Genomic DNA, 57,671 nt, shown 5'->3' on the forward strand with positions numbered 1-57,671 from the left:
GGAGACCCTACACATTTGATTTGTCGAAACTTTGTTCAGTTTTCAAAGGTCTACATGTTGCTAACACAACTTCTTAAGTTTAACATGGATCTTTTATTATGTCAACATTTTGTTTTGAATAAAAATTCAAGATAAATGTATATTTTTAAATCAAGAACCATTTTAAACTATTATCACCGAGTCGCAAGAATCACTCACATGATCTCTTCGCCTCAACGACAATAAATATAATACCAAGTATCAGAGCTGTGGTCAAGCCTTTTAACGAGCTTTTTTTATTATTTATTTAAAGCCACATATTAATCATAATTTGCAAAGTATTATTCGGGTTTAATTCGAAATAACGTTTCTTAATAAGTATATTGTTTCATTATTCATAAAAAACTACACTTGCGAAAGTAAACATTCTTATTACTTACCCTCCCTTACTATCCTTTTTAAATTTTTATTTACTCCTCTATCAAAATCTTTCAATTCATTTATCAGCACTGCTTACTTGGCTAATTTACACTTTGCTTTTACAACATCAAATCAGTAACCTTTAGCTAATAACAGATTGCTCGCAAGTATTTGACTTAACTTTATTTGCCAATAATTGCTGCTATTTACTGTCTCTTGCCCTTTTAAAGGTTTCCCCCCTTAAACAGACCATATGGATCATTAGAAGGGGCTAAAAGCAAGCTCTAACCTAAAAAGGACAAGCCACAATTAGCGACTTGTCCCTTTTAGTAATTAGATAGCATCAACTGCTATGCGTACTACTGAGTACGCTTTGTCACCTAACTATTTATTTTCACTTTTCAATTCAGGAGCATCAGTGCTAAATAAATCAGTTGTTGATTTCCCGCCATGTTGTTGAATCAAGCTCTTTTTATTATCTTCTTGAGCTTCCTTCAATCGCTTCATTCCATCACTATACTTGTAACTATAATCAGCTTTATTAACTTTTTTAAAGTTAGCCGGTGTATAGAAACGAAGTAGATCCCCTGTTACTATTTTATCAGACAATGACAAAACTTTATCTGTCCTATTTTGCTGTTCAGTAACTTCTTTCTTCTGCACTGAAGTTAAGTTACTCAGCTCTTTGCCTGTATTATCATAGACTTTACTGCCTACCTTACTCAATGTCGGCGAAACAAAATCACCATCTCTAAATGCGACAGTTTGATTACGATTAGCAGCTAATAAATCATTGCCCAGCTGGATAGTATCGTCATTCTTAATTCCAAGTAGATCCAACAAAGTCGGCATTACATCGATCTCTCCACCATAAGTGTGGTTAACCCCACCCTTGAGACCTGGCATATGAATCATAAAAGGTACCTTTTGGAACATCGCTAAATCATAACTTGTAACACTTTTCTTACCTAGCAACTGACTAATAGCCTTTTTATGATTATTTGAAATACCATAATGATCGCCATATGCAACAATCATCGAATTGTCGTACAGCCCTGCCTTCTTAAGATAGCTAATAAATTCACCAAATGCTTGATCTAAGTAGTGAGCAGTCTGAACATAGCCGTCGACAGTTTGATCTCCCGTATTCGTTTTTGCAATAGTTTGATTCATCTTATCCAATTCATACGGGTAATGGTTAGTGACAGTAATTACCTTAGCATAGAAAGGCTGCGGTAACTGCTCAAGATACTGAACAGACTGTTTCAAAAAGATTTTATCCTTTAAGCCATAACCCACACTGTAGTTCGTTTTTTCTTTGAAATAATTATCATTAAAAAAATACTGGTAACCCCATGATTTATAGGTGTTATCCCGGTTCCAAAAGCTCCCCACATCTCCATGCATTGCAGCAGTAGAATATCCTTGTTGATCTAAAATGGCCGGCATTGCATGGAAAGTATTTGATGTTCCATACGATGTCATAACAGAACCAGAAGGTAGCCCAAACAATGAATTTTCCAACATTGTTTCTGCATCAGAAGTCTTCCCCTGTCCAACCTGGTTAAAGAAGTTATCAAAGGATAGTGTACTACTATCACCATAGAATTTATTGATATTAGGAGTTACTTCCTTACCGTCCACTTTATAATTAATCAAAAACTGCTGAAAACTCTCCAAATGAAAAATGAAAACATTCTTTCCTTTAGCTTTACCATAGTATGAAATATTAGGAGTAGTCTTATTAGTTTTTATAAAACTTAAAACTGACTTCAAATCACTGCTACTTGCATTTGCCCGAGTTGAGCTCTCTTTGTAAGTTTGATAAGCATTATAACCAGCATAAAAGTTGATACCCAAATATTTAACGATATAGTTATTATCAAATGTCCGTGTTAATAATTGTGGTCTATTTTTTTCAGCCAACGAAAGATTTACACTAAAGAGCAGTATCGCAACAACTGAGAGCAAACTTGCTGTCCGTAATTTAACTTTGCGCGTATCGACCTTGATAACCTTAAAAAGTAGCAACAAAGTGATTATAATAAAATCAAGAAAAATCAAAAAATCAGTAGGATGAATAATCTCCATAATACTTAGCCCAAGGTTATTAGAAACCGAGCCGGATGATTTTATTATTCCTAACGAAAGAAAATCTGAGAATTCCCGATAATACAATACATTTGCAAATAGCCAAATCGATTGGATCAAGCTTACGATCATCATCAGCCAGTATGATTTGCGTCCTCTAAAATAGAGTGCAATTCCAAATAATAATAAACCCACCGGTATTGGATTAAGGAAAAGCAGAAATTGCTGCATCCCATCACTTATACCAAGGTTGAATTTTGTCTGGTAAGTTATATAAGTTTTCAGCCAAAACACCACTACTAAAAGTACAAAAAAAACAATTCGATTGTTTAAGGTATTTCTGATTTTTTTCAAGCCTACCCCCATCTAACTACCTCCATCATAAAAAACCTTTTGCTATTATTATAGTATATTGTATATCCCTTAGGAAACTCTTTAGATCTATCTTCAGCTTTATTTAAGAAATAATACTATTCATTCAGTAGATCATAAACCTCAATTGCGACTAGATCAATATTATCAAATTCAAATTTTTGTTTATCTGATACTTCTTCCAACGTAAACGTCTTTGTTGTTGGATCGAAACTAACGATTCCCATCTCTTTACCATTTTTTTCAAAATGTCTTGTTTGAACCTCGTCATTTTCATTTTCTGTCATTGCATCTAATCTTGAAATTATTGCTACTAATTGTGAGCTTTCCATAAAAAGACCCTCTTTCATATTTACTTTTGAATTCTGTTATTAACTTTCCAAACATACTCGATTTTACCAGACTAACTTATAACATACACTATCTAAATTCAAATTCAAGTTCTAACTACTACTGCCCAGCTAAAAATGTTTTACTTTTTACTATCAGTATCCACAAGTTTTTGCGGCTTGATAACTAATGCAATCATCCCCAAAAACATACCTAGATAGTATGTGATCAGCCTCCATAGAAGCATCGCAAGAACTAATTTACTAGCATTTGAAATAAAACTTGTAAAAATTATTGAGAAACTATACTCTGCTCCTCCAGATCCACCTGGGATAGGAAAAAGCGAAATGATCATTACGATTAGAACATGCATCGTAGTGACCATAATTAAATTTGCATTTGTCACTCCCAAAGCCAGTAAAATGAAAAATGGAATAATATAATAGAAAAATAATTGAACTAGCGTTAATAGACTGATTTTGACAAGTAACCGCCAACTTCGCTTTAGTCTTAAACTCTCTTTATAAAAGCTATCAATTTTTTCATCAATAATCTGTTCCCACTTCAAATAACGGCTTTCTTTTTTTAAAAAGAACTTGAAAGGCTTAAAAAAGAACTTAACCATTTTTTTGGTAAAGTTATACCAATACATAATAAGTAGTAAGCTAATAATTACCATAAAATGGATAATAAATCCCAGAACAAATAATAACGATAAAGCGTGAATTTTATCTGAGATATACTGGAAACCAATTAATAATGAAAAAACAAAGTTGATCACAATCATTGATTGATAAACCACAAATTTCATCAACAACACTGAAGTTGCCCGACCTGCATCAATTCCAGATTGCAACAAAACAAATAACTGTGCAGGCTGTCCGCCAGACGAAAAAGGTGTTATCCCATTAAATAACTGTTCTATCAAGGGAATTCTTATTGCATCACGCATTGGAAAAAGTGAACCTTCTCTTTTCAACAAGACTCGCACGACTAAAGCCTCCAAAAAGAAAGATAGCAGCATACTGACCACTGCTAACAGCAACCACTGCCACTTTAGCTTAATTATATCTCCTATCAATGAGTTAAAAGACACATTGCGTACAGAAAATATAAAGATCGCCGTCCCTAAAATAAGCATTAACACAAGTACAATCTTGTTATTTCTTGTCATTGCTTCACCATCTCAGTCTGTTCTTTGTAAAAAGAATACCATCTTTGAGCAAGACGGTCCTCTGAATATTTAGTTGACATTTCAAGTGCTTTATTATGCAATTCACTAAGTTTCCTCTCATCACCAACCAGCTCTTTAATTCCCCTCTCCATCTCATCAACATTACGAGCAGATAAGTATGAACCGGCAATAATTGCTTGGTACAAAGTTAAATCTCTAAGAACTACTGGCAGACCACAGCTGAATGCTTCTAAAACACTCATTGGAAACAATTCATTAAAAGATGGTAAGAGAAATAAATCAGCTAGATTGTAAAACTCGTTCATCTTTTTTCGTTCCACAATACCAGGAAACAATAAGTTTGCTGGTGGGTCATTGACTACCTTTTTCAATTGATTATAGCCATCTGTTATTTTTCCAAAAGAAAAACCACCTACCCAAATAAATTGAATATTTGGTAAGCGATAAGCTAATTCAATAAAATCAGCAACACCTTTTCGTTCTTGTATCTGACCAGTCCCAATAACAACAAACTTATTATTCGGAATCTCAACATTTTCTCGAAGCTTTCTTTTCTTTTTTTCAGGTAACTCATAAAAACTTTCTTTCGAAACAAAATTAGGAATATAAGTTATTTTAGAACGTGGTATCCCATAGCGTGTTAAATCCTTGATAAAACTAGGATTGACTACAACCAGCTGGTCCATCCTTTTGTAAAAAGAGATAAGGTAACGAAAAAAGATTCCTTTAAAAGGCTGCGGTATTTTTAAACTACCATCTAACGTTTCAGGTAAAAAATGAACGTAGCCTATTTTCCTGCCCCTATTCGGTAAAAAAGTTGAAAGATAGAACTTAAAGTCAATTGTGTGGTAATGGCTAATATCAGCCCGTCCAAAATTATTAATTTGAACATCGATACTGTCCGCAAAATATTTCTTTAGCAGTTGGATAAGTTCTGTGTATGCACTTCCAACTCCTTGTCCTTTAATCTTAGTTGCAGAAGAAAACATATGGACCTTCAGCATAAAAAAACTCCTCAAAAATTAAAAATTAACTAGTTTCTCCAGAATGACTAGTCTGATTCTCCTTGGTATAAATAGTTTGACATTCTTTATACAGTCTTAAAATACGCTTACCAAAATGATCAGCAGAGATATCGTATAATTTAGCTTTTAGCTTCTCATTATTATTAAATTCATCTTTATTAGTTAAGTAGCCACAGACAACATCAACTAATTCATCTTCATTATAAAAAGTTGAGCCGATTGTCGAATCATCTAATAACTGGTCTGTATAAGGACTATGTGTCGCGACGACTTGCAAGCCAGACGCAAGCGCCTCAATATAGGTCAGACCTTGCGACTCAGAAACAGATGTGGAAACAAATAAATCAGCCATCTGATAAAAATATGGGACATCTTCATTATCAACTTCACCTGTAAAAATCACTCTGTCTTGCAACTGCATAACATCTACTTGTTCAATCAACTCTTCCTTAGCTGGTCCATCACCTACCACTAGTAAACGTACATTCGGTATTTTTTCAATAATCTTTGGCATCACTGCGATCAAGTTATTAATATTTTTTTCATAAGCTAAGCGGCTAACTGTTAACAATAACGGTGTCTTTTCTGCAATACCATACTTTTCCCGCCAGTTATCTGCTGCAGGATCTTTTTGGAATTTAGCAATATTTACGCCAGTCGGTATTATTGAGATCGGGGCCTTTATCCCATAACCCGTAAGTGTTGTTAAGACCCGTTCACTTGGTGCCACGATTCCTGTCATATGATAACAAAAAGAGCGCGACATTTGCTTAACATGATATGGTTTTAAAAGTCTCCCCTTAGCAACATAGTGCAAATAATCCTCATACATCGTATGATATGTATGTAAACAAGGGACCTTTAAATTTTTGGCAACAAACTTACCGATCCAGCCCATTGAAAACTCGGTCTGAGTATGTACAATATCAAGATTTAATTCTTTGGCAACTTGATATGCTCGAAAAAGTCCCCGCACCGCTATCCTACGATCAGTAAAAGAAATAAACGGAATACTCTTAAACCTAAAAATATTCCGTTCATACTGTCGTGTGTCCACCTTGGGATCTGTAGTTGTGAAAATGTAAACGTTATGTCCGCGACTTTCAAGCTGCTCTTTTAATGTTTTGATTGAGGTAGCTACGCCACTAACTTGCGGATAATACGTATCCGTAAAAATACCAATATTCACGAGCATCCCCCCTAGTGTCGATTAGTCATCATTAATTATATTGTTTCTGTCGCTGCTATGCAACAATTCGTGTACTGTTCTTATTAAAACACTGTAAATCTTAACAAAATTATTACTTACTTGAAGGCTCGTCTCTCTTAAATAATTATTACTAAAAAAAGCCCATGATAAAAGTTTAATTTTATCACAGACTCCTTAAAAGGTATCGTTTGATTTACAATCCAATAAGAGTTTTCTACTTAGTATATTGCTTAACCAATTCGATAACTTCTTCAGTTGTTTCACAATCATTAGTAGCTTTTTCGGCTAATTCTTTCATCTTAGTAGTATCAATTTTCTTGAGCAAACTACGTGTCTTCAAAATTGAAGTAGCACTCATTGAAAATTCATCCAAACCTAAGCCAGCAAGGATAGGCACAGCGATTTGATCGCCAGCCATCTCACCACACATACCAGTCCACTTACCCTCTTTGTGCGATGAATCAATAACATTCTTGATCAATCTCAAAATTGATGGGTTATATGGTTGATATAGATATGCAACACGTTCGTTACCACGATCAGCGGCCATTGAGTATTGAATTAAATCATTTGTTCCAATACTAAAGAAGTCGGAGTATTTGGCTAATTTATCTGCAATCATAGCTGCAGCAGGAATCTCCATCATCATCCCAACTTCAATATTATCAGAAACTGGAACACCCTTCTTGACAAGCTTTTCTTTTTCTTCTTCAAAAATAGCCTTAGCTTCTTTAAATTCCTTAACTGTTGCAATCATTGGGAACATAATCGCAAGTTGACCGTAGTTAGATGCGCGCAATAACGCACGTAACTGTGTCCGGAAAATATCTTGTCGATCCAAACTGATTCGGATAGCGCGGTAACCTAAGAAAGGATTCATCTCTTTAGGAAGAGGAAGATATGGTAGCTCTTTATCTCCGCCAATATCCATTGTCCGGACTACGACTTGTCTACCTTCCATACCCTCAACAGCTTGTTTATATGCTTCAAATTGGTCATCTTCACTAGGCAATTCACTAGCATCCATATATAAGAATTCTGAGCGGAATAAGCCTACTGCTTCTGCACCATTATCATTTGCACCTTCAACATCTTTAGGCGTTCCGATATTAGCTCCCAATGTAAAGTTCTTTCCATCAGCTGTAACAGTCTTAGCATCCTTCAATTCTTTCCATTCTGCTTTTTGCTTAGCAAAAGCAGCTGCCTTATCAGCATAACTAGTCAATTCCTCTTTTGATGGATCAACCAAGGCATTACCCTCAATGCCATCAATTATAACCATTTGACCTTCAGAAATCGTTGTTGTTGCTGAACCGGATCCAACAATTGCAGGAATTTCCAAAGTACGGGACATGATTGCCGAATGTGATGTCCGACCACCGATATCAGTAATAAAGCCCTTCACGTACTTCCGATCAAGCTGTGCTGTATCTGATGGTGTTAAATCATGTGCAATGATGACAACCTCTTCATCAATCAATGCTGGATTAGGCAATGTTACCCCTAATAGATGACTCAACACCCGCTTCGTAACATCACGAATATCGCCAGCACGTTCCTGCATATAAGCATTGTCCGTCATACCTTCAAACAACGCGATAAACGTATCTGTGACTTCTTTTAAAGCCTGTTCTGCATTTACCTTTTCATCTTTAATCTTGTTTTTAATGTTTCCCATTAATTCAGGATCAGAAAGAATAGTTAAATGAGCCTCAAAAACTTCAGCTTCCTCATCTCCAAGGTTTGCTGCGGCTTTTTCTTTAATAATTTTTAACTCATCTTTTGCAGCGTTAACAGCTTCTTCAAGACGTTTAATCTCAGCTTCCGGATCATCAATGCTTGCTTCAGAAAATGATAAGTCGGGTTGTACAAGCATATAAGCTTTCGCAGCGGCTATTCCATCGCTAGCAGCAATCCCCTTCAACATTTTCGTCATTATTCTGCAAGTCCTTCCTTTTTCATTGCATCACCAATAGCTGCAATAGCATCTGCTTCATCTGCGCCATCTGCAGCGATCGTTACATCAGCATTTTGACCAACACCTAAAGACATAACACCCATGATAGACTTCAAGTTAACTGACTTATCCTTGTAAGTCAAAGTGATATCAGCATTGTACTTACTTGCAGCTTGAACTAACAATGTAGCTGGACGAGCATGAATACCTGTTTCTGCAATAATGTGAAATTCTTTCTTCTCCATAATAAATCGTACCCCTTTTATATATAAATATTATTAAGAACCATCTCGCAAAATAATACATTCTTTTCAAGAACACGTTTTCATTATTTACTGCGACATTATCCTCACTAGAGTAAATGTTAGCATGAATCAAAATTCAAAACAAGTATTTTTCTATCATTCCTTAGGATGACTGCCTTCTCGCTTATAGATAATGTCTCCTCCTCGTTGGGCATTGCCGACAATACTTTTTCGATGCTGAAAATTCATGAAAGCAGCTTGAAAATCCATAAATTCTTTTGGTGTTATTACTAGGCTCTCAACTTGCCCATTAACTAATTGTTCCAGTAATTCTTGATAATTCTTTTCCATAGTTGTTGCTCCTTAAGTACAATGTCTACTAGAAATAATAACTAAAAAAAAGTTAGATTACAACTCCAAATCTTGCAAGCTTTCTACTTGCGCTTTTTTCCTGAACTATGTATACTATCTTCGAAAGGTCAAAGATAGTCAAATTGGCCTTTATCCGATAATGAAAGGTCGTGATTAGTACTATGTTATGTCAAAATTGTCATCAAAATCCTGCTACAATCCATTTATCGACTAGTATTAATGGACGTCAAACTGCGATTGACCTTTGCCAAAACTGTTATCGCACTTTAAAGGAAAGAGATCAGCAAACAAATGGTCAAAACATGATGTCAGACCCCTTTGGGTTTGGTAGTTTAGATGATATCTTCCGTTCAATGGGTAATGAAAATACTAATCCACAATTCCAAGGACAACCACAAGCTCCACGCCCAAGTGCTGGTAACACTGGTCGTGGTGGTGGAAATAAAGGTGGTGGAATTCTCGCACAATATGGCTTAGATTTAACTGCTGAAGCTAAAGATAACCGTATTGACCCAGTTATTGGTCGTGACAATGAAATCGCACGTGTTATTGAAATATTGAATAGACGGACCAAAAATAACCCCGTTCTTATTGGAGAAGCTGGGGTGGGTAAGACAGCTGTTGTTGAAGGACTTGCTCAAAAGATAGTTGATGGCGATGTTCCGCAAAAACTTCTTAATAAGAAAGTTATTCGGCTCGATGTCGTTTCCCTAGTACAGGGAACTGGAATTCGTGGTCAATTTGAACAACGAATGCAACAATTAATGAGTGAATTGAAACAGCAGCAGAATATTATTCTCTTTATTGATGAAATTCATGAAATTGTCGGTGCAGGTAATGCCGAAGGTGGAATGGACGCTGGAAATGTTCTTAAGCCTGCTCTCGCCCGCGGCGAACTACAATTAGTCGGTGCAACTACACTAAATGAGTATCGTACAATCGAAAAAGATGCTGCGCTTGCTCGCCGACTCCAGCCAGTTCAAGTTAACGAACCAAGTATTGAAGAAACGATTAAGATCCTACGTGGTATTCAGGGCAAATATGAAGGATACCATCACGTTAAGTATACAGATGATGCTATTACTGCTGCTGCTAAACTCTCCAACCGCTATATTCAAGACCGCTTTTTGCCTGACAAAGCCATTGACTTATTAGATGAATCAGGTTCCAAGAAAAACTTAACAATTCAATCGGTTGATCCCAAGATAGTTGGCGAGAAGATTGCTGCTGCCGAAAAACAAAAACAAGCGGCTTTAAAGAATGAAGATTACGAAAAAGCAGCTTACTATCGTGATCAAGTTACTCGTTTTAACAAATTAAAGGATTCCAATATCGATGAACATAATGTTCCAATCGTTACCGATAAAGATATGGAACAAATTATTGAAGAAAAGACTCAGATCCCTGTCGGTGAGTTAAAGGCGAAGGAGAAACAACAACTGCGTGATCTTTCTGAATCACTTGAGAACCATGTTATTGGTCAAGATCAGGCAGTTAACAAGGTTGCACGTGCTATTAGGCGAAATAGGATTGGCTTTAATAAATCCGGTCGTCCAATTGGTTCATTCCTTTTTGTTGGTCCAACCGGTGTCGGGAAAACTGAAACTGCTAAACAACTAGCTAAAGAATTATTTGGTACAACAGATGCATTGATCAGATTTGATATGAGTGAATACATGGAAAAGCATTCGGTTTCAAAACTGATCGGTTCTCCTCCAGGTTATGTTGGTTATGAAGAAGCTGGGCAGTTAACAGAACAAGTTCGGCGTAATCCTTACAGTTTAATCTTACTAGATGAAGTTGAGAAGGCTCATCCAGACGTAATGCATATGTTCTTACAGATTTTAGATGATGGTCGTCTCACTGATTCACAAGGACGAACAGTTAGTTTTAAAGATACACTTATCATTATGACATCAAATGCCGGTAGTGGTGATGCAGTAGCTAGTGTTGGTTTTGGAGCTGCGGCTGCAGGTAAAACACATTCAGTCATTGATAAGCTTTCCAAGTATTTCAAACCCGAATTTTTAAATCGTTTTGATGATATCGTTGAGTTTAATCCTTTAACTAAAAAAGACCTTATTTCCATTGTTTCTTTAATGCTGACCGATGTTAACGATATGTTAGCACAACAAAACCTGACGATTACGGTTACAGCAGCAGTTAAAGAGAAATTAGTTGATCTGGGTTATGACCCGCAAATGGGGGCACGTCCCTTACGGCGAGTTATTCAAGAACAAATTGAAGATCAAGTAGCTGATTATTATCTAGACCATCCAACTGTAAAACAGTTTGAAGCTCAACTTAAAGACGATAGTATTATCGTCTCTTCGGAACAAGCACCGGAGAATAAGTAACAGACTTCTTTGTTTAGCTAAAATTAAAAATAGTAGTGATTATATATGGGGCTGTGACAAAACAATACTCGTTTTGCCTCAGCCCTTTATTTTCACAACCTTATATGAAGAAACTTTATTCCAAGGCTCTACTTCAGTATTTCATTTTTCTTTTAATAGGTTTATATTAAGAATGAACTAACAAAGTAGACATGTTTTGCTTTTAAACAGAGTTAATGTATATCTTTTGGTATAATGTAGTTAAAAGATGAGGGGGAATTTATATGCATTTGATTGATGTTAGTAATAGTTACTCCAGAAAGATCCAAAGAGAATTGGCGCAGTCTTCTACACACTTTATAAAGATTTATACCCTCGGTAGCACACGGATCGTTTATAAAAAAAATATCAATACCGAAGAAATAGTTCTATCTAATAAGATCCGTCAAGTTACAGATGATGAAATTGATTTTACATTAGCCAAATTAACTAATGTCACAAGGAACCAAATAGACATTACCAAGACTCGAGATCTAGTTGAGATTATTATTGCTGATAAAGCTAATTAATATCGTAAAATCAAAGATCTTACTGTTAATAACGAATTAAGACGATTATAATTTAGATATCTAAAAAAGTATTAAGGTGGTGTTAACATTGTCCTTTTCTGACCTTTTCAAACGTTTGATCACGCGTAACCCTTTACGAAAGAATAGGCGTGCTAAAAGAAGTTCCACATTAACTCCTAAAGATACGCCTACTGCAGTTCAAGCTCAGTCTGGGCTTTCTGAAAAGACCGCCGACACTGCTCTAACTGTCAGTGAAGAAAATAAAGAGGTTAGCCGTCAGAAAACAATAACTGTTACACCTCCTATTTACGTTACTCGTCAAAATGCACTGCTTTTGGTAGTTTATCAAGATATGCGTGGTACCCTGCTCTTTCCCTCGCAAATAATCAGTGGTCGGCTAGGTGAACCTTTGCGCCTCCAATTTCAAACGTTACCTGATTACAACCTAGTTAAGATTAAGGGTTTTACCAGCTACTTCGCTTCTCATTATGGGATCATTACACTAACCTATGCTAAAAAAGACGCTGGTGTGATTTGGATTCTCTGCCGTGATATTGATACACAGTACTTCTTAACTGATCCCCAACTGGTTAAGGGAAAAGTAAGGGAACCATACCAACTTTTTTCACCCACGCTTGCAGGTTATAATTTACTCAGAGTCAAGGGTACCCTGCGTGGGGACTTTTCCTATGATCAAAGCTTTGTTACTTTCTACTATCGGCGCAGTACATGGAAGGACCTTAAGAAAACAGAAAGCTATTTAAAAATAGTCGCACCTATCACAAGCTATGACCAGCCTGAGGGTGTACCGCTAAACATTTCTTTTGCTTTAAATACTGTTTGGCGTACTTTTACCTCTCTTACACTGGAAAACGGCGATCTATGGTACTGCTTAGGTGGTGCGCTCTGGATCAAATTCGATCGGCAAAAAGTCATCTATTCTAACAAGCGCTCAGAAACTTTGCTACCTGAAAAAACAAGACAGCTAGACAGACATTTTAAAAAACCCAGAAAAGCTGTTATTGACTTTATTCCTGGAAAATGTGTCAACGTCTACGATGCACCGTTTGGTCAAAAAGTTGAGCTTATTAAGGATAAAACGCAGGTCACTGTCACAGCTCACGCAACAATCGATGATCTTATTTGGTATAAGTTAAGCCAAAATGTTTGGTTGCCACGGCAATATCTAAAATTCATTTAGTTTTTAAAGTTTCATATTTCAATACGCAACATTAATCAAATAGGGACAGACTCATATGTGAATACTTGAGTCTGTCCCTATTTGGTTAATAGCAATTTATTACTACCCCACTATCAATTAGTGAAGAATCATAGTTTAGCTGTTAGTTCAACTTCAGGATACTTATCTTGGAACCATCTCTCTGCAAATTCATTTTCAAACAAAAATAATGGTTGCTCCTGACGATCTTTTACTAGTAGGTTACGTGAAGTTGACATTTTTTCATCTAATTGTTCAGGCTTAATCCAACGCGCAATCTTCTTGCCCATTGGTGTCATTACAACCTCAGAATGATATTCATTCAACATTCTGAATTGAAAGACTTCAAATTGGAGTTGCCCAACTGCACCCAAAACATAGTCACCTGTACTGTAACTTTTATATAACTGGATGGCGCCTTCTTGTACTAACTGATCAATTCCTTTATGGAATGATTTTTGCTTCATAACATTTTTAGCAGTTACCTTAACAAATATTTCTGGAGTAAATTGCGGTAGTTTTTCAAACTGGAGCTTTTGTTTACCGCTAAAGATCGTGTCACCAATTTGAAAATTACCGGTATCATATAAACCAATGATATCTCCTGCAACTGCATAGTTTAAAGTTTCCCTCGTGTCAGCCATAAACTGTGTTGAGTTAGACAAACGCATCTTTTTATTTCCACGCGTCAATATGACATCCATCCCGCGTTCAAACTTACCTGAACAAATCCTTACGAAAGCAATTCGATCGCGGTGATTAGGATTCATATTTGCCTGAATCTTGAAAACAAATCCTGAGAAATCAGTCGCTGTGGGTTTAACAATAATTCCCCCTTCTGCTTTATGCTCATTTGGACCTGGAGCAAACTGCAGGTAGGCATCTAAGAATGTCTTTACCCCAAAATTAGTCAATGCTGACCCAAAGAAAACTGGCGTCAGTTTTCCGTGCCGAATTCTCTCTGGATCAAAATTATTCCCCGCATCTTTTAATAATTCAATTTCACCTAATACTTGTTGGTAAATACTCTCTTCTTTTAGAGGATGTTCACCGCTAATCTCACCCTTGTCATTAAGTTCAACAAAACTTTCTTCTTTATCTTCACGACGATAAAGTTCGATTCGTTTATTAAAGATATCATAGATTCCCTGTAGGCCTTTTCCCATTCCAATTGGCCAGTTCATCGGATATGCCTGGATACCTAGAACATCTTCAAGTTCTGTAACAAGATCCAATGGTTCTCGACCATCACGGTCTAATTTATTAATAAAGGTGAAGATAGGAATACCACGCATCTTACAAACCTGGAATAACTTCTTTGTCTGTGGTTCAATCCCTTTAGCTGAATCAATTACCATCACTGCAGAATCGACAGCCATCAAAGTCCGATACGTATCTTCAGAAAAGTCCTCATGTCCTGGTGTATCCAGAATATTGATTCTCTTACCAGCATAATCAAATTGCATAACAGAACTAGTAACAGAGATCCCACGTTTCTTTTCAATCTCCATCCAATCAGACTTTGCAAAACTGCCAGATTTCTTGGCTTTAACAGTCCCTGCTTTTCGAACAACTCCTCCAAAAAGCAATAATTGTTCTGTAATTGTTGTTTTCCCCGCATCAGGGTGAGAGATAATTGCAAATGTTCTCCGTTTGTTGACAGCATCAACTAAGTTTTCCTTTTCCATTTTAAACCTCTTTCTTAAACAAAGTTCTTTTTCAATTCAAAACTACTTACAGTAAAGCCTAACTAACTTATTAAAACTAATTAAGACTTTTTTCTTTTCGCACATGAGCTATTACCAAAGATGGCGGTAGAATCACACGAACCTTCTTTATGCGCGAATCATCAATCGTTTCTGGCATCAGCACGACTTTCTCATCAGTCTCAACTTCAACCTGATCACCATTATCTGGAATAACACCTAACTGCGCTATTATATAACCAGCAATCGTATCAACCTCATTCATCCTCAATGTTGTTCCAAACTCATCATTGAAATCATCTAAAGCAAGTTTTCCCTGCACTATGAATTCATTATCTGAAACCTTGTGATATATTTGGTTAGGATGATCGGATTCGTCTTCAATTTCGCCGACAATTTCTTCTAAAAGATCTTCTAAGGTAACTAGCCCAACCACACCGCCATATTCGTCAAATAAAATCGCCATCTGGTTTTGTGTCTTTTTCATTTCGAGCATCACTTCATCGATCGTCATTGTCTCAGGAATAAATAAAGCAGGACGCATTACACGCCTGATCGTAACATGCTCAAACCCATCTTTTCGAGCTGCACGTAACAAGTTTTTAATGTGAACGACCCCTAAGATATTATCCTTATCTTCATTAAAAATTGGTACCCGTGAATATGGCATCTGCAAGATAGCATCAATATTACGGTCATTATCATTTTGAATATCGATCATAAAGGCATCAGTTCGAGCAACCATTACTTCACGTGCCATTTTACCGTGCATCGAAATAACTCCTTCAATCATCTCAAAAGCGCCACTATTCAGTTCCCCATTTTCTTTTTCATGAGTAATGATATCAATAATTGTTTTCCATGAGGTTCGTGGCGCAAGATCCTCTTGTCGTGCTTTAACCGTTAGCTTTAAACTGATTTTATTCCACAGCCAGATACATGGATAGAGTAGCTTTCCAAAAAGCAATGCTAAAAAGTAGGTTCTATTAAAAAATGCTTCTGGATGAGCGGATACTGTTCTGGAAGGCAACACCCGTCCTAGTAAGTACAAGCTACATGTCATCAAGTAATTGATCACCAGTAGATAGCCAATACTTTTTAGCCCCATATCGTACAGATTCCAACACTTAAGTGTAATCATTGTCGTTCCTATAATTACTAAAAAAGTTACCGCTAGTCTGACTGCACTCGTATATTTTGTAAATTTAGTTACCTTTTCAGCATTCATTTTCTTTAACGTTCCAGCTGTTTTCAATAACGTAAACGCTGCTATTGAAATTGATAAAAAATATACTCCAAGTAAGGCTAAAACTATTACTATCCATCCTATTGGTCCAGAATTCAAACTCATTTCAGTTTTTACTCCAATTCTAAAAATTAATTCCTTTTTAGACTACTTAACTCCGCTACTTTGGAACACGGATAACGTCTCCGGATTTTAATTGACTATTCGCGTTCATGTTATTTATTTCTTTAATTTTATCGACGGTTGTCGCATATTTCTGGGCTAGTCCTTCCAGGGTATCACCATCAGAAATATTAATTGTTTGCGTATTTTTCATCAATGCAGCTTTACTTTCACTCGCTGCTTTAGCCTTATCAGTACTTTCACTCGCTGCTTTAGCAGCACTCTCACTTGATGCTTTAGCAGCAGCTGAAGATGAAGAGGCTGCTTTAGCCTTCGAATCAGCTAACGCTTTAGGTTGACTCTGCTTCTGAGCCTTTTGTTGTTTTGGTTGACTACTCTTCTGGGAATTTGTCTGCTCTTCCTTATTGTTACCCCAACCAGCAAAAATCTTATTATCCAAGCTCAACCAGATCACACTAATAATAACCAGTGCTGCTATGCAACCTAAAACATACTTTGTTTTATTATTAATTTTGCTTGGCCGTTGCTTTTTAACCTCTACGACCTTTTCTTTTTCGCTGCTTACCGGATCAACACCATGATCTTTATAAAAAGCTTTGCGCATCCGGGGTTCATCTTTACGCGTAAACCCATGTTTAAATTGTTCTATTTTAAATTCTTCATAAACTGAACTAACATCAAAAGTTAGTCGTTCCTTCTGCTTTTTAGCCAAAAAATCATTTTTTTCAGGCAGGCTTAATGCTCGTAACCAGTTAATGTAATATTCAAACTGCTCTAGTACTTCCTGTGTTGGTCCAAATTGCTGAACCTCACCAAACCGCAGCCAAATTGTTCGTTCACAGAAATGTTCAATGTTAAACACATTAGTATCTGCTATCACAAAAGCTACTCCTGCATCCTTTAGCGCTTGAATTTTTTGCGAAACCTTAATATGAAAAATATTATCTAAGTTGCCTAAAACGTTATCTAACAAAACAAGCTTTGGTTCTACAAAAAGAGCTATTCCTAAACTTAAACGGGCATACACGCCGATTGAGTAGCTGTGGACAGGGCGGTAAAGCCACTCGCCCAGATCAGTGAAATTAACAATTGCATTCAATAAATGGTTACCCTTAAGTTCATCTAAGTCAGCCACTGAAATTGCTTGACGAATATTTTCTAATCCAGTTTTTTCTTCATCTAACCCTCGGCGAGCACTTGCACGATTGATTTTTCCTTCAATTGTTATAAAACCGGTTGTCTGCTTAGTAGTTCCTGCCAAAATATCAATTAACGTTTCTTTTCCAGAACCATTGGTCCCAACCACACCAACTGCTTCACCCGGAGCGATATTCAGGGAAACCCCGCGTAACTCCCAAAAGTTTTGTGTTTCATCAAGTGGGGGCTTAGCTTTTGCTAAGTCTTTTTTGTCTAACACGAGCGGTTCATTTTTAGTTATATATTTAATTTCCATTTTTTTCATTTTTTATTCACCTATATTTTAATTACGTTAAAAACAACATCTCTGTAATAGCCTACTATCACTCGTTACAATAAAAAAGAGCCTCGGTTGACATAAAAAATGCTACCAAAGCTAAAAATACCCTATTTTTCTAGTTCATCCCTAAATCATCTTTAATCTTTGTAGTTGAAATCCCCTCAGTACGCGGTAAATAAACTACTTGACAGTAATCCTCTAAAAAGTCAAATTTACCTTTCCAATCATCGCCCATTACAAAAAGATCAATATTGTACTTAACAACATCGTTAACCTTTTGATCCCAATTTTCTTCTGGAATTACCTCGTCAACATATCTGATTGCTTCTAAAATATATTTTCGGTCCTCATATGAGGTATAGGCTTTTTTTCCCTTAATCGCGTTAAACTCATCAGTCGAAACAGCAACTGTTAAATGATCACCCAAAGCCGCTGCCCGTTTTAGTAACCTAACGTGGCCTTTGTGTAATAAATCGAATGTTCCATAAGTAATAACTCTTTTCATATTTTCAACCTCATCATTAACCCGAAATTAACTCTTTTATCTTAGACAGCCCGCAATTTTAGCTGTCGCCTGTCACTCAGGAGTACTATTCTAAACTTAGTCTACAATAACATAGTTGTATAAGACCGTCAATTAGGGCTTACCTTCACTTTTCTATGTGCTCACTATCGTTTTTTAAACGGTAGATATCTATAAAGTATTTGATCATGACCTTTAAAACAGCATATGCTGGTATTCCTAAAATCATTCCTGTGAGCCCAGCAATATTACCTGCCACCAATAATAAAATGATAATTGTGAGTGGATGGATATCTAAACTCTTTCCGATAACATTAGGATAAATAAGATTTCCATCAACCTGCTGTACAATTACACAGACCACAATGACAGTAAAAAACATTTTAGGCGAGACGAAGAGTGCTAAAATCAGTGCTGGCAATAATCCAATATACGGTCCAATATAAGGGATGATATTAGTTATTCCTGCTAGCACGCCCAGTAAGAAGGCATACGGCATCCCAATTGCCCAATAACCCAGAAAAGTAAACGTAGCGACAAAAGAGCATTCAATCGCTTGCCCACCAATATACTTAGAAATTGTATCTCCCATTTTACCTAATAAAACCTCTGTTTTATCAGCTGATCGTGCAGGCAAAATTTTTTTAATATTAGGGATTAAACGGTGGCCATCTTTTAACATATAAAAGAGCATAAACGGCACTGTGATCGCAGTTACCGTGATACTAGTTATCGTTCCGATTACAGTCCCGAGACTTGTAGTTACATTCCCCATAAATCCCTGTAACGATTCTTCTACCGTCTTTCCAAACTTATCTGCATAGTTTTCAAACTTTAATTGTTTAACCCATTCGTAACGGCTAAACTGGTTATAGTACTGGTTAAAAAGCTCTTGTAATTTAGCGAGATATGTCGGTGTCTTAGCGATTAGCTGTCCTATTTGTGAAGCTAACAAAGGTATCAAAAAGATTAATCCCAGAGCCACCAGCGTCCCCAACAAGATAAAGATAATAACAACCGCTAATGTACGGTTAACTTTAAACTTGTTAATCTTGACTTTCATTAAGATATTAACTAACGGCCTGAATAAATAATATAAAAACCCCGAGATAATAACTGGTGTAAATAAAGTTGAAATAAACGTTCCTATCGGTTCAAAAATAAAACCAATATTAGTACACACCCAAACTGTTGTCGCCAACAATAGTAATTCGACTGTCCAAAATAAAATTTTTGATTTCCTAAAGCTTTCAAACATCTAAATGACCATCCTTATATCTCTAGCATTAGTTTGCTTAATAATTTACATTTACTATGAGTCAAAAAAACTGTAATCACAAGCTATAAGCCTTTGTAACTACAGATTTTTTGTTATAAACTTGAGAGATTCACTGACGTCGTGACAATTCAAGATAGCGTTTATACCAAATCTCGACGTATTCTTTTGAAAATGGTCCCTTGCCATGGTTTATCCAATCAACAAGCGTTAAGACATTGCGTTTCAAGACCTTGTCAATTTCACTTGAATAATGCCATTTAGCACCGTGCTCCTCGTATTCATCAACATCTAATAACTTCTTCTCCCCGTTAGGAAAAACCTTAACATCAAGGTCATAATCAATGTACTTTAAAGCTTCCCTATCAAGAACAGCTGGTGATGCAAGATTGCAGTAGTACGACACTCCATTATCACGAATCATTGCAATGATATTAAACCAGTAATGCTTATGAAAATAAACCAGTGCCGGTTCACGTGTAACCCAACGCCGACCATCCGATTCAGTCACTAACGTATGATCGTTGCATCCGATTAAAGCATTCTCGCTTGTTTTCAGTACCATCGTGTCACGCCACGTTCGATGTAAACTACCGTCATGTTTATAACTTTTAATGGTGATGAATTCACCTTCTCTTGGCTCTTTCGACTGACGCATTGAAAACCCTGCCTTCTATAAACACAGGTGTATATTACACCGATATCACACATATTATAGCAAATTTATATGAAAAAGCCTAAAGTTTATTGTATCTTTTATTGAACTTTAGTTCCTTTAAACTAATGAGTTATTAAAAAATGATACAGTTTTGAATCAAGTCCGATATTAAAGGGACTACTTGTGTTGGGATTATTTGTCTGTAAAATAACGGCTTGTTTTCCATCAACTGAAATATCACCTATCGTTTCATAACCATACTCAGCACCATGAAAATGATAGCCATCATAGATCCCCGCATCTTTAAAAGGCTGCATATACTTTACGTGATAAAGCCCTGAACTATAAGTATTGCGCGGTGGAAAAACAGTGAACAAAGCAGCTGTACTTTTAGCATTTAAGATACCACCAGTAATAAACGAACGCAGCATCTTATATAGGTCACCGTTTGTCATATAAAAGTTTCCCGTCCCCAATTCGTTAGTGTATTGGTATTCTTCTTCAATCACAGGTACTTTATAATCACGCGTGTTCGTTGAACTATACGCGACCGTTCTTCCACTCACAACCTTATTATATTCATTAAAATCATAGGTATTTTTTAGCCCCAATGGTTTTTGGATAAACTGCTTAAAATTAGCGTAATAACTCTTTTGAGTTACCTGCTGAATAATTCCAGCTAAAAGGACGAAGTTTGCCGGTTCATAAAACTGCTGACCAATATGCTTCGGCGTTACTTGAACATTATCAGCAATATATTTCACTAATTGCTTTTCCGACATGGCCTTTTGCGGCATCTTTTTTAAGGAGATTCCTGAGATCATATTGAGCATCTGACGTAAAGTTACGAGACTGCTATAGCCAATATTGGGATAATATTTAGCCAACTTATCATTTAGTGATATTTTTCCTGCTTGAACCAGTTTCATCAGCATTACACCCGTTGCTCCCTTTTGAACAGAAGCAATTTGATACAGTGAACTAGCGGAATTTTTTCTATTATTTAACTTATCTGCATAACCATAGCCTTTTTGGAAAATGACCTTACCGTTTTTTACAATCAGTGCCGTTCCGATAAAATGATTTTGCTTCAGTTCATTCCCAATAAAATCCGTGATCACTTTTTCATGTTGGTCACTACTGTCTAATCCTAACTGGTCTCTTGTACCGTTAGGTCCATTTACCTTTTGAATGAGTGGTCCTTTATTCTCATGTAATTTTTCAATCATTACTGGCTTAGGCTTATTTAAACTGTATCCAATTACTATTACTACACCAAGTAATATTGTTACCACAACAAAAATACTACTCCACTTATATCTTTTTCTCATCATTATTAATTCCTTACCAATAATAGGCGCTGCTGTTAACTTAGCACCTATTTATCTTACTTACTATTTTTTTCGAATTAATTTAACAACTGCTTCACATCTAGCAGTTTGTGGGAACATATCAATTGACTGAATATAGTCTACCCGATAGACCCGTGTAAGTTGAACAAGATCACGTGCCAAAGTTGATGGATTACATGAAACATATACAAACTTAGTGGGTTTAACTTCTAAGATTGTTTTTATCAGTCGTTTATCAAGACCTGTTCGTGGTGGATCTACAACTAACGCATGTGGAACTAGCCCTTCTTCAACCCACTTTGGAATCACCTCTTCGGCCTTTCCCGTTACATACTGGGTATTCGTATAACCGTTCAATCGTGCATTAAAACGTGCATCTGCAATAGCTGCCGCTACAATATCCATCCCTCGAACTTCTTTTGCCTGTTCTGCAACGAATAAACCAATTGTCCCCGCACCACAGTATGCGTCAATTAGAAGCTCATCTTTTTTTAAAGCCAAGGCTTTTTTTATTTCTAGATACATCTTCTCTGTTTGTTCTGGGTTCAATTGGAAAAAGGCCTGTGCTGATAGTTTAAACTGAATATTACCTAGTTTTTCTAGGAGATAATCTTTCCCCGCCAGACATAAAGTTTTGTCACCCCAAACAAGGGAAGCTCGTCCTTGATTAATATTTTGCATTACGGAAACAATCATCGGTAACCGACTTGCAACTTTCTCTAACAGTTGTTTTTTATGTGGTAATTTAGTTGAATTAGTGATAAAGGTCAGTTGTGCATTTTTCTCTGCCCATGATTCACGCACGACTAATGTTTTGATAATTCCTGAATTCTTTTTTTCATCATAGATCGGTATTTCCAATTCCTGTAATATCTCACATACTGTCCGCATAATTTGCATCGTCAGTGGTCGCTGCGTACTAAAAGTTGGCAAAGCGACTAAATCATGACTATTACGGCGGTATAAGCCGGCTATAACTTGTCCCTGTTGATTCTTGCGCACCTGAAATTGAGCCTTATTACGATATTCAAATGGCGTTTGCATCCCAATCGTCGGCAAGAGCTTGTATGTCTTATACCCAGTTGGTTTAAATTTCTCTAATGATTGTCTGATCACATCACGTTTAAATTCTAATTGCTGCGTGTATCTTAAGTGCTCCAATTCAATTCCACCAACATCATACTGATCTTTTTTCTCAATTCGATCTTGACTGCGCTTCCTGATCCGATGAATTTTGGCAGTCGCGTAATTGGGTCTAACAGAAATAATTTCCGCAACAATTACTTCCTGTACTAAAGCTCCTGCAACAAAAATCACCTTATGCTTATAATAGCCAATGCCTTCACCATTTATCCCCAAACGCTTAATGGTCAATGGAAAGCACTGACCAACCTTGATCAGCTGTTTATTTTTATCTCGATAGTCTGCTACCATTAGTTTCTCCCTTTAAAATATTATTAATAATTATAGCATGACTCACAGATATTTTATAATTCAGTCCAAATTGTTATAATAAATACAATACTTCTATATTACGGCTAAAGGATGGTTAAGTCTTGAAAATAACAATGATCCAAGCTCAAAAAAGAAAAGGACGTTTTAATATCTATCTTGACGGTGCGTATTCGTTTGCGGTCAGTGAAGATGTTTTTATTAAATATCGCTTGTTTAAAGGTCAAGAACTGACTAAACAACAAATCACAACTTTAACAGATGCCGATGAGACTTCTAAAGCATATTCAAAAGCTTTAACATACCTTTCATCTCAATTACGAACTGAAAAAGAAATAACGCTTTACTTGACCAAGCACGAGATCTCACCCGCTAAAATTAAGCTGGTTCTTAGTAAACTTGTAAATGAGCGGCTTATTGACGATCAAAAATACGCTGAGAGTTATATTCGTACTATGATGAAAACTTCCGATAAAGGTTTCAAAATTATCCGTAACAACCTACGCGGCAAGGGGGTACCTGAAAAGGATATTGAAAAAACAGCATCTGAATATGACAGCTCGTATATGATAGACAAAGGGATTACGCTCGCAGCAAAATATGAAAAACAGTACATCCGCTATCCATTCAAGAAAAGAATTCAAAAAATAAAACAACGCTTCTTAGCCAAAGGATTCTCGGGGGATGAAATCCGTGCGATCATTGCAGAAACTACATTTACTAAGAACACAGATATCGAGCAACACTTGCTTGAAACCCAAGCAGCCAAATTATGGCACAAACACCAGTCTCTTTCTACAAAACAACGTTACTTTAAAGTTAAGCAAGCCCTCTATCGGAAAGGTTTTTCAGTGGATGAGATTGAACAAACACTTGCTTCACTCACAGAATAAAAAGAATCTCGTTTAACTAAAAAAGCGAATTCTGAACTTGTAACTTACCGTTTAAACCAAGTTGATCAACTTGATTTGGAAAAATAGTATTTGTTTTTCACTATACAGAATAATTAATACTCTAAAAAAACCGCTCCCTAAGACTGTCCATCACAGTTTTAGGAGCGGTTTTATTTTAAAATAATTGCTTACGATAATTTTTTAACTGCAGCCATTAAAATTGAACTTATTTCTTATTATTATAGTTGCTGCGCAAGTATCTCCGTAATTTTCCTTCTCTGGGTTTAATAATATTGTGCTGTCGGTATTCTAAAGTCGCATTAAGACTTGCCCCCAGCATAATAATCCAGCCAGAATAATTAAGCCAAAATAAAAGAACGATGAAAGTCCCAATCGTCCCATAACTTAAAACGGACTTCGCGAAGTACTTGACATAAATCGAAAACCCTTGCGCAAGGATGATCCAACCAAACGTCGCTAATAAAGCGCCCGGAAAGACTAGGGTTAAATGCAACTTGGCATTAGGTAAGAAGTAATACATCAAACTTAAAATAATAAATAATCCGCCAAAAGTGAGCGGCCACTTTAATTTGCTGAAGATACCGACGAACTCAACTGGTAAATTCAAAATCGGTGTAATGTAACTTAAAACCATTTGCCCAAAACTAAATAGGATAATAATTAGAATCAGTAAGATTGCAAAAACAATTGTTATAGCAAAAGAAATTATTCTCGCCGTAACTGCTCCTTGAGAATCCTCAACATCATAAGCATTATTCATCGCTAGCTTTAAAGCGTTAATCCCCTTACTAGCCGCCCATAATGCTACTAGAGCACTGATTGAAATCAGACCACCGCTTCCTCTATTTAGAAAAGAATCTACTATCGGATGTAATGTAGCGTAGATCGTAGCTGGAACTGCTGTTTCTAAATAAGATAAAATTGTCTCTGCTTTCACATTCAGTAGGGGCAAAATATTCCCTACTAGAATAATTGAAGGAAAAAAAGCTAATAGGGAGTAATAAGCAATTACAATTGAAGTATTACTGATATCAATATCAGTTGCTCGTTGAAATACGGCCTTCGTTACTTTGATTATTTCTTTCCAACCACTTTTTTTTATTATTGCCACCCCCCATCCCATCGCCAAATACATACCTTGCTTACTAGGAAGACCCGGGCCAAGATTACCATAATTACTCTTCTGCGTCACTTAACTTGCATTGAATGTCTTTACTATTTAATAAACGATCTCTTATTCATCATCAGTATTGGCCGATGTTGCAGTTGTTCCTTTAGTACTTGGAACAATTAGTTTAGCCCCCGGATTGATCGTTCCGTTATCCAAATTATTTAGCTTCATTAATTTAGTTGGTGTCGTATGATATTTTTCAGCTATAATAGTCAAACTATCACCATATTTCACGATATATGTTTGATGTGCCTTAGCTTTATTTGTACTGCTTTTAGTTGTCGTTGTTTTCTCACTATTTGAAGCAGTCTTTGCAGTCTCTGAAGCCTCTTCTTTACTTGAGCTTTTAGCGCTTGTTTTATCTGCCTGTTCTGAACTCTGTTCAGTTCCATATTTCTTTTTAGCGATACTCTGTTGTTTCTTGTACTCTGCCTTTTGCGCACTTTTGTTATCACTAAAAGAACTATTCAAGCGTGCACGAATATTTTCATTTTTCCAACCCAAGAAACCTAGTACTAAAATAATCATAATTACTGCGATACTCCACATTACTTTCTTGTAACTGCGATGTGTCCTCTTCCTTGCCATTATATTTCCCCCTGCATCTTAAAAAATAAACTTCCACTCATCATAGATAATTATTAAATATAAATCAAATAATTTCAATAAAAATATTACTTATGTATAAAAAAAGAAACCAGGAGCAAACAGTTACCTTGCCCCTGGTACTCTTTTAGCACTATTTAGATAAAACTTATTTTAAGTTTTTCGATAGTTCCTTGATATACGCACGTAAATCATCTTTAACTTCAGGATGTTCAAGTCCAAATTGGATTGAAGTCTTCAAGTAACCGAATTTATAGCCGACATCAAACCGCTCGCCCTTAAATTCATGTGCAAAGACGCGTTGAATCTTGTTCAAACGATCGATTGCGTCAGTTAACTGAATCTCATTTCCAGCACCCGGTTTTTGTGTTTCAAGCATTCCGAAGATTTCAGGTGTCAGTAAGTAACGCCCAATAATTGCTAAGTCACTTGGTGCTTTATCAACATCTGGTTTCTCAACAAATTTCTTAACATCGTATAAGCCCTTGCTTGTTTCAGAACCAGGATCAATCACACCGTATTTATAAACCTCATCATGCGGCACATTCATTACTGCAAGTGTTGAGGCATGTGTTTGATCATAACGATCAATCAACTGCTTGGTCAACGGAACCTTATCCCGCATCAAGTCATCACCCAACATTACAACAAATGGTTCATTCCCAACAAAGTCTTTAGCCATCAAGACAGCATCCCCAAGTCCGCGTGGATGTGATTGGCGAATAAAATATAAGTTAATATCAGTTGTTTGTTCAACTAACTTCAATAACTCAGTCTTACCCTTTTCCTTTAAGTTCTGTTCAAGTTCTGGCACAGAATCAAAGTGATCTTCAATTGGACGTTTTCCTTTTCCTGTGACAACGAGGATATCTTCAATACCTGATTTTTTTGCTTCCTCAACAATATACTGAATCGTCGGTTTATCAATTATTGGTAACATTTCTTTTGCTAAAGCTTTGGTTGCTGGGAGAAAACGTGTTCCTAATCCAGCCGCTGGTATAACAGCTTTTCTAACTTTCATTACAATAGCTCCTTATCTGTTAGCGTTATCAGAATACATAGATTATTATAGCATTTTTAATAGGCAAAACAAGTAAAAAATCTTTTTACAATCTTGCCCTCAAACTTACGCAGACAGCAAAAGTCTCGACTTACTGTTTTAGTATTTACTTCAATAAGTACTTCTTATCCCGTTCTGGATCTTGTGAAGTCAGAATCTTTGGTCCATCATTTGTGATCGCTAGCGTATGCTCATATTGACAAGATAGACTTCCATCAGCTGTTCGAGCAGTCCAACCATTAGGATCATCCATTTCAGCCTTCCAGGTCCCAATATTGATCATTGGTTCTATCGTGATTGTCATCCCGGCTCTTAAACGTAAGCCTTTCCCTGCTTCACCATAATGTGGAACATTAGGACTCTCATGCATTGTCGGCCCAATGCCATGACCGATAAATTCACGTACGTCACCATAGCCATTCTGATCTTCTGTAAAGTGCTGAATAACAGCCCCAATATCGCCAATCCGATTTCCAACTTGTGCTTGGTCAATCCCTAGATACAAAGCATCCTTAGTAACTTTCATCAAACGATCAATTTCAGGTGTTGACTTACCGACAACGTAAGACCAGCATGAGTCACTCATAGCCCCATGATAATTAACAACCGTATCAACCTTTATTAGATCGCCATCTTTTAAAATTAAGTTTTTACGCGGGAAACCATGACAAATCTCATCGTTGACACTAATACAAGTTGCATACTTGTATCCTTCAAAACCGATTTGCTCTGCAATCGCATCATGTTCCTTATAATACTTCAAAGCGAATTTTTCAATTTCCCAGCTAGAGATCCCTGGTTTGATAATATTTCTAAGTCCAATATGCATCCCTGCAAGGATCGCACCAGATCTTTGCATTTCCTTAATTTCACGTGGTGATTTTAATGTAATCATTATTTCTAAATTCCTCCTAATTATTTTCACTATCCATTATAACTTAAATTCTTGAAAATAGCGCAATAAGTTTATTACTTGTCACTGATAGTGATCGTTACCATACGTTTCCTGTATTATCTGTTATAATGTTCTACAGTAATACATATGAAAGAAGGTATTCCAATGGTTAAAGCCAAAGTTGTTTTTGCATCCATTACTGGTAACAATGAAGATGTAGCTGATATTATTTCCGAAGCCCTTGAGAATAAGGGAATTGAAGTTGATACTGAAGAGATCTCACAGTGTGACGCAATGGATTTTGAAGATGTTGATATCTGTGTCGTTACACCTTACACCTATGACGAAGGTGCTCTTCCAGACGAAGGCATGGATTTCTTCGAAGATCTCGCTGAACTTGATCTCAAGGGTAAAGTATACGGTGTTGCAGGTTCTGGTGACACTTTCTACGGTGAATATTACTGTGTAGCAGTTGATAAGTTTGATAAAGCCTTTGCGCAAGCCGGTGCTACCAAGGGAGCTACAAGTTTAAAAATTAACCTTGCACCTGATTCAGACGAAGATATTAAACAATTAGAAAACTTTGCTGCTTCACTAGCCGAAACATATACTAAAAATAAGCAGTAGTTTTTCAATACTAACTGGCATTTGCACTAATTAGTTAATCTTAAAAGTAATAGAAGCTTTAAATAGCCCCACCTTGACTTCACACAAGCCTTGTTTGTAATGTACAATACTTGAAGATAGTCAGGAGGGGCTTTTTGTGCAGTTTTCCTTTAAAAAAAAATATACTAGTTCACTATATCTTAAATACACCGCAATCTTTTTACTTGTCTCACTTTTTGTTTATGGGACTTATTTGCTGACCGGACACTCACTTATCTGGCGACTCGACGGTGCACAGCAGCACTTACCGCTGCTGCAAAATTATCAACACTTACTGCGTTCATTTTTACATAATCCATCCCAACAATTACCACAGTGGTCTTGGCAGCTTGGTGCTGGCGGCGATCTTTTTCAAATTTACAGTTACTATGTTTTGGGGGATCTTTTTAGTTACCTAACACTATTATTTCCTGCCAGTAAAATTGTGTTTGCATATCAATTTTTAATCGTTCTACGCCTTTACTGTGCGGGTGCCGTCTTTTGCTTCTTTGCTGCACATTTCAAATTCACTCAGCCTGTTATTATCACAGGAGCACTTATTTATGTCTTCAATGCTTTTTTACTTTATTCAAATATTGCCCAGCCTTTTTTTACGATTCCATTTATTATTTTTCCACTCTTAATTATCGCTCTTGAGCGTGTCTTACAAGGATTATCCAGTTGGCCACTAGTTGTCGTCTTTTGCTGGATGTTGTTTAATAATTTTTATTTTGCATATATGCTCGGAATTGGTGCTATCATCTACCTTGTACTGCGTTATTTACTTTATTATCGTCATCGACTGACATTCTTACCTACTTTTTTCAAACTAGCTTTTTGTACTATCTTGAGTTTATGTCTGACAGCTGTTGTTTTGATCCCAGAAATAATCGCTGTCCAAAGCTCAACTCGTAGCGGAAGTAGTTTTGCTAATGGCCTCACGCTCTATCCCTTTTATTATTATCTTGCACTACCTTCACAGTTAATCAATGGTGGTAACCGTGATTTTTATTTTTGGAGTGCATTAGGCTTTGCCAGTCTTGTTTTCTTTGCCATTATCTATATTCTCGCCAAATGGCGGCACTACCCTTTACTGGCAAGTAGTTTTATTATTGGCGGCGTCATGCTATTATTTCCCTTTTTCGGTGCTTCTTTTAATGGTTTTATGTCCCCTTCTAACCGCTGGACATTAATGTTGGCACTGCCACTTGCGATCGCTTGCTGTCTTTTGATTACCAAGGTTTCACAGCTTTCACCTAAGATGCTGCGCTTATTTCGAAATTCACTTATAATCTATGTTATTTTTATTATTTGCTGTTATTATTTTCAAAACGATGAAAAAATCTTTATTCCGCTCTTATTCTTATTCGTAACTTATAGTGCTCTTAAAGTTTCTGTAACCCAGTCTAACAGCAAGACACACCACCTATTCTTAGTTGTTGTTTTAATCAACGTCATCTTAAATGCTGTTTACTTTGAAGCACCTTATAATGGTGGTTATTCAAATGAAATGTTGCCTTTAGGGGCTTACAAGAAGCTTAGCTCACAACGTTACGCTGGACTTGATAGTGATTTAAAAAAGACCGCTACTTATCGTGTTTCAACCATTAGTAATAACTATTCTTTAGGTAATGGTTTTCATATGTACAACACCTTACCTAATAAAATGAATTCTATCAATTCTTATTATTCACTTCAGAATAAAAATATCGGAACTTTTGCTAACACGATGCAGAATTCACAATTTGAGGCTAACATCCCTTTAGGCCAGCTTGATGATCGAACCGTGCTTGAAAACTTCTTTGGTGTTCGTTACTTATTTACCCAGCTTAATCACACCAATGATCAAAAAATTCCTGCTGGTTACACATTGGATAAGGTCAGCTCCCTAATCTCCGATGCTAACCAAGATGATACTCAAAACAAACAGACTCGCAGATATCAAACTAATTACGCCTTTCCACTATTGTACTGGCAGGGCAGTGCTTTTTCCAAAAGTACTTATTCTAAACTGACACCTACTCAGAAGGAACGTGCTCTAGCCGTGGGCGTCTTCTTGGACACTACAAAAATCAGTCCCTTAAAAAAAGCTGTTATCAAAAATAAAGTCCACCAAATTGACTATCAGTTAATTTCTAGCCGTGGTAACCTTGTTTCTCCAAATCATATTGAGCGTAAAGACAGTGCCGAATCTTACCTGATTATTCTTAAAAATCCAGCTACCTACCAAAATTCTGAATTGCACTTAGAAATCAGTAATCTCAGTTATACGCCAGTGACATTAAGTGAACAATTGCGTCTGGAACAACAAAAACGACATGCTATTTCAATCAATAGTCCCTTAACCTTGAATGATTCACTGAGCTACTATCAAAATCTGCGTTATCATATCCTCCAAGGGACACCAGACAATAGCTTCGCCTTAACTGTCACTTCACCCTTAACAACTGGTACGCTGAAACAGCCAAAGCAAAATGAACTTTCGTTTTATAAAACGATCAGTAATGGAGTTCTCAATCTAGGGTACTTCCCAACTTTGCCAACTAGCCTAACACTGACGCCTTCTAAAATTGGCAACTACCATTTTAAACTCCGCGTCACAGCTGAAAAACTAGATAGCCAGTACTTTAGTGAAGTTAAAGAAATTCAAAAGAAGAGACTACGACACCTCCACTTTTCCCGCAATGAAGTTACAGGTATTATTAAAACGACACGGACTGGGATCTTAACTTCATCAATTCCATATTCCAAGGGCTGGAGTGCTACCGATAATGGTCAGCCGCTCCCTATCACTAAAACTAATACTGCTTTCATTGGTCTTAAGCTTCATTCTGGTCAGCATAAAATAAAACTAACTTACCAAACACCTGGATTAAAGCTTGGTAAGCAAATTAGTTTATGGACTTTAGCTGTACTGACGACTACTTGCTTATTATTCTGGCTAAAGAATAGTATTGCCCGCAAGCAAAAAGCTGCACGCACTAAAAATAAAGCATAAATTTAATTACTACTAACTAATTAATAGCTAAAAAGGGACTTGAGTTAAACTATCAACTCAAGTCCTTTTTATTTTGTTACTAATATTTTCTAAAATGATTCAAATCTAAAACTTTTTCTTTGATTGCTGTTCCTCCATGAGATGCTTCAGGATCGTGGGCAATCGTATATTTTAAATGTTCCAGCATATCAATGATTTCACGAAGTTCCCGCACTTCCTCAGATATCTTATCATCAGTTTCATTTGTATTGCTGACGGCTTGTAAGTTAACCAAATCTTTCGTCATCTCCTGATAACGTAAAATTGCGAAAACAATATTCATATTTGAAGAAATCGTCCTAGTATTCTCAATGTCTGGATGTTTCTCGATAAGGTTAAATAATTCAGGATAATATCTGAGCGTGATCGTATATCTTGAAAAATAACGATTAAACACATGTTCTTCAATGCCGAAACCAAAACGGTCTACCTCTTGTTCACTCACACTGATTCCTCCTATAAAAAACTATTGAAAATCCAGTGGGCGTTTTTTTTGTATTCCAAAAAAGTAGCTCAGGCTTTCAATTATTCTTGCAGCCGCACGACCATCACCATATGGGTTAGTTGCTTCTGCCATTACTTTATATGCTGCCCGATCATCCAGTAACTTATTCATTTCTTCTTTAACATTATTTAAATCTGTCCCAACTAACTTCAGTGTTCCTGCCGTTACACCTTCAGGTCTTTCCGTCGTATCACGTAACACTAAAACAGGCTTTCCTAGCGCAGGTGCCTCTTCTTGCACTCCGCCAGAGTCAGTCATGATAAAGAAACTTTTAGCACTAAGATTATGAAAATTAACAACATCTAACGGCTCAATCAAATGAACCTGCTCATTATTTCCCAAAATATCATACGCAATCTTACGCACTTTAGGGTTTAGATGCAATGGGTAAATAACATCGACATCTGGATGTGTTTGAAGAACCTCACGGACAGCCGTAAAAACATTTTTCATCGGGGTCCCTTGGTTTTCACGCCGGTGCATCGTCAATAAAACAATTTTATGTTCTGGATCTATCTTTGTTAGGACATCATGTTCATAACTCTTATGGATCGTCTTTTCTAATGCATCGATCGCAGTATTCCCAGTTATAAATATTTTTTCTTCAGGATGTCCTTCTTTAAGCAAATTATCTTTACTTTGTTTAGTAGGCGCAAAGTATAAATCACTTAAAACATCTGTCATTTGGCGGTTCATCTCCTCCGGATACGGTGAGTATTTATTCCAGGTTCGTAACCCCGCCTCAACATGACCCAAAGGAATTCTGCGATAAAAAGCTGCCATGCTGGCTGCAAATGTTGTAGTTGTGTCGCCATGAACTAAAATAATATCAGGTCTCTTTTCAGCAATTACCTGATCAAGCAACTGCAGAACACTAGCCGTTATTTCACCAAGTGTCTGATTAGCATGCATAATGTTCAAATCATAATCAGGCTGAATACAAAATGTCTGTAAGACCTGGTCAAGCATCTCACGGTGTTGTGCCGTAACAACAGTCAAAGCTTCAAAACTACTATTTTTTTTAAGCTTCAAGACTAGCGGAGCCATCTTAATTGCTTCTGGGCGTGTACCAAAAACTGTCATTACTTTTATTTTCTTCAAAAACAACCAACTCCAATATATTAATCTTCACCAACATTGTACTACAAATTATTTATTTCAGAAATTCTTATTGTAAATTAAGCACAGTGTTAGAACTATTTACTGGTATCTCCACCTTCTTTTTAGACGGCTAAAAGGGTTGTGCCCAAACAAATTAGGACACAACCCTTTTAAGCTTAATAATGCGCTTGATCGGAATCGAACCGATGACCTACCGCTTAGGAGGCGGTCGCTCTATCCTGCTGAGCTACAAGCGCAAATCCATAATAACTAACAACCATATAAGTATAAAAACTTATCTCATTAAAGTCAATACTATTACGGCGTATTAATTAGAACGGAAAAAGACACTCAGTAACTAAAAGAAGCCTAATTTTTCTTTTTATCATGCTTACCCTTATTTAGTTGTTGTCGTTTGCGTTTTTTCTTTTTATGCTTTTTGGGTGCTTGAACTGATTCTTTCTTCTTGAATAAATCAGCCTTATATTTGTTTTTAGTTTTTTTCTTTACTTTCGGTTTACTCTTTTCAGGTTGATCTGTAACGGCTTGCTTCGCGGCGGCAAACTTTTCTTCATCAACAAGTTTGCCTTTATACAAATAGCCTTCACACAAAGTATAGTTTTCATGTGCCAGTAATTGTTTAAAGTGACGCAAATCATGTTCGTTACCTAAATTGATAACTGTTCCGGTAGCTCCCATGCGACCAGTACGACCGACTCGATGAATATAGGTATTAGCATCCTTAGGCAAATCGAAGTTAACAACAGCTGGCAGCTGTTCAATATCTAACCCGCGTGCCGCAACATCAGTCGTCAGCAACAATGAAACTTTTCTCTGCCGTAAATCACGCAAGGCCTGTTCTCGTTGTACCTGACGTTGTTGACCATCCAGCACTGCCGCTTTAACACCAAGATAGTGCAATTTTTCAGCTGCGGCTTGAATTGTTGCGACTTGTTTAAAGAAAACTAATGCATAAAAATCATTAAGATGCGCTAGTTTTCTTAAAGTATCCACCCGTTTGCGGACTGGTGTTTCAAGTAGGTAATGTGTCACTTGCCCTTGAGTCCGGTCACTTGAACGAACATCTACTTCCTTAACCTCTACACCAAACCAACGTGGCAATTCATTCATAATTACCGTTTTAGTAGCTGAGAAGAAGGATAATTGAACCCGCGCAGGTCCATGACTAATCAATTCACGGCAAGAAACCAATGTCTCATCGGTCAATAACTCGTCAGTCTCATCCAAAACAACTGCACGTAATTTATGCAGCTTTAATTTCTTAGCTTCCGTTAGCTCCAGCATTCGCCCCGGTGTTCCCACAACAATTTCAGGGTGCTTTTTTAGCTTTTCAATCTGACGCCTTACATTCGCCCCACCGATCAGTGCAACTGTCTTCAATTCCAGTACCTTAGCCCACTTTCGAACCACATCCGTTAGCTGTGCGGCTAATTCTTGTGAAGGTGCAACAATCATTAATTGAGTTCCAGCACCACCTGTCACCTGTTCAATCAGGGGGATTGTATAAGCCAATGTCTTTCCTGATCCCGTTGGGGCTAAGCCCAAGATATTATGTCCCGTACTAAGTAACGGGTAAGTTTTTTCTTGAATAGGTGAAAGTTTCGTAAAACCTTGCTCTTTAAAAAAAGTTTCTAATTTTGGATTCATTTTTTCCTCTTTATACTAAATGTTTTGAATCCGCGTCAAAATATAAATCTGCACTCATCCGCAAATCATATAAAACACGGTTTACCTGGATGGCAATCGCTAACCAATCATCCATTTGCTGCTTTGAATCTAATGAAGTTGGATCTTTTAAAACACTGGTAAAGTCTTGTACTTCTGATAGCATAGGGTTGCGATCGACCTCTTGGGTCAAATCACGTTGATTTCCTTGGCCGTCTAATAAAGTAATTTTTTTAAGTTCAGCCGCATTATCCATTATTAACGTTTCCTTTAACCCGTACACTTCACTTGTCAAGTAAGAATTAGCAGTCTTCCCACAAGTTAGCACGACTTGATAATCAGTATAACGCAGAACCGCGGTCCCTTTCCCATCAATTCCATTACGCAACTTAGTTGGATAATAGTTTACTTCGTCAGGTACTCCAAACCATGAGACCGCATTATAAACAAGGTAAACGCCTAAATCTTGTAAAGCTCCCCCTGAGAAGTGCGGTGAAAAGATATTAGGTTCATTTCCTGCTAAGAAGCTTTCATACCGGGATGAATACTTCATATACGTCAGGGAGGCACCTTGAATAACATCCATTTCCTTTATCTGTTGCTTTAGCATCTTAAAATTCCGCTCATGGAGATGACGTGCAGCTTCAAAATAGCACACACCACGATTCTGACGCAGTAACTTGATGATCTGCCGCATCTCTTGCGGATTTGAACATGCTGGTTTTTCGACAATTACATGTTTACCTGCTAAAATCGCAGCACGTGATTGTTCAAAATGCAGACTATTAGGGGAAGCAATATAAACAACTTCAAAGTTTCCTTCTGCAAAAAACTTATCTAATTCAGTAAAATACTCAGCTTTGTCAGTAAACTTTTCAGCAAAAGCCTTAGCTTTGGGTAAGGTTCGTGAATAAATACTTGTTAGTTGCCACTCTTTAGTCTCAAGTACCGCATCAATAAATTGTTCTGTTATCCAGTTAGTCCCAATAATCCCTAACTTTAACATCTGAACTCCTCCTTTTTAATCGCTTTCTCTTTGTTATTGTAGCAGAAATTGGGTACTGCGTATATATTACAGATTTCATCTCTTTAACATAATTATTACAGAAACAATATCATGACTACAATATTTCATTTTCATCATGTTACTGTTAAATTTAGATTGATTATCTATTTTGTTCTCATAAAAGATGGTATATTAGACCTAAAGATTCGTGGCAATTTACACCGTTCCATTTTCTACTCAGACTTATCCAAGGAGGGGCACCCTTTATTATGAAACCCGGAAAAATACAGAAGTTAGGTTCACTTCTAAAGAAACATCTTTTTAATCATCGTCCAATTGATTCCGATCGTAATCAAGATGTTATTTTACCGTCCCTTTATGTTGGAACTTGGAACTTCTCAGATGAGCTCAGCCAGCGCACTCATCAGCTAGAAATCACCCCTACTTTTGATGTCGTAATTGATAAACGAAAACTTCCTGGCAGAATTGAACATATTGACACCAAAGAACTTATTTTCTTAGATAACTATGGTTATCATCTTCGAATCGATGCAACTGACTATCAGCCAATCAGCCTTTTCGATGAAGCAGATAACCGTGTTTATCCAATTAAAATCGCCATTCTTCCTGCAAGTACAACTAACGTAAAAAAAGATACCACATGATGATGTATCATCATGTGGTATCTTTTTTTACCAAACTTTCAAAGTTACGCCTGTGTCTCAAGTGTATTATTAATTTTATTAACCAACATACGTGCATCTTCTACACCGATCACCAAACGTGTATATTCTTCATGTTGGAGCTGGATAACAACTGGAGTACTTGACCGCTTAATATTGAAGAAGGTCTTTTCTCCATCCTTGTGGAAGGTACCAGCGTAATAGCCTGGCATACTTGTTCCTGGGGCCTTAATTCCTCGTGATTCATTAAGGATCCCTTCGTCGATCGTAGCCCCAGAAATATTTTCCAACGGTATCTCCAGCCGATCCTTGACAGCAAATAGCTTTTTAAGCCCCTGCGGAACAACTACCAGCTTGTTATCTGTAATCATTACTTTATTTTCCACCATAATCTTCCTTTCTTAATAAACCACTTCGATTCAAAATAGCCTTGCCTAAAAGTTGGGCGCCATTCCCAGCGTCTTTTTCTTCAAACCATTGCTTCACAAGTTGTCTGATCACTTTGTCCTGAGCAGTTAGCTCCATCATTGCGATAATGACCAAATTAAGCGTTATTTCACTATCCTTTCGTTGTTTAATATTTTCTACCAATGCTGTACTAAACATTCCTCGTTTACTACCGAAGGCAGAATAGAGGCTCCCACGAAGAAGCCCAGTTCCCTTAACTAGATCGTCTAAGGAAGTTCCTTCGAATCCATATTCAATAAAAATATTACTGATAACTTTTATTACTTCAGCCTGCTGAAAACTTCTTTTTCTTCCCATAATCCTATTCTAATTATTTTTGACCTTTTAGTCAACAATTATTTTTGACTGTTTATTCAAAAAAATCAAAAATCATTAAATATGATCAGTCATTTACCTTCTAATTGATAATTGTTGTAAAAGTTTGAGCACTTTCTCTAATATGTCGGTGTCCACCAGTAAGTGCTTTGCCAACTGGTAAGAGCATGATTGGCGTTAGTTCTTCTGCAATATTTAAACTACGGCAAAGCTGCTTAAAATCGACACCTCTCATCGGTACTGAATCATATCCAAAAGCACGCAGAACGTGCATTAGGTTCATGCAGAACAATCCCACATCCAATCTTAACCCTTCTACTTCCTTATCTTCCGGATGCATCGTAAAATATGTTGTGATCCTTTGGCGCTTATCTTCAGCTTGGTCTTCATTGATCAGGTGATGCTCAATACTATAACGTACCAGTCTATTAATATCGTAATAACTTTTGTCTCCTAATATTAGAAAAACGGCTGCTGCTGAAGCAACATGCGCTTGCCCAAAAGACAACTCTTTTAATTTATTTTTAAGTGCTTGATTCTTGATAACGATCACTTTCCAAGGCTGTGAATTATTATTTGAGGGAGCTTTTGCTGCGTGGTTCAAAATTGCTAATATTTCCTGCTCACTAATTTCTATATCCGGCATAAAATGACGGATTGATCTTCTATTATCAAGTTTATCCAAAAAACTCATTGACGGCACGACCCTTCTTCGGTATAAAATTATTGTAATTACAAATTAACGTATTAACTAGAACGCACATTTTTGTAACTTAGATATTTACTAAAAAGAGAGGTCAAAACATGCAATCAACTACTGACTGGTCTTGCGGTGTTTCAAGAGTAATGGATCTTGTCGCAGGAAAATGGAAACTTAATATTTTATGGCTGATTTACAATGAAGAAGGGATCCGCTTTAATCAGCTAAAAAACAGAACCATTGGCATTACAAACATTATGCTAACCAGATCACTTGCAACATTAATTTCTGCAGAGCTCGTTTCCAATAATCTCGTCGGCGATAAAGCTCCCTTCAAATCCAAATACTATTTAACAGCCAGAGGAAAGAGCCTTGTTCCTCTCATGCAGACTTTGAATGATTGGGGCCAAAATAATTTATAGCCAGTTAATACAAAAACTTTATTCATATGTTTAAAATAAACTAACGTTTTTTACGTATAAAATTTCAAAATGACCTAGTTCAAATTTAATCTTTGAACTAGGTCATTTTGAACAACTATTCCAATGTTGGTGTCACACTAAGCAGTAGACTTATTTTAAGTAATTCCTAATTGCGGTAGCGTAAACATCCAGTAAAACTGTTGTATATATTTTCTCCTGCTTACTCTTTTTGACAGATCGCCATAAAATGGCAGCTACTTTGAGCCGCTCCGTATACCGCTTTGTTGCAGGATCCTGGAAAAAGGCACGCACAAAATTATTCCATTGATATGTTTGCTCTTCAGCAACAGTCGCAAGTTGCTCTTTGGCATTGCCTAATTGCGTGGAACGTTTAATTAAGTCAGCTATTGTCATTGAAGTATCATTTTCTTGCTCTGCTTGGCGTTTGATCATTGCCATTTCTTTTTTAAAAGAAAACTTCTCCACTCCAAAATAATTGGCGAAAAATTGGCGTGCTTCATTATTGAAGGTAAAACCAGCGCCAACAATCCTGGTTTTTAATGTTATTTGCTGTGCCGTCAACGAAACTCTCGTGGTCTTCGGGCGCCTTGTTTTTATTTCATTACTGGGTATCCCCGTAAAATACTGTTCCAAATAATGATTTAATTCTGCTTTTGTTCCTGAAACAGGTAATTTAAGTATACGGCACAGCGATACCAACTCTGTTTTGTAATAGTAAGTTTCTTTAAACTCAGTTAGATCAGCTGGGACTGCGATGTTGGACATTTGCCTGCCCACCAATTCTTGGCTTATAGTTTCCGTTTCAACACCGTTACGCTCTCAACATGCACCGTCTGTGGAAACTGGTCAACGGGCTGAATTGGTTGTTCAACCGTAAAACCTTGGTCAAGAAACAATTGTAGATCTCTAACTAAAGTAGCTGGGTTGCAGCTAACGTAAATAATTTTGTCCGGCTTCATTTTGACAGCACTTTCGATCAGACTTTCAGCCAGCCCTTTGCGTGGAGGATCAACAACAATGACATCTGGTTTGATGCCTTGTTCCTCCCATTTTTGCATCCATTCTTCTGCTGTTCCTATTTCAAATTGTGTATTTTCAATTTCATTTGCAGCTGCATTCAACTTAGCATCGGCTACTGCTTCCGGAACAACTTCAACACCATACACCTTAGCGGCTTTAGTAGCTAGGGTTAGTGAGATCGTTCCAATACCGCAGTAGGCATCGATCACCGTTTCTTTACCTGTTAAACCGGCACCTGCCATAACCTTTTGGTAGAGCTTTTCAGTTTGAACTGGGTTTACTTGGTAAAATGAATGCGGCGAGATATTAAACGTAAGACCGTTCAACTGATCCTTGATCTGATTCTGCCCTGCCAAAAGTTTGTCTTGTTTACCTAAGATAACGTTAGTTGTAGCTTGATTAACATTCTGGATAAGACTGCGTACATCAGGACACTTAGCTTGAATTGCCGCTACGATCTGATCCTGCATTGGTAGTCGCTTAGCACGTGTAACAAGAACAACCATAACGTCATGCGTATAATAACCTCGGCGCACCATAATATGTCTAATAACACCGCTGTGCTGGCGTTCGTCATAAGGTTCAATATTAAATTCACGTAAGATATCCCGAACTGACTTGATTACTTCGTCGATTCGCTTATCTTGAATAAAGAAGTCCTCTAGCGGAACAAATATATGGCTGTTTTTCTTAAAAAAACCTGTCTCGAGTTTCCCGTTGACCATTCGTACCGGAACCTGTGCTTTATTACGATAATGATAGGGTTCATCCATCCCGATCGTTGGAGCAACTTGAATATTCTCTAAATGAACTTTACTGAGTAATTCAACGATCTGCGTCCGTTTAAATTCAAGTTGTGCTGCATAGTTCAGGTGCTGTAGTGGTGCGATCCCCGTCTGTAGATAGTGCTTTTCTGTAAGCTCAACTCGTTGGTCACTCGTACTCAAACGTTTAATTACCCGTGCAAACCCATAATTTTTGGCTGCCTTAAGTACATGAATCATAACCTTTTCTGTTGGCAGTGCATTTTCAATAAAGAGTGGGTAATGCTCAACTTTAGCGACACCCATCCCTTGATAGGTCAGGTCTTCAATTGTGACTGTTAGTTCCTGATTCTTACTTACTGGCGCTTTATTTCCCATTTTTTTCTCCTTTTTACTAAAAAACACCCCGGCTCTTATTTCTAAAAAAGACCGCGGTGTTTTTTAACTACTCTTTTTCTTTTTTTCCAACTTCTCCGTCGCCGTTGATATCTTCTCCAATTAAATCTTCAACACTTTCAACAAAATGCTGACTCGCATTTATTTCAGCTGGAGTTTGATCCGACGAGGTAATTGCCCCTTTAGGTATTTTCTTCGTATTAGCAAATATTTGTATATGCTGTTTTAAATCCTTGAAGACCATCGGCGCATCACCGCCATATTCCCCATCGATATTGATCATCATCTTCTCATCAACAGGCTTAGCCACCAGTTTCGATGTTTTCACATACAATATCCGAGGATCATTGACATGCCGGCCGCCATTTAGAACCATTGTCATTAACTGTAAAATTTCAACTAAATTACTCGTCTTAACGACAATCAGTGTAAATTTACCATCATCTAACGACGCGTCGGGAACAATTTGTTCAAAGCCACCAATTGAATTAGTTAATGCCAGTAAAAACATTGATGCCTTCCCATTGAAAGCTCCTTGGTCGTATTCTAAATGCATTTTTATCGGTTTAACTCGCGGTAAGATTTCCGCGCCTTTTACTAAGTATGCTAAATACCCGAATAAAGATTTAAATTGCGATGGGACACCGTACGTCAACTCGGTCAACAGTCCACCGCCTGCAATGTTAACAAAATATTTTTGCCCAGCTTGTCCAATATCCATATTAACTGTATGACCTTTAGCAATAACCTTAGCAGCTGCAACTGGGTCTTCACGCGGTATCCTTAAGGCACGTGCATAATCATTAGTTGTCCCAGCTGGAATTATTCCCATTTTAGGACGCTGTTTAAGCGGGGCGATTCCGTTTACAACTTCATTGATCGTCCCATCACCACCAGCTGCAACTACCAAGTTAAAACCGGCACGAGCAACGCGCTCTGCCTCATTACGTGCAGAATCGGGCTCGGGCGTTGTTCGAAAAGCACTGGTCTCATATCCAGCACGCTCTAAAATATTCAAAATTTCAACCAGATCATTCTTCATTGCTTCACGGCCTGAAGCTGGATTATAAATAACCCTACAACGCTTTTGCATTACTAACTCCCCTTATCCCGATATTCAAGATTGAAATTTTCCTAAAGCTTTTTCAAACTTGCTAACAATAATTGGTTAACAACCTTAGGATTGGCTTTACCGCGTGTTTGCTTCATAATCTGACCCACTAAGAAACCAATAGCCCGATCCTTACCATTTTTGAAATCTTCAATTGATTTTTCATTGTTTTGAAGTACATCATCAATAATCGGTTGCAGAACTGCTGGATCCGATAATTGAACAAGGCCTTTTTTCTCAACCCATGCTTTAGGATCACTATCATTAGCAACGATTTCTTTGAAAACCTTTTTAGCTATCTTAGATGAAATCGTCGCATCTTGAATCAACTTAATCATAGTCGCCAGATGTTCTGGTGTTAATTTTGTTTCCAGTAATCCAATCTGGTTGGCATTTAGATATGCATTAACATCGCCCATTAGCCAATTACCAGCTAATTTAGGTTCTGCTCCTTGTGCGACTGTTTCTTCAAAGAAATCTGACATTTCTTTAGTTTGAGTTAAGACATTTGCATCATATTCAGGTAAACCCCAATCATCAACATAACGTTTCCGACGCATATCCGGCATTTCAGGAATTGATGCTTTAACTTCTTGCACCCATTCGTCTGAAATATGTATCGGTGGTAGATCAGGTTCAGGGAAGTAACGATAATCACTCGCCCCTTCTTTAACACGCATTAAGATCGTTTCGCCTGAAGGTTCATCGAAACGACGTGTTTCTTGTCTAATCTTTCCGCCAGCCATTAGCACTCTTTGCTGCCGTCTTGATTCATAGTGCGCGCCCTTGCGGACATGCTCAAACGAGTTAAGGTTCTTCATTTCAGTTCTAGTTCCTAATTCAGCAGCACCGATCGGACGAACAGACACGTTAACATCCGCACGCATTGATCCTTCTTCCATTTTAACATCTGAAATACCGGTAAATTGAATTATTTGACGTAATCGTGTCAAATAGGCATACGCTTCATCTGCAGATGAAATATCCGGTTTCGAAACAATTTCAATCAACGGTGTGCCTTGACGGTTAAGATCTACGTAAGAATAGCCATCGGGATTATGGGTGTTCTTACCCGCATCTTCCTCAACATGCATTTCTTCGATCCCAATCTTCTTTTTCTTTCCATCAACTTCAATTTCAAGCCAGCCATGACGTCCGATTGGTGTCTGTGCCTGTGTGATTTGGTAAGCCTTTGGATTATCTGGGTAAAAATAGTTTTTACGGTCAAAATGAATATCACGGGTAACGTCACAATGCAGAGCTAGAGCTGCTCGCATTCCAAATTCTAATGCTCGTTTATTGATTGTAGGCAAGACACCAGGAAAAGCCCAGTCAACGACATTAGTGTTGGTGTTAGGTTCCGCACCATAATTAACCGGTGCTGGTGAAAAAGCCTTAGAAGCAGTTTTCATTTCAATATGAACTTCTAAACCAATTGTTGTTTCAAAATTCATTAATTTTGCCCCCCAATCATTGGTACTTGCTTGTGAAAGTCAGTTTCTTGTTCGAAAGCATAACCTGCACGGTACATTGTTTTTTCATCAAATTGATTTGCGATCAATTGCAACCCAATTGGCAAGCCCTTGCTATAGCCAGCTGGTAGCGACATACCTGGTAGACCAGCAAGGTTAACTGGAATAGTTAAGATATCGTTCATATACATCGTTACAGGGTCCTTAATATCTTCACCGATCCCAAAGGCTGTTGTCGGTGTTGTTGGTCCTAAGATTAAATCGTATTTTGCAAAAACTTGGGCAAAATCTTGACAAATCAAGGTTCTAACCTGAGCCGCTTTCTTAAAGAAAGCATCATATGTTCCTGCAGATAAGGAGAACGTCCCCAGCATTATCCGTCGTTTAACTTCATCACCGAAACCTTCGGACCGTGATTTAACATAGACATCTTCCAGGTTTTTGACTTCTTGTGCGCGGTGACCATAACGAATACCATCAAAGCGCTGCAAGTTAGACGAAGCTTCCGAAGAAGCGATAATGTAGTATACGGGTACTCCATACTTACTATGCGGTAAGCTGACTTCATCTACAGTTGCACCTAGTTTTTCGAAGACAGAGATAGCATCCTTGATAGCCTTCTTAACGTCAGCGGCAATTCCTTCACCTAAATATTCTTTAGGAACAGCGATCCGCATTCCCTTTACACCAGCAGCGATTCCCTGTGCAAAATCAGGTACTTCATGCTTAGAACTAGTGAAATCTCGTGGATCTGCCCCACTGATCGCATTTAAGAGCTGTGCATTATCCTTAACATTTCTTGTAAATGGTCCAATCTGATCCAAACTGGATGCAAAAGCAATTAAACCGTAACGTGAAACACGACCATAAGTTGGTTTAACACCGACAATTCCGTTAAAAGATGCAGGTTGACGAATTGAGCCACCAGTATCTGAACCAAGTGAAGCAACTACTTCACCAGCGGCAACTGCTGCAGCTGAACCACCAGAAGATCCACCAGGGACTTTGGTCTGATCCCAAGCATTTTTGGTTGTTTTAAAAGCTGAGTTCTCAGTTGAACCACCCATTGCAAATTCATCTAAGTTTGTTTTACCAATCGTTATCGTTTGAGCAGCTTTTAGCTTTTCAATAACAGCCGCATCATAAATTGGATTAAAGTTTTCTAGAATCTTACTTGCTGCCGTTGTTGTTAAACCTTTGGTTACAATATTATCTTTAATTCCCAATGGTATCCCAGCCAAAATGTTATCAGCGTCAATTCCCTTTTGGTCTAGCTCAGCTGCTTGTTTTAAAGCTCCCTGTTCATCGACACTCAAAAAAGCTGCAACTTTTTGTTCACGCTCTTTGATTGCAGCAAGTGTTTCTTTGGTTAGTTCAGTTACACTGATTTCTTTTTTTACAAGCAAATCATGTAAGCTGGTTAAATCATTTGCAAAGTAGTCCATTTACTATGCTCCCTCGCTTTCATCAATAATTGCCGGAACTTTGATAAATCCGTCCTGATGATCTGGAACATTCTTCATCAGTAATTCACGATCCATCCCTTTGACCGCTTTATCCTCACGCATAGTATCTACGGCATCCGTTACATGTGTCGTAACTTCAACTCCCGTTGTATCAACATCACTAAGCTGTTGGACCATGTTGATTATTTCATCCATTTGTCCGGTAAATTTTTGTAACTCTTCCTTCGAAAAAGTAAGTTTAGCCAGTCCCGCGACATGTGCTACTTTGTCTTCACTAATTGCCATTTACTCTCCTTCTTTCTTCTTTTATAGTTTTATTCTAGCATATCTAATTTAACAAATGCGCACTTGAATCTAATTCAAGCTTTTTCAGTTAACTAGGTCATTGCAGGCTTGCTAGTAGCTGCTGAAAACATGCGTATAATAACTGCTGTCTTTAGCCTTCTTTGCGAGGAAACTCTGGATCGTCCCATCGCTGCCTTTGACAGTAATGTCAATTGGAATTCCACTAGGCAGATACGTCTTAGCTGATTGTGCAATGAATTGCGTAAAGCTAGTTATCTCCGTCTCACTGTAGAATTGGGTCGTAATATTGACACGCAAGCCACGTAAAGATTTGTCCTCATATTGTCCTTGCGCTGTAACTCCCGCTAAGTTAGGGAAGAAATTTTGTACTTGTTTTTTAAAACTCTCAAATGATGTTTCATCATTATCATTTGGGACAGCTGCGGTTGAGGTCGATGGGAGAACGTAACTTTTTACGTTGACGTCCTTCCACGATGAGATCGTGTTACCACTCTTGCTAACCGTATAAGCATAGAATGACCCACCGACCAAACTATCGTTTGATGCCTGTTGGTACATCCCAATTAAAATTGGAATATTAGCTGGAACACCATCTGTGTTTCTAAGCCGTGCCAAAACTTTAGCAGCTGCTGCCTGACCTTCTTGAATCATTTTTTCTTTTGAAATAGTTGTGGTAAATGTCGCACCGTATTTTTCTTTTTCATAGTAATCTTTGGTGTTCATTCCGATCCCGATCGTTATTCCCGCCAAAGTCAATTTACCATCTTTTTGTTTCATATAGTTTTGTTCTTCTAACTGCTGCACATACATTGGATTACGTTTATTAGCATCTTTTTGCCCATTATCTACTGGATTTAACCCTTCTGGATTATCCTTTGATTTTCGATCCAGCCATTTTTCAACCGTTGCTGAAGACAATAACTGTCCCTCGCGAAAAACATAGCTGTCTGTTGAGAACTGATCTTTAGATAATTGCGTTAAGCCGGCCTCAAAACTTTTCAAATTTAAAATGTTATCAGAGTTTTGTGCCACCCCGACTCCACGTGCTTTACTTGTCAGATACTTACCGTTTTTAATAACACCCTCATATTCACTGTCGCTATTCTGACCAGTTGTTTGGTACCCTGATGAAGAATTCTTGGCGGCATTACTACCTGTCGTCGTTGAATCACCAATTTTCCCACAGGCTGTCAGTAACAACAGACTTAACCCTAAGCTAAAAACAACTCCGATCTTTTTCACTTTGTTTCCTCCATCTGTTCGATAAACTCAGCTTCGTTTATAACCTTAACTTCCAACTTTTGTGCCTTTGCTAGTTTACTTCCTGCACTTTGCCCCGCAATCAGCAAATCTGTTTTTTGCGAAACGCTGCCTGTGACATCTGCACCATGTTCCTCAAGCCATTTCTTAGCCTCAGATCTTTTTAGCTGCTCTAATGTTCCTGTCAAAACAATTTTTTTGCCAGTGAAATAATTTTCTGTAGCAGCAAGTTCTGCGGGTTCCACCCCTTTATAAAGCAAATTTACATCAACTGCAGCCAATTCGGCGATCAGTTCCTGAACCTCCGCGTTGGCAAAATAAGTCACAATACTATCAGCAATTATATCTCCCAGTGAATCCAGTGCAGCAATCTTAGCAGTATCTGCTGTCATTAAGTTTCTAAGATCATGGAAATGCTGCATTAACAGCCGTGCTACTTTGGCACCAACATGGCGAATCCCCAAACCAAACAGAAGTCTCTCAACGGAATTATGCCTACTTTTATCAATAGCTGTCAACAGATTGTTAGCAGCTTTTTCTTTAAATTTATCTAACTTAATCAAATCTTCAAACTTTAAGCGATATAAATCAGCAATATCTGTTACTAACTTCTGGTTAAAAAGTTGTTCGACCACTTTAGGTCCTAATCCCGAAATATCCATTGCATTTCTTGAGCCAAAATGAGTCAAACTCTCTTTGATCAGTGCCGGACACTTAGGATTGATACATCTTAAGGCCACTTCATCGTTTAAATGTACTAATTCGGCCCCACAGATCGGACATTCTTCAGGAATCGAACTCGGGCGTGAATCACTTGGACGTTTATCCAAGACAACATTAGAGATTTCAGGAATAATATCCCCAGCCTTATGTAAGCGAACTCTATCCAGTAAGCGAATATCTTTCTGTTTTAAATAAGCGGGATTATGCAATGAGGCACGGGCGACAACTGAACCCGCTAAAGTAACTGGATCCATAACTGCAGTTGGAGTAACGATTCCGGTTCGCCCAACCGTCCACTCGATCTGCCGGACGATTGTTTCCTGTTCATCTGGAGGAAACTTATATGCAATTGCCCACCGCGGAACCTTAACAGTATTTCCAACTATCTGCTGAACAGAAAACGGATCAGCTTTCAAAACAATACCATCGATATCATACGGAAGTGCAATTCGTTTAGCTTGATACTCATCAATATAAGCATCTATTTCCGTAGCTGCCGCTGTGACACGTGATTCTGGATTAATTCTGAACCCCCACTCGGACATCTTTTGCAATGCTTCACTCTGCTTTTCTATCCCTAATTTTTCTGGTTCCATCAAGTAATATATAAAGGTACTGAGATGTCTACGTGCCGTAATCTTTGTATCCAACTGTCGTAGACTCCCAGCTGCCGCATTACGCGGATTCGCAAAAACCGGTTTTCCTTCCGCTTCACGTTGTGCATTCAGTTTTGCAAAAGCTCTTTTGGGCATATAACACTCGCCCCGAACCTCAATTGAGACCGGCTCTGTTAATTTCAGCGGGATTGCCTTGACTGTCTTCAGATTTTCAGTGATATCTTCTCCTATAACACCATTACCTCGCGTTGAGCCCTGGACAAAAAGACCGTTCTTATATACTAGTGAGATTGCTAAACCATCAATTTTTAACTCACAATTATATGCGAAATCCTCAGCAACCACCTTACGCAGCCGTTTGTCAAAATCCAGTAACTCTTGCTTTGAAAAGACATCTCCTAACGATAGCATTGGCAATTCATGATTCAGTTTATCAAAGCCATCTAAAACCCGACCGCCTACACGTTGAGTCGGAGAGTCGCTTACAATGATCTTAGGAAACTTTTTCTCAAGCTTAACTAGTTCCCGATAAGACTTATCATAAGCTATATCCTCAACAGTTGGGCGATCCATAACGTAATACTGATAACTCCATTCATTCAGCTGTTTTCTAAGCTCTTGTGCACGTTTTTGCGCAGCCTGTTCTGTCAACAAATTGCCCACTCTCCTATCTTGTATATTTGAAACTGCTGCTTATTTTTTTGTGATTGGTGCAAAGGCTGCTAACAAACGCTTGATTCCCTTTCCATCAAAGGCAATATCAAGCTCAAGATCTTCACCTTGACCGGAAGTCTTAACAACAGTCCCATTTCCCCAAGCTTTATGGGTGACCTTATCACCAATTTGCCATGTCTTTTTATCAGCACCAGTTCCTCGGTTAACTTCAACAGTTCCTGCAGGCTGGCGGTAAATATGCTGCCGTATGGCAGTCTGTTTAGTAGCGTTGTTCTTCTTCCCCGGTGCAGTATTGGCTACTTTATGGTTATCAGCTTGTATCAACTCAGGTTCAATCTCACTAATGAAGCGCGACGCAGGATTCGTTTGCCGCCGGCCATACAACATTCTCGAAAGAGCATTAGTCAAGTACAAGGCTTTTTCAGCTCGTGTAATTCCCACATAAGCTAAACGCCGTTCCTCTTCCAGTTCACTTTCATCCATCATCGAACGAGACAATGGGAAGAGCCCTTCTTCCAAACCCATTAAAAAGACAACTGGAAATTCCAACCCCTTAGCTGCATGTAGCGTCATCAACGTAACTTCATTGATATCTTCTTCCACACCATCTTGGTCTGAGACAAGTGCCAGATCAGCCAAAAAATCAACGAAGGGATCACTAGCTTCATCTTCTGGTTCCCAGTGATCATCAAATTGCTTGGTAACCGTTAAAAATTCATTTAGGTTATCAAGACGGCTTTGATTCTCAAGATTTTTAGTAGCCTCCAATGCCGCTTTGTAACCTGTTTTATCTAAAAGCTGTTCTGTCAGTTCTGTAACACTAACTTTATCTTGCAATATATGCAGTTGCTTAATTGTCTCAGCAAAGCTACTTAAAGCACGGCTAGCCTTACCTGAGATATCCGCCAGAACCGAATTACTAGCAGCATCTAGCAACGATAGATCATTCATTTCAGCAAATGCTGTTAACTTTTCAAGGCTAGTTGCGCCGATTCCACGCTTAGGTTCATTAACAATTCGTTCAAAACTAATGTTGTCTTGTGGATTAGCTATTAAGCGAATATATGCTAAAACATCCATAATTTCTTTTCGATCGTAGAATTTATGCGCACCCACTATTTTATAAGGGATATTAGCTTTGATAAAAGTTTCTTCAATTACACGGGATTGGGCGTTTGTCCGGTATAAGATTGCAAAAGATCCATAATTATAATTATTTTCACGCATTAACTTTTGAATATTACGAACGACATAAAAAGCCTCATCGTTTGCATTCTGACCACGAAAATAATGAATTTTCTCACCTTGAATATTATTAGTCCAGAGTTGTTTCTCTTTACGCTTAACATTATTTTTTATAACCGCGTTAGCTGCTTGTAAAATATTTTTAGTTGAACGGTAATTTTGTTCTAATTTAACGATTTTCGTATCTGGATAATCCTGTTCAAAGTTAAGAATATTTTCCATGTTTGCACCGCGCCAGCCGTAGATACTTTGATCAGCATCCCCAACGACACATATGTTATGGTTGCCTTTGGCTAAACTATTAACTAATTCATACTGTGCCTCATTCGTATCTTGGTATTCATCGACGTGAATATACAAAAACTTTCGTTGATAATATTGCAGTATTTCAGGTTCTTCTTCAAAGAGCCTTAAAGTCAACATTATCAAATCATCAAAATCAACGGCCTGATTTTGCTCTAGGCGCTTTTGATATTCCGCATACACATCTGCTACTACCTTTTCAAAGGGTGACTGCGCTTCCTGTGCAAAAGTTTTAGCTGTTTTCAAAGCATTTTTAGCATTCGAAATAGCACCCAGTAACGAACGAGGGTCAAATTTTTTAGGATCTATATTTAAGTCCGCTAAAATATGTTTAACTAGTGTTCGCTGTTCACTAGTTCCTGTGATTGTAAATGCACGATTATAACCTAATTTATCGATATCTCTTCTTAAAATACGCACACATAATGCATGAAAGGTCGAAACCCAGACATCTTCTGAGCCCTCACCTAACAGTGCATTTACTCGTTCACGCATTTCCTTAGCTGCCTTATTGGTAAAGGTAATTGCGAGAATATTCCACGGATTGACATTTTTTTCTTTGATCAAATAAGCAACGCGGTGGGTTAAAACCCTTGTTTTACCACTTCCAGCACCTGCAATTATCAATAACGGCCCTTCAGTACATAAAACAGCATCTCTTTGCTTATCATTCATTCCCTTTAATAGATCATCTGCTACCACTTATTTTCAATCCTCTCTTTAGTCCAGTCGGTTTTCATTATAGCAAAAAAAAGATAACACTTCTTTAAAAAAAGAAACAAATCTGAACTCTCCAGATCGACGCTTCCTCTCTAAAGCCGTGTATCTCTCATATACGGAAATAACCTGCTATTTTAGCAAAAGATAGCTAAGAAGTTGCTTATTAGTTTTCTTCTTTCTTGATTACTTCACCGTTACTTTCTTCTTGCTCTTGTTTTTCACTTTCAACTGGTTCTTTACAAATTCCAGTCGCATCGATTTGCTGCAATGCGGCTGCAACTGTATCTGCTAAAACAACTATATATCCGGACTCACGTGTATGCGCAGTCTTAGGATAACGATAAAAATGGTAATACCAGTTGTCTTTAAGGACCCACTGTGTCCTCAAGCGATTCATATCTTCAACACATAGTGAAACCGCAACGGTCGGCTGTAAAAGTTTTACTTGTGGTAACGGCATATGTGTCAGTGCACGCAGGTGCTGTTCAAACATTGAAACGTTAGTTGCTTTATCAAAAACATACCCTGCTTTGTGTGGTGCAGGGACAATACGCTTAACATACAGCGTTCCATTCTTAGTTAGAAAGAATGCGATCTCCAAAATACCAACATAATTTAATTCGTTAGAAATATCACTTGCTAGCCGTTGAACTTCTGCTTTTATTTCAGAGGAGACCTCAGCTTTAACGATCGACTGATACAATTGGTGTTCATGGTAGATATTTTCAACTATCGGAAACATGTTAAGATCACCATTAGCTTCTTTCGCAATAATTACTGATAGTTCTTTTTCATATGGAATCCATGCTTCTAAAATAAATGTCCCCAAGTCAACTAGATCCGCACATTTAGAAATATCCGATTGCTTTCTGATAATTTGTTGGCGTCTACGTCCGTAACCTTTTTGAATTGGCTTTAAAACACAAGGATACCCGATTGAACCGATCGACTGATAGACATCGTCAAGGCCCACGATCGTTGCATAAGGAGCAATATTAATATTAATCTGTTCAAGGAAAGCTCGTTCCAGCAATCTATCTTGGGCATTTTCAAGTGCTTCTTTTCCTTGTGGCACTCGTGTAAAACGTTCTAAAAAGGCAATTACCTCGGCGGAAATATTCTCAGATTCATAAGTTACAATATCGCAGCGTTCTGCAAAATCCTGCAGTTTACCTTTATCATCTTGCTGTCCGATAATTCTTAAATCAGCTTCTTGCATTGTAGGGGCAGCTTCTTCAGCACCATAAGCTACTACTCTGAAACCCATTTTTTTTGCAGCTTTGACCAGCATAATACCATTAGGACTATTACCAATGATTCCAATTGTACTTCCAGGAAATAATACTTCGTTATCCATTCTCTCACTACTTTCTTTCTCGTCAGTTAATATCAGCCTATGGGATTCTTTACTCTCTAAACAAACGTACATATTATCATAAACTATCTATGCTTTAAGTTTTTGATCAATATTCCAAAAACCGATCTTCTCTGCTTACTGCCGCCTCTCTATGATTCTTTCATCTCACATTTTACCATACATTCCAGCTGGCAATTATTTATTCATTCTAAAAAAACTACTTAACATTTACTTTTTCTTAAAAACTAGCAAAAAAGCCGCATCAAAAAAACTAGCAAAAAAGCCGCATCAAAAATTTTTGATGGGGCTTCTTATCGTCAACAATTAGACACAAACGCTCCATAAATCACAGGCTGACACTTATAGACCTACTTATTTTTATTTTTCTAAACCACTACGGCCTTTAAAAGTAAGGTTCAAGATGACTGAAACCAAACTCGCGACAACTATTCCATTGCCCAGTAACAACTGAATAGTTTTAGGAAGAAACTGAAAAATCTCAGGATAAACCGCAACACCTAATCCTAATCCGATTGAAAGTGCCACGATCAATAAATTTTTTTGGTTAGAAAAATCAACTTTCAACAACATCCGCATTCCTTGCACACTGATCATTGCAAACATCACTAGCATCGCGCCACCTAAAACAGGTGTTGGAATGATCGTGGCTACCGCACCTATTTTGGGCAGCAGACCCATTAGCATTAATAATGCTGCCGACCAGTAAATCGGCTTTTTTGTTTTAATACCTGAAAGCTGTAACAAGCCAACATTTTGTGAAAAAGTCGTATACGGAAAAGTATTAAAAATACCGCCTAAAATAGCCGCCATCCCTTCAGCACGATAACCGCGTTTCAAATCAGCAGCTGTAATCTGTTTATTTAAAACATCGCCTAAAGCAAAGAAAACTCCGGTTGATTCAACCATTGAGACCAATGCAATAATAATCATCGTGATTGAAGAGGACCACTCAAAATGCGGTGCGCCAAAATAAAAGGGCTGTGGTATCCGGAACCATGAGGCTTCTATGATCGGAGTCAAAGAGACCATTCCCATCGCTGCTGCAATAAGGGTTCCTACGATCAATCCCAATAAAACAGAGATTGTATTTATAAATCTTTTACCCCAGACCTGAATAACTAAAATAACACCAATCGTAATGAATCCCAACAGAACATTATCTAACTTGCCAAAGTTTGGAGCAGTTGCGTCACCACCACCAATGTTCTGAACAGCGATAGGTATTAGCGTTAACCCAATCACTGTTATCAAAGATCCTGTCACCACTGGTGGAAATAACTTCTTGATTTTTGAAAATTGACCAGCAATTAGAAACACAAAAATTCCAGCAATTATAATAGCTCCATACATTGTACCAATCGTAAATTCCTTGCCGATCATTTTTAAAGGACCTACGGCTTGAATCGCACACCCTAAAATAACCGGTAGGCCGATCCCAAAATACCGATTTCGCAAAAGCTGCAGCAAGGTTGCCAAACCACACATAAAAATATCAATTGAAACTAAGTATGTCATCTGTGCACTATTGAATTTCAGCGCAGTTCCTATTAGCAAGGGAACGGCAATTGCACCCGAATACATTGCTAATAAATGCTGTAGTCCCAAAACAGCTGCTTTACCATTACTGACGTTTTTTTCGATTTCCTTAATCATTTTCAGTACTCCCCACAAAATGGACTTTATTTCCTTCAAATGAAGAAATTCGTGCTAATGATTCTAGTCTTACTCCGCGGTCTCTAATTAAGTCAGCTCCCTTTTGAAATGATTTTTCAATCGCGATTCCTACTCCCGCTACTTGTGCATGCGCAAGCTTGCAAATATCAAGTAAACCGGTTACGGCTTGCCCATTAGCTAGGAAATCGTCAACTATCAAGACATTGTCTGCAGCATTTAGAAATTTAGTATCTACTGCAATCGTGTTTTCAACTTGTTTGGTATAGGAGTAAACCTTTGCCGTGTATAGGCCACCATTTAAAGTTGAACTCTTCTGCTTTTTCGCAAAGACAACTGGAACGTGCATTAACAGTCCAGTCATAATAGCCGGCGCAATCCCTGAAGATTCAACTGTCAGTATTTTAGTAACTTTCTCTTCCTTGTACAAACGGCTAAATTCCTGCCCTAACGCATACATTAATGCTGGATCAATTTGATGATTTAAAAATTGATTAACCTTCAATACATCTCCTGCAAGCACAACCCCATCTTCACGAATCCGATCTTCTAGTAACTTCACTTTGGTCAACCTTTCTTTTATTAAAAATACAAAAAAGGCCCCTTTTTACACGACAAGTCGTAAAAGAAGCCTTTCTCGCTAACTACAGCTTTTTTTACTTATAGTCCAAGATTTTCGGTCTTAGGTAGAAACTCGTCAACCATATTATGACATTATATAAGTACAACACTTATGTAGATTAGCATACATTATGCTAATCATCAAACGTTAATATTCGTCTTTAGTTCATTGAAGCCTTATCATACCTATCCAACTGATATTCTTGAATAATTTGTGACAGTTTCTGCGCATAGTCTGGATCGGTTGCATAGCCCTGCTTTTGCAAAGCTGCTGCTGCCTCATGATAGTTCTTGGCAGCCAGTACGGTTTTATAATGCTGCTGATCCCAACCCGTGCCATTCACAAACAATTGCGTATGTGCCTTGATCGATTCATTCCAGTCTTTGTAAAGCGCAAACTTTGCTTTAACTGTTATCCACTGCCCATTAACATATTCAGCAGTTGTCAGCAGTTGTGCGTTAGCTGCATCGCTCTTCACACCGAATAAGTTGTGATATTTACTTGCTAGTTGACTTTGTCCCCAATTTGATTCTAATGCTGCCTGCGCTAGCGTGATGCTAGTCAACAGCTTGTATTGCTTCTGTTCTTCTTGTGCAATTGGCAGAATCTGATTAATAAAGTTTCGTTTTGTTCTATCATTTATTTGAGTTGTATCAGTAGTAGTATTTTGGGGCTCTGAACTCTTATCTAACCAGCTTACTAACTGGATTATTCCTAAGCTAAGAACTAAGAAGAGGACTAGCAGGTTAGTTAATTGTAATTTCCCATTAACTACTAAAAAGCCTTTTTTCCTTTGTCTGCTCTTTCTTTTTCTCTTTTTAGCCAAATTATTCAACCCTTCATTAATTAAACATGCTTTTGCTTGCCATTTCAGTCATATATTTTTACCGGCACAACACTGATCAAGCTACTATTTCAACTTACTTTGACCTTAATTAGCTGCACTCATTATAACATATAACATTCTAAGGACCTTTAGAAAAACAGTTAAAAAAATACTGGTTTTTCTAAAATTTAACATTATTAATTAATTTTTAAAAATCTACTTGTAATCAGTCTCTTTTATCTTGTCTACTCTAAACCACAGCAACTCTTATTTTAGCCGTCTTTTCGTCTAATCTCATCAATATTCTAAAGCTGGACTTCAACATATCAGTCCACCAACAGCACTATAAAAACAAAAAAGTCGAGATATTCTCCCGACTTTTTAACCATCAATATATGTGTAACATACTCTTTTATTAAAATTCATCCAAGCTCTCATCCGTAACTATCTCGATTGTCTGCCGTAAGACGCGTTTAAAGATTGCTAGGTCTTTAGGTGCTACTTCGTCTTCCAACTTATTTTCCAGTCTCTGCCAAAATTCATTATCAGAATCCATCATTTGATGATATTTATCCGTTACCATTAAATGAGTAACACGGCGGTCCACTTCGTCCAATCTCTTTTCGATCAACCCTAATTTCATTAGCTTTTTGATATGATAATTCGTATTAGGAGTCGATTGGTCCAATAACTTAGAAATCATTCCAATTGTTGGTTCTTTCAATTGATAAATAGCTTCCAAGTAGTAAATATCAATTGCACCTAGTTTTTCAAAATCAGGTGCATTTTGATGACGCTCATGTAATCTTAAAACTTGCGTTAAGTTAGTTAAAGATTTTTGTAAAGTAATCACGCTTTTCTTCCTCCAAATGTTTAAAATATTTTATATAACATGTGAACTATCATAATATACTAAAATAATATAGCATTGTCAAGTAAACGCTATAAAAAATATGTCTTTTTAGCTTCTATGCGTACATTTTACACTAATAAACGTAAAATTTCTAAAAATATGTTCTTTATCAAAGTCTTGCTATCTATATTACTCTTCCGAGTTTCCAGCAATATCATGTGTACCCTAAATAATAATTACTGCTGAATAAAACTACATGCTCTCTATTCTACTATTTTTTCGATAAAATTCAAATAATATATCGTAATACGTATTATTCAAATTACTAAAAATGATAATTTTTTACTTATTAATAGTCCTACTTAGTTTCCGGTCAAAAGTTAAGTTGCTTAGCACTCAAATTATTTAAGCACATTACCATTAATAATCAGCACAAGGTAAAATAAATTTTAGTTTAGCTCAGTGTCCAACATTATCTCAGAGGTACACGTTTAACTTCATACCCTCTTTCTTATTTTAGCCTTTTCCTAAGCCATCACCATTTCGAATGCTATTATCTAATGACAATATATTATGTTTAGCTTTTTTGAAGATTTTATAATATATCCCCCTAACTCTTAACTACACATTCTCAGAAGGCTAGTATAACATTATTTAAGTATTATTTCTGGCACTATTATTATTAAATACATTAGATTAATCTAATAATATTTTTGAGTTGTGCACCGTTTATTTGCTTACTTCCAACTTAATCATACAGTTCAGGACGTCTATCTGTGAAAACAGGAATTTCTCCCCGAATTTTTTCAAGCATGGTTAGATCAAGCTTAGTAGTAAAAGCGCCTTCCTTAGCAACGGGAATATTTGAAATAATATTCCCCAGGGGATCAATTACGAGTGAATGTCCATTAAAAACATCACCTGATGGACTTTTACCAACACGATTGACTGCTACAACAAAAACTTGGTTTTCAATTGCACGTGCTTGCAGTAAAAGTTGCCATTGTTTAATTCGCTCTCGTGGCCACTGTGCGCTAACAAATAATATTTTTGCACCTTCACCCATCAGTGTCCGTTCCCATTCAGGAAACCGTATATCATAACAGATCACCCCGGCTGCAGGAATATTATCTAATTTGAAACAATTCCTGCGAGTCCCTGCTGTTACCCACTGATCTTCATGCATTAAACCAAATAAGTGAACTTTATCATACTCACTCTGAAGCTTCCCCTCGCGGTCAAAAACATAGCTAGTGTTATAGTAAAAATTATTTTTACTAGTTGCAACAGATCCACCAATAATATTCACTTGATATTTTCGAGCTAACGCAGCTAAAAAGGATTGGGTATGTTCGCCGTTTTGATCCGCTAACTCCTCTAGTTGCTCCAAAGCATAGCCAATATTCCACATTTCTGGAAGTATGAGTACATCTGGGTGCTCGGTCATTGCAGCTGCTACTAGTTCGGCAACTTTTCTATAGTTGACATCCGGCTTCCCATACTTCACATCCATTTGAATCAAACTTACTTTTAAAGACATTTTATATCTTCCTCTCTGGATACTAATAAGCTTATTGTAGATTTCTTTAACGAACTTTCCAAAGAATTCGACTACTTTTAAGCCTTCTCTAAACAACTTTAATTAAATTTAATTTGAATTTAATTTTACCAAAAAATATATCACTTTGTTAGTAGTTTACTTTATTACTTTATAGTTTAAGTTGACTTTAATTAGATAACATTTAAAATTAAGATTATAAAATATTTAGATTTTTTTAATGGGGGTCTAGCTAAATGAGAAAAATTGGTGTTATTGGTTTAGGTCATGTTGGAGCAACAATTGCTTATACATTAGTAACAAAGGGGATAGCCGAT

51 protein-coding genes, 1 tRNA gene and 1 riboswitch (1 of these 53 running past the window's edge) are annotated in these 57,671 nt (G+C 37.4%); of the genes, 9 read left to right on the top strand and 43 right to left on the bottom strand.

The window, feature by feature from the left end; all coding sequences use genetic code 11:
- Positions 1–783: 783 nt before the first annotated feature.
- From FC81_RS09525 to FC81_RS09560, 8 genes are all read right to left on the bottom strand, one after another.
- Complete coding sequence (locus FC81_RS09525) at positions 784–2,856, bottom strand: LTA synthase family protein (protein ID WP_057746223.1); 2,073 nt, start codon at positions 2,854–2,856, stop codon at positions 784–786.
- A 104-nt stretch (positions 2,857–2,960) separates the two neighbouring features.
- Positions 2,961–3,194, bottom strand: a complete 234-nt coding sequence (locus FC81_RS09530; RefSeq protein WP_057746226.1) for a YkuJ family protein — start codon at positions 3,192–3,194, stop codon at positions 2,961–2,963.
- Positions 3,195–3,334: 140 nt separating this feature from the next.
- Positions 3,335–4,366, bottom strand: a complete 1,032-nt coding sequence (locus tag FC81_RS09535; RefSeq protein ID WP_057746230.1) for a lysylphosphatidylglycerol synthase transmembrane domain-containing protein — start codon at positions 4,364–4,366, stop codon at positions 3,335–3,337.
- Complete coding sequence (locus FC81_RS09540) at positions 4,363–5,391, bottom strand: glycosyltransferase family 4 protein (protein ID WP_057746233.1); 1,029 nt, start codon at positions 5,389–5,391, stop codon at positions 4,363–4,365. Before FC81_RS09540 ends, FC81_RS09535 begins: the two co-directional genes overlap by 4 nt.
- Positions 5,392–5,416: 25 nt before the next feature.
- The gene (locus tag FC81_RS09545; protein ID WP_057746237.1) at positions 5,417–6,601 is read right to left on the bottom strand and encodes a glycosyltransferase family 4 protein; all 1,185 of its coding nucleotides are present in this window, start codon (positions 6,599–6,601) and stop codon (positions 5,417–5,419) included.
- Positions 6,602–6,836: 235 nt separating this feature from the next.
- On the bottom strand, positions 6,837–8,558 hold the full coding sequence (gene ptsP, locus FC81_RS09550) for a phosphoenolpyruvate--protein phosphotransferase (protein ID WP_057746240.1): 1,722 nt from the start codon (positions 8,556–8,558) through the stop codon (positions 6,837–6,839).
- Entirely contained in the window at positions 8,558–8,824 is a 267-nt protein-coding gene (locus tag FC81_RS09555) for a phosphocarrier protein HPr (protein WP_034989766.1), read from the bottom strand. Before FC81_RS09555 ends, ptsP begins: the two co-directional genes overlap by 1 nt.
- A 156-nt stretch (positions 8,825–8,980) precedes the next feature.
- The gene (locus FC81_RS09560; RefSeq protein ID WP_057746243.1) at positions 8,981–9,175 is read right to left on the bottom strand and encodes a hypothetical protein; all 195 of its coding nucleotides are present in this window, start codon (positions 9,173–9,175) and stop codon (positions 8,981–8,983) included.
- Positions 9,176–9,357: 182 nt separating this feature from the next.
- Here FC81_RS09560 and FC81_RS09565 point away from each other — a divergent pair, with 182 nt between their 5' ends.
- The 3 genes from FC81_RS09565 (at position 9,358) to FC81_RS09575 (ending at position 13,302) form a co-directional block, all read left to right on the top strand.
- Positions 9,358–11,553, top strand: a complete 2,196-nt coding sequence (locus FC81_RS09565) for an ATP-dependent Clp protease ATP-binding subunit (RefSeq protein ID WP_057746247.1) — start codon at positions 9,358–9,360, stop codon at positions 11,551–11,553.
- 263 nt (positions 11,554–11,816) lie between these two features.
- On the top strand, positions 11,817–12,101 hold the full coding sequence (locus tag FC81_RS09570; RefSeq protein WP_057746250.1) for a DUF1827 family protein: 285 nt from the start codon (positions 11,817–11,819) through the stop codon (positions 12,099–12,101).
- Positions 12,102–12,189: 88 nt separating this feature from the next.
- Complete coding sequence (locus tag FC81_RS09575; protein ID WP_057746253.1) at positions 12,190–13,302, top strand: MucBP domain-containing protein; 1,113 nt, start codon at positions 12,190–12,192, stop codon at positions 13,300–13,302.
- A 128-nt stretch (positions 13,303–13,430) separates the two neighbouring features.
- Here FC81_RS09575 and FC81_RS09580 read toward each other — a convergent pair whose 3' ends face one another.
- The 8 genes from FC81_RS09580 to rlmD (FC81_RS09615) all read right to left on the bottom strand — a co-directional run bounded on the left by FC81_RS09580 (position 13,431) and on the right by rlmD (FC81_RS09615) (position 23,115).
- Complete coding sequence (locus tag FC81_RS09580; RefSeq protein WP_057746256.1) at positions 13,431–15,008, bottom strand: peptide chain release factor 3; 1,578 nt, start codon at positions 15,006–15,008, stop codon at positions 13,431–13,433.
- Positions 15,009–15,084: 76 nt separating this feature from the next.
- Positions 15,085–16,377 carry a hemolysin family protein gene (locus FC81_RS09585; RefSeq protein ID WP_057746259.1) on the bottom strand — a complete coding sequence of 431 codons (1,293 nt, stop codon included), beginning with the start codon at positions 16,375–16,377 and terminating at the stop codon, positions 15,085–15,087.
- A gap of 55 nt (positions 16,378–16,432) precedes the next feature.
- A complete protein-coding gene (locus tag FC81_RS09590; protein ID WP_057746262.1) occupies positions 16,433–17,857 on the bottom strand; it encodes an ATP-binding cassette domain-containing protein in 1,425 nt (474 codons plus the stop codon).
- A 130-nt stretch (positions 17,858–17,987) separates the two neighbouring features.
- Entirely contained in the window at positions 17,988–18,377 is a 390-nt protein-coding gene (tagD, locus tag FC81_RS09595; protein ID WP_057746265.1) for a glycerol-3-phosphate cytidylyltransferase, read from the bottom strand.
- A 145-nt stretch (positions 18,378–18,522) separates the two neighbouring features.
- A complete protein-coding gene (locus FC81_RS09600) occupies positions 18,523–19,653 on the bottom strand; it encodes an AI-2E family transporter (protein ID WP_057746269.1) in 1,131 nt (376 codons plus the stop codon).
- Positions 19,654–19,783: 130 nt separating this feature from the next.
- On the bottom strand, positions 19,784–20,329 hold the full coding sequence (ntdP, locus tag FC81_RS09605) for a nucleoside tri-diphosphate phosphatase (RefSeq protein WP_057746272.1): 546 nt from the start codon (positions 20,327–20,329) through the stop codon (positions 19,784–19,786).
- 122 nt (positions 20,330–20,451) lie between these two features.
- Positions 20,452–21,663 carry a serine hydrolase domain-containing protein gene (locus tag FC81_RS09610; RefSeq protein ID WP_083478812.1) on the bottom strand — a complete coding sequence of 404 codons (1,212 nt, stop codon included), beginning with the start codon at positions 21,661–21,663 and terminating at the stop codon, positions 20,452–20,454.
- Positions 21,664–21,723: 60 nt separating this feature from the next.
- Entirely contained in the window at positions 21,724–23,115 is a 1,392-nt protein-coding gene (gene rlmD / locus FC81_RS09615; RefSeq protein ID WP_057746278.1) for a 23S rRNA (uracil(1939)-C(5))-methyltransferase RlmD, read from the bottom strand.
- 122 nt (positions 23,116–23,237) lie between these two features.
- On the opposite strand from rlmD (FC81_RS09615), the gene recX reads away from it, so the two are divergent.
- The gene (recX, locus tag FC81_RS09620) at positions 23,238–24,026 is read left to right on the top strand and encodes a recombination regulator RecX (RefSeq protein ID WP_057746281.1); all 789 of its coding nucleotides are present in this window, start codon (positions 23,238–23,240) and stop codon (positions 24,024–24,026) included.
- 226 nt (positions 24,027–24,252) lie between these two features.
- Here the strand turns inward: recX and FC81_RS09625 are convergent, their stop codons facing one another.
- The 4 genes from FC81_RS09625 to map all read right to left on the bottom strand — a co-directional run bounded on the left by FC81_RS09625 (position 24,253) and on the right by map (position 27,779).
- Positions 24,253–25,158, bottom strand: a complete 906-nt coding sequence (locus tag FC81_RS09625) for a YihY/virulence factor BrkB family protein (protein WP_235804679.1) — start codon at positions 25,156–25,158, stop codon at positions 24,253–24,255.
- A gap of 123 nt (positions 25,159–25,281) precedes the next feature.
- Positions 25,282–25,806, bottom strand: coding sequence for a LysM peptidoglycan-binding domain-containing protein (locus tag FC81_RS09630; RefSeq protein ID WP_057746284.1), 525 nt, complete (start codon positions 25,804–25,806; stop codon positions 25,282–25,284).
- Positions 25,807–25,972: 166 nt separating this feature from the next.
- The gene (gene galU, locus FC81_RS09635; protein ID WP_057746288.1) at positions 25,973–26,845 is read right to left on the bottom strand and encodes a UTP--glucose-1-phosphate uridylyltransferase GalU; all 873 of its coding nucleotides are present in this window, start codon (positions 26,843–26,845) and stop codon (positions 25,973–25,975) included.
- Positions 26,846–26,990: 145 nt separating this feature from the next.
- Positions 26,991–27,779, bottom strand: a complete 789-nt coding sequence (gene map / locus FC81_RS09640) for a type I methionyl aminopeptidase (protein WP_057746291.1) — start codon at positions 27,777–27,779, stop codon at positions 26,991–26,993.
- A 165-nt stretch (positions 27,780–27,944) separates the two neighbouring features.
- Here map and FC81_RS09645 point away from each other — a divergent pair, with 165 nt between their 5' ends.
- A complete protein-coding gene (locus tag FC81_RS09645; RefSeq protein WP_057746294.1) occupies positions 27,945–28,406 on the top strand; it encodes a flavodoxin in 462 nt (153 codons plus the stop codon).
- Positions 28,407–28,542: 136 nt separating this feature from the next.
- Positions 28,543–31,422 (top strand): YfhO family protein, encoded by a 2,880-nt coding sequence (locus FC81_RS09650; protein WP_057746297.1) that lies wholly within the window; start codon positions 28,543–28,545, stop codon positions 31,420–31,422.
- Between the two features lie 79 nt (positions 31,423–31,501).
- Here FC81_RS09650 and FC81_RS09655 read toward each other — a convergent pair whose 3' ends face one another.
- The 5 genes from FC81_RS09655 to FC81_RS09675 form a co-directional block, all read right to left on the bottom strand.
- Positions 31,502–31,906: a hypothetical protein gene (locus FC81_RS09655; RefSeq protein ID WP_057746300.1), complete on the bottom strand. Its 405-nt coding sequence runs from the start codon at positions 31,904–31,906 to the stop codon at positions 31,502–31,504.
- Positions 31,907–31,927: 21 nt separating this feature from the next.
- Positions 31,928–33,067 carry a non-hydrolyzing UDP-N-acetylglucosamine 2-epimerase gene (gene wecB, locus FC81_RS09660; RefSeq protein ID WP_057746302.1) on the bottom strand — a complete coding sequence of 380 codons (1,140 nt, stop codon included), beginning with the start codon at positions 33,065–33,067 and terminating at the stop codon, positions 31,928–31,930.
- Between the two features lie 183 nt (positions 33,068–33,250).
- Positions 33,251–33,324: transfer RNA gene (locus tag FC81_RS09665), tRNA-Arg, on the bottom strand.
- A gap of 112 nt (positions 33,325–33,436) precedes the next feature.
- Positions 33,437–34,735: a DEAD/DEAH box helicase gene (locus FC81_RS09670; RefSeq protein ID WP_057746305.1), complete on the bottom strand. Its 1,299-nt coding sequence runs from the start codon at positions 34,733–34,735 to the stop codon at positions 33,437–33,439.
- 10 nt (positions 34,736–34,745) lie between these two features.
- Entirely contained in the window at positions 34,746–35,759 is a 1,014-nt protein-coding gene (locus FC81_RS09675; protein ID WP_057746308.1) for a Gfo/Idh/MocA family protein, read from the bottom strand.
- Positions 35,760–36,028: 269 nt separating this feature from the next.
- Here FC81_RS09675 and FC81_RS09680 point away from each other — a divergent pair, with 269 nt between their 5' ends.
- A complete protein-coding gene (locus FC81_RS09680; protein WP_057746311.1) occupies positions 36,029–36,424 on the top strand; it encodes a DUF4828 domain-containing protein in 396 nt (131 codons plus the stop codon).
- A gap of 44 nt (positions 36,425–36,468) precedes the next feature.
- Here the strand turns inward: FC81_RS09680 and FC81_RS09685 are convergent, their stop codons facing one another.
- The 3 genes from FC81_RS09685 to FC81_RS09695 all read right to left on the bottom strand — a co-directional run bounded on the left by FC81_RS09685 (position 36,469) and on the right by FC81_RS09695 (position 37,919).
- Complete coding sequence (locus FC81_RS09685; RefSeq protein WP_338041719.1) at positions 36,469–36,831, bottom strand: PH domain-containing protein; 363 nt, start codon at positions 36,829–36,831, stop codon at positions 36,469–36,471.
- Positions 36,818–37,207 (bottom strand): TetR/AcrR family transcriptional regulator, encoded by a 390-nt coding sequence (locus tag FC81_RS09690; protein WP_057746317.1) that lies wholly within the window; start codon positions 37,205–37,207, stop codon positions 36,818–36,820. The genes FC81_RS09685 and FC81_RS09690 overlap by 14 nt, the downstream gene beginning before the upstream one ends.
- Positions 37,208–37,307: 100 nt before the next feature.
- Positions 37,308–37,919, bottom strand: a complete 612-nt coding sequence (locus FC81_RS09695; protein WP_057746320.1) for a nitroreductase family protein — start codon at positions 37,917–37,919, stop codon at positions 37,308–37,310.
- 110 nt (positions 37,920–38,029) lie between these two features.
- Between FC81_RS09695 and FC81_RS09700 the strand changes: the two genes are divergently transcribed.
- The gene (locus FC81_RS09700; RefSeq protein WP_057746323.1) at positions 38,030–38,347 is read left to right on the top strand and encodes a winged helix-turn-helix transcriptional regulator; all 318 of its coding nucleotides are present in this window, start codon (positions 38,030–38,032) and stop codon (positions 38,345–38,347) included.
- 150 nt (positions 38,348–38,497) lie between these two features.
- On the opposite strand, the gene FC81_RS09705 is transcribed toward FC81_RS09700, so the two are convergent.
- The 15 genes from FC81_RS09705 to FC81_RS09775 all read right to left on the bottom strand — a co-directional run bounded on the left by FC81_RS09705 (position 38,498) and on the right by FC81_RS09775 (position 57,336).
- Positions 38,498–39,133 carry an SAP domain-containing protein gene (locus FC81_RS09705; RefSeq protein ID WP_057746326.1) on the bottom strand — a complete coding sequence of 212 codons (636 nt, stop codon included), beginning with the start codon at positions 39,131–39,133 and terminating at the stop codon, positions 38,498–38,500.
- Between the two features lie 23 nt (positions 39,134–39,156).
- Complete coding sequence (gene rlmD, locus FC81_RS09710) at positions 39,157–40,530, bottom strand: 23S rRNA (uracil(1939)-C(5))-methyltransferase RlmD (RefSeq protein ID WP_057746330.1); 1,374 nt, start codon at positions 40,528–40,530, stop codon at positions 39,157–39,159.
- Positions 40,531–40,597: 67 nt separating this feature from the next.
- Positions 40,598–41,641: a diacylglycerol kinase gene (locus FC81_RS09715; RefSeq protein ID WP_057746333.1), complete on the bottom strand. Its 1,044-nt coding sequence runs from the start codon at positions 41,639–41,641 to the stop codon at positions 40,598–40,600.
- 41 nt (positions 41,642–41,682) lie between these two features.
- A complete protein-coding gene (gene gatB, locus FC81_RS09720) occupies positions 41,683–43,113 on the bottom strand; it encodes an Asp-tRNA(Asn)/Glu-tRNA(Gln) amidotransferase subunit GatB (RefSeq protein WP_057746336.1) in 1,431 nt (476 codons plus the stop codon).
- The gene (gene gatA, locus FC81_RS09725) at positions 43,113–44,576 is read right to left on the bottom strand and encodes an Asp-tRNA(Asn)/Glu-tRNA(Gln) amidotransferase subunit GatA (protein ID WP_057746339.1); all 1,464 of its coding nucleotides are present in this window, start codon (positions 44,574–44,576) and stop codon (positions 43,113–43,115) included. The genes gatB and gatA overlap by 1 nt, the downstream gene beginning before the upstream one ends.
- Before the next feature lie 3 nt (positions 44,577–44,579).
- Positions 44,580–44,882 carry an Asp-tRNA(Asn)/Glu-tRNA(Gln) amidotransferase subunit GatC gene (gatC, locus tag FC81_RS09730; RefSeq protein ID WP_057746341.1) on the bottom strand — a complete coding sequence of 101 codons (303 nt, stop codon included), beginning with the start codon at positions 44,880–44,882 and terminating at the stop codon, positions 44,580–44,582.
- Positions 44,883–44,993: 111 nt separating this feature from the next.
- Complete coding sequence (locus tag FC81_RS09735) at positions 44,994–46,145, bottom strand: CamS family sex pheromone protein (RefSeq protein ID WP_057746344.1); 1,152 nt, start codon at positions 46,143–46,145, stop codon at positions 44,994–44,996.
- A complete protein-coding gene (gene ligA / locus FC81_RS09740) occupies positions 46,142–48,154 on the bottom strand; it encodes an NAD-dependent DNA ligase LigA (RefSeq protein WP_057746497.1) in 2,013 nt (670 codons plus the stop codon). The genes FC81_RS09735 and ligA overlap by 4 nt, the downstream gene beginning before the upstream one ends.
- A 42-nt stretch (positions 48,155–48,196) precedes the next feature.
- Positions 48,197–50,428: a DNA helicase PcrA gene (gene pcrA / locus FC81_RS09745; RefSeq protein ID WP_057746348.1), complete on the bottom strand. Its 2,232-nt coding sequence runs from the start codon at positions 50,426–50,428 to the stop codon at positions 48,197–48,199.
- Positions 50,429–50,609: 181 nt separating this feature from the next.
- The gene (locus tag FC81_RS09750; protein WP_057746351.1) at positions 50,610–51,803 is read right to left on the bottom strand and encodes a 5-(carboxyamino)imidazole ribonucleotide synthase; all 1,194 of its coding nucleotides are present in this window, start codon (positions 51,801–51,803) and stop codon (positions 50,610–50,612) included.
- Positions 51,804–52,181: 378 nt separating this feature from the next.
- Positions 52,182–53,477, bottom strand: coding sequence for a nucleobase:cation symporter-2 family protein (locus FC81_RS09755; RefSeq protein WP_057746354.1), 1,296 nt, complete (start codon positions 53,475–53,477; stop codon positions 52,182–52,184).
- The gene (locus tag FC81_RS09760) at positions 53,470–54,057 is read right to left on the bottom strand and encodes a xanthine phosphoribosyltransferase (protein ID WP_057746356.1); all 588 of its coding nucleotides are present in this window, start codon (positions 54,055–54,057) and stop codon (positions 53,470–53,472) included. The genes FC81_RS09755 and FC81_RS09760 overlap by 8 nt, the downstream gene beginning before the upstream one ends.
- Positions 54,058–54,138: 81 nt before the next feature.
- Positions 54,139–54,237, bottom strand: a riboswitch (purine riboswitch).
- 40 nt (positions 54,238–54,277) lie between these two features.
- Positions 54,278–54,943, bottom strand: a complete 666-nt coding sequence (locus FC81_RS09765) for a glycoside hydrolase family 73 protein (RefSeq protein WP_057746359.1) — start codon at positions 54,941–54,943, stop codon at positions 54,278–54,280.
- A 415-nt stretch (positions 54,944–55,358) separates the two neighbouring features.
- The gene (locus FC81_RS09770) at positions 55,359–55,796 is read right to left on the bottom strand and encodes a MarR family winged helix-turn-helix transcriptional regulator (RefSeq protein ID WP_057746362.1); all 438 of its coding nucleotides are present in this window, start codon (positions 55,794–55,796) and stop codon (positions 55,359–55,361) included.
- A 748-nt stretch (positions 55,797–56,544) separates the two neighbouring features.
- Positions 56,545–57,336 (bottom strand): carbon-nitrogen family hydrolase, encoded by a 792-nt coding sequence (locus tag FC81_RS09775; protein ID WP_057746365.1) that lies wholly within the window; start codon positions 57,334–57,336, stop codon positions 56,545–56,547.
- 254 nt (positions 57,337–57,590) lie between these two features.
- Here FC81_RS09775 and FC81_RS09780 point away from each other — a divergent pair, with 254 nt between their 5' ends.
- Positions 57,591–57,671: the beginning of an L-lactate dehydrogenase gene (locus FC81_RS09780; protein WP_057746367.1), read on the top strand. Its footprint extends 834 nt past the window's final position; 81 of the gene's 915 nt are visible here — the first part of the coding sequence; it begins with the start codon at positions 57,591–57,593; its stop codon lies beyond the right edge, outside the window.

The organism is Liquorilactobacillus capillatus DSM 19910 (genome assembly GCF_001434915.1).
Taxonomy (GTDB): domain Bacteria; phylum Bacillota; class Bacilli; order Lactobacillales; family Lactobacillaceae; genus Liquorilactobacillus; species Liquorilactobacillus capillatus.

Coding starts and splice junctions, on each gene's coding strand:
- FC81_RS09525 (WP_057746223.1), bottom strand. CDS start 2,856: ATGGGGGTAGGCTTGAAAAAAATCAGAAATACCTTAAACAATCGAATT.
- FC81_RS09530 (WP_057746226.1), bottom strand. CDS start 3,194: ATGGAAAGCTCACAATTAGTAGCAATAATTTCAAGATTAGATGCAATG.
- FC81_RS09535 (WP_057746230.1), bottom strand. CDS start 4,366: ATGACAAGAAATAACAAGATTGTACTTGTGTTAATGCTTATTTTAGGG.
- FC81_RS09540 (WP_057746233.1), bottom strand. CDS start 5,391: ATGCTGAAGGTCCATATGTTTTCTTCTGCAACTAAGATTAAAGGACAA.
- ptsP (WP_057746240.1), bottom strand. CDS start 8,558: ATGACGAAAATGTTGAAGGGGATTGCTGCTAGCGATGGAATAGCCGCT.
- FC81_RS09555 (WP_034989766.1), bottom strand. CDS start 8,824: ATGGAGAAGAAAGAATTTCACATTATTGCAGAAACAGGTATTCATGCT.
- FC81_RS09560 (WP_057746243.1), bottom strand. CDS start 9,175: ATGGAAAAGAATTATCAAGAATTACTGGAACAATTAGTTAATGGGCAA.
- FC81_RS09565 (WP_057746247.1), top strand. CDS start 9,358: ATGTTATGTCAAAATTGTCATCAAAATCCTGCTACAATCCATTTATCG.
- FC81_RS09570 (WP_057746250.1), top strand. CDS start 11,817: ATGCATTTGATTGATGTTAGTAATAGTTACTCCAGAAAGATCCAAAGA.
- FC81_RS09580 (WP_057746256.1), bottom strand. CDS start 15,008: ATGGAAAAGGAAAACTTAGTTGATGCTGTCAACAAACGGAGAACATTT.
- FC81_RS09585 (WP_057746259.1), bottom strand. CDS start 16,377: ATGAGTTTGAATTCTGGACCAATAGGATGGATAGTAATAGTTTTAGCC.
- FC81_RS09590 (WP_057746262.1), bottom strand. CDS start 17,857: ATGAAAAAAATGGAAATTAAATATATAACTAAAAATGAACCGCTCGTG.
- tagD (WP_057746265.1), bottom strand. CDS start 18,377: ATGAAAAGAGTTATTACTTATGGAACATTCGATTTATTACACAAAGGC.
- FC81_RS09600 (WP_057746269.1), bottom strand. CDS start 19,653: ATGTTTGAAAGCTTTAGGAAATCAAAAATTTTATTTTGGACAGTCGAA.
- ntdP (WP_057746272.1), bottom strand. CDS start 20,329: ATGCGTCAGTCGAAAGAGCCAAGAGAAGGTGAATTCATCACCATTAAA.
- FC81_RS09610 (WP_083478812.1), bottom strand. CDS start 21,663: ATGATGAGAAAAAGATATAAGTGGAGTAGTATTTTTGTTGTGGTAACA.
- rlmD (WP_057746278.1), bottom strand. CDS start 23,115: ATGGTAGCAGACTATCGAGATAAAAATAAACAGCTGATCAAGGTTGGT.
- FC81_RS09630 (WP_057746284.1), bottom strand. CDS start 25,806: ATGGCAAGGAAGAGGACACATCGCAGTTACAAGAAAGTAATGTGGAGT.
- galU (WP_057746288.1), bottom strand. CDS start 26,845: ATGAAAGTTAGAAAAGCTGTTATACCAGCGGCTGGATTAGGAACACGT.
- map (WP_057746291.1), bottom strand. CDS start 27,779: ATGATTACATTAAAATCACCACGTGAAATTAAGGAAATGCAAAGATCT.
- FC81_RS09645 (WP_057746294.1), top strand. CDS start 27,945: ATGGTTAAAGCCAAAGTTGTTTTTGCATCCATTACTGGTAACAATGAA.
- FC81_RS09670 (WP_057746305.1), bottom strand. CDS start 34,735: ATGAATCCAAAATTAGAAACTTTTTTTAAAGAGCAAGGTTTTACGAAA.
- FC81_RS09675 (WP_057746308.1), bottom strand. CDS start 35,759: ATGTTAAAGTTAGGGATTATTGGGACTAACTGGATAACAGAACAATTT.
- FC81_RS09680 (WP_057746311.1), top strand. CDS start 36,029: ATGAAACCCGGAAAAATACAGAAGTTAGGTTCACTTCTAAAGAAACAT.
- FC81_RS09685 (WP_338041719.1), bottom strand. CDS start 36,831: ATGGTGGAAAATAAAGTAATGATTACAGATAACAAGCTGGTAGTTGTT.
- FC81_RS09690 (WP_057746317.1), bottom strand. CDS start 37,207: ATGGGAAGAAAAAGAAGTTTTCAGCAGGCTGAAGTAATAAAAGTTATC.
- FC81_RS09695 (WP_057746320.1), bottom strand. CDS start 37,919: ATGAGTTTTTTGGATAAACTTGATAATAGAAGATCAATCCGTCATTTT.
- FC81_RS09700 (WP_057746323.1), top strand. CDS start 38,030: ATGCAATCAACTACTGACTGGTCTTGCGGTGTTTCAAGAGTAATGGAT.
- FC81_RS09705 (WP_057746326.1), bottom strand. CDS start 39,133: ATGTCCAACATCGCAGTCCCAGCTGATCTAACTGAGTTTAAAGAAACT.
- rlmD (WP_057746330.1), bottom strand. CDS start 40,530: ATGGGAAATAAAGCGCCAGTAAGTAAGAATCAGGAACTAACAGTCACA.
- FC81_RS09715 (WP_057746333.1), bottom strand. CDS start 41,641: ATGCAAAAGCGTTGTAGGGTTATTTATAATCCAGCTTCAGGCCGTGAA.
- gatB (WP_057746336.1), bottom strand. CDS start 43,113: ATGAATTTTGAAACAACAATTGGTTTAGAAGTTCATATTGAAATGAAA.
- gatA (WP_057746339.1), bottom strand. CDS start 44,576: ATGGACTACTTTGCAAATGATTTAACCAGCTTACATGATTTGCTTGTA.
- gatC (WP_057746341.1), bottom strand. CDS start 44,882: ATGGCAATTAGTGAAGACAAAGTAGCACATGTCGCGGGACTGGCTAAA.
- FC81_RS09750 (WP_057746351.1), bottom strand. CDS start 51,803: ATGGATAACGAAGTATTATTTCCTGGAAGTACAATTGGAATCATTGGT.
- FC81_RS09755 (WP_057746354.1), bottom strand. CDS start 53,477: ATGATTAAGGAAATCGAAAAAAACGTCAGTAATGGTAAAGCAGCTGTT.
- FC81_RS09775 (WP_057746365.1), bottom strand. CDS start 57,336: ATGTCTTTAAAAGTAAGTTTGATTCAAATGGATGTGAAGTATGGGAAG.